At 45.7% G+C, this 55,362-nt stretch carries 59 protein-coding genes, 3 pseudogenes and 1 riboswitch; of the genes and pseudogenes, 38 read left to right on the forward strand and 24 right to left on the reverse strand.

The window, feature by feature from the left end; all coding sequences use genetic code 11:
* Window positions 1-101, reverse strand: a pseudogene (locus C1T29_RS24725) (damage-inducible protein DinB); the annotation flags it as partial.
* A 231-nt stretch (window positions 102-332) separates the two neighbouring features.
* On the opposite strand from C1T29_RS24725, the pseudogene farP reads away from it, so the two are divergent.
* Window positions 333-1,158 (forward strand): annotated as a pseudogene (farP, locus tag C1T29_RS06605) (farnesyl diphosphate phosphatase).
* Window positions 1,159-1,187: 29 nt separating this feature from the next.
* On the opposite strand, the gene C1T29_RS06610 reads toward farP, so the two are convergent.
* Complete coding sequence (locus tag C1T29_RS06610) at window positions 1,188-2,555, reverse strand: MATE family efflux transporter (protein WP_095432660.1); 1,368 nt, start codon at window positions 2,553-2,555, stop codon at window positions 1,188-1,190.
* Between the two features lie 123 nt (window positions 2,556-2,678).
* Here C1T29_RS06610 and C1T29_RS06615 point away from each other — a divergent pair, with 123 nt between their 5' ends.
* From C1T29_RS06615 to iolX, 3 genes are all read left to right on the forward strand, one after another.
* Window positions 2,679-3,542: an AraC family transcriptional regulator gene (locus tag C1T29_RS06615; RefSeq protein ID WP_014663476.1), complete on the forward strand. Its 864-nt coding sequence runs from the start codon at window positions 2,679-2,681 to the stop codon at window positions 3,540-3,542.
* Window positions 3,543-3,559: 17 nt separating this feature from the next.
* Window positions 3,560-4,573 (forward strand): transcriptional regulator DegA, encoded by a 1,014-nt coding sequence (gene degA / locus C1T29_RS06620; RefSeq protein WP_095432659.1) that lies wholly within the window; start codon window positions 3,560-3,562, stop codon window positions 4,571-4,573.
* 205 nt (window positions 4,574-4,778) lie between these two features.
* Window positions 4,779-5,807 carry a scyllo-inositol 2-dehydrogenase gene (gene iolX, locus C1T29_RS06625; RefSeq protein ID WP_095432658.1) on the forward strand — a complete coding sequence of 343 codons (1,029 nt, stop codon included), beginning with the start codon at window positions 4,779-4,781 and terminating at the stop codon, window positions 5,805-5,807.
* A 48-nt stretch (window positions 5,808-5,855) separates the two neighbouring features.
* On the opposite strand, the gene C1T29_RS06630 is transcribed toward iolX, so the two are convergent.
* On the reverse strand, window positions 5,856-6,365 hold the full coding sequence (locus tag C1T29_RS06630; RefSeq protein WP_038428145.1) for a DinB family protein: 510 nt from the start codon (window positions 6,363-6,365) through the stop codon (window positions 5,856-5,858).
* Window positions 6,366-6,415: 50 nt separating this feature from the next.
* Window positions 6,416-7,061 (reverse strand): annotated as a pseudogene (locus C1T29_RS06635) (LysE family transporter).
* Window positions 7,062-7,146: 85 nt separating this feature from the next.
* Between C1T29_RS06635 and C1T29_RS06640 the strand changes: the two are divergent.
* Complete coding sequence (locus tag C1T29_RS06640; RefSeq protein ID WP_095432656.1) at window positions 7,147-8,601, forward strand: aminotransferase-like domain-containing protein; 1,455 nt, start codon at window positions 7,147-7,149, stop codon at window positions 8,599-8,601.
* Between the two features lie 7 nt (window positions 8,602-8,608).
* Here the strand turns inward: C1T29_RS06640 and C1T29_RS06645 are convergent, their stop codons facing one another.
* The gene (locus tag C1T29_RS06645) at window positions 8,609-9,247 is read right to left on the reverse strand and encodes a pentapeptide repeat-containing protein (protein ID WP_095432655.1); all 639 of its coding nucleotides are present in this window, start codon (window positions 9,245-9,247) and stop codon (window positions 8,609-8,611) included.
* A 204-nt stretch (window positions 9,248-9,451) separates the two neighbouring features.
* Here C1T29_RS06645 and C1T29_RS06650 point away from each other — a divergent pair, with 204 nt between their 5' ends.
* On the forward strand, window positions 9,452-10,258 hold the full coding sequence (locus tag C1T29_RS06650) for an alpha/beta fold hydrolase (RefSeq protein ID WP_095432654.1): 807 nt from the start codon (window positions 9,452-9,454) through the stop codon (window positions 10,256-10,258).
* Window positions 10,259-10,284: 26 nt separating this feature from the next.
* Here C1T29_RS06650 and cysC read toward each other — a convergent pair whose 3' ends face one another.
* The 3 genes from cysC to C1T29_RS06665 form a co-directional block, all read right to left on the reverse strand.
* Window positions 10,285-10,884: an adenylyl-sulfate kinase gene (gene cysC / locus C1T29_RS06655; RefSeq protein WP_095432653.1), complete on the reverse strand. Its 600-nt coding sequence runs from the start codon at window positions 10,882-10,884 to the stop codon at window positions 10,285-10,287.
* Entirely contained in the window at window positions 10,881-12,050 is a 1,170-nt protein-coding gene (sat, locus tag C1T29_RS06660; RefSeq protein WP_095432652.1) for a sulfate adenylyltransferase, read from the reverse strand. Before sat ends, cysC begins: the two co-directional genes overlap by 4 nt.
* 113 nt (window positions 12,051-12,163) lie before the next feature.
* Window positions 12,164-12,874 (reverse strand): phosphoadenylyl-sulfate reductase, encoded by a 711-nt coding sequence (locus C1T29_RS06665; RefSeq protein ID WP_095432651.1) that lies wholly within the window; start codon window positions 12,872-12,874, stop codon window positions 12,164-12,166.
* Between the two features lie 178 nt (window positions 12,875-13,052).
* On the opposite strand from C1T29_RS06665, the gene C1T29_RS06670 reads away from it, so the two are divergent.
* The gene (locus C1T29_RS06670) at window positions 13,053-13,739 is read left to right on the forward strand and encodes a 2-phosphosulfolactate phosphatase (RefSeq protein ID WP_095432650.1); all 687 of its coding nucleotides are present in this window, start codon (window positions 13,053-13,055) and stop codon (window positions 13,737-13,739) included.
* Complete coding sequence (locus tag C1T29_RS06675) at window positions 13,736-14,494, forward strand: phosphosulfolactate synthase (protein WP_014663488.1); 759 nt, start codon at window positions 13,736-13,738, stop codon at window positions 14,492-14,494. The genes C1T29_RS06670 and C1T29_RS06675 overlap by 4 nt, the downstream gene beginning before the upstream one ends.
* A 44-nt stretch (window positions 14,495-14,538) precedes the next feature.
* Here C1T29_RS06675 and C1T29_RS06680 read toward each other — a convergent pair whose 3' ends face one another.
* The 7 genes from C1T29_RS06680 to C1T29_RS06710 form a co-directional block, all read right to left on the reverse strand.
* A complete protein-coding gene (locus tag C1T29_RS06680) occupies window positions 14,539-15,168 on the reverse strand; it encodes a YitT family protein (protein ID WP_009966972.1) in 630 nt (209 codons plus the stop codon).
* Window positions 15,169-15,263: 95 nt separating this feature from the next.
* Entirely contained in the window at window positions 15,264-16,379 is a 1,116-nt protein-coding gene (locus C1T29_RS06685; protein ID WP_095432649.1) for a mandelate racemase/muconate lactonizing enzyme family protein, read from the reverse strand.
* An 8-nt stretch (window positions 16,380-16,387) separates the two neighbouring features.
* Window positions 16,388-17,656: an MFS transporter gene (locus tag C1T29_RS06690; RefSeq protein ID WP_069839038.1), complete on the reverse strand. Its 1,269-nt coding sequence runs from the start codon at window positions 17,654-17,656 to the stop codon at window positions 16,388-16,390.
* A 111-nt stretch (window positions 17,657-17,767) separates the two neighbouring features.
* Complete coding sequence (locus C1T29_RS06695; protein WP_103748930.1) at window positions 17,768-18,616, reverse strand: GNAT family N-acetyltransferase; 849 nt, start codon at window positions 18,614-18,616, stop codon at window positions 17,768-17,770.
* A 4-nt stretch (window positions 18,617-18,620) separates the two neighbouring features.
* Complete coding sequence (locus tag C1T29_RS06700) at window positions 18,621-19,070, reverse strand: GNAT family N-acetyltransferase (protein WP_141237733.1); 450 nt, start codon at window positions 19,068-19,070, stop codon at window positions 18,621-18,623.
* Between the two features lie 89 nt (window positions 19,071-19,159).
* Complete coding sequence (locus C1T29_RS06705; protein WP_103748929.1) at window positions 19,160-20,998, reverse strand: bifunctional homocysteine S-methyltransferase/methylenetetrahydrofolate reductase; 1,839 nt, start codon at window positions 20,996-20,998, stop codon at window positions 19,160-19,162.
* Between the two features lie 89 nt (window positions 20,999-21,087).
* Window positions 21,088-21,205, reverse strand: a riboswitch (SAM riboswitch).
* 106 nt (window positions 21,206-21,311) lie between these two features.
* Window positions 21,312-21,803: a YajQ family cyclic di-GMP-binding protein gene (locus tag C1T29_RS06710; protein ID WP_095432645.1), complete on the reverse strand. Its 492-nt coding sequence runs from the start codon at window positions 21,801-21,803 to the stop codon at window positions 21,312-21,314.
* A 146-nt stretch (window positions 21,804-21,949) separates the two neighbouring features.
* On the opposite strand from C1T29_RS06710, the gene C1T29_RS06715 reads away from it, so the two are divergent.
* The gene (locus C1T29_RS06715) at window positions 21,950-22,798 is read left to right on the forward strand and encodes a CvfB family protein (RefSeq protein ID WP_040083477.1); all 849 of its coding nucleotides are present in this window, start codon (window positions 21,950-21,952) and stop codon (window positions 22,796-22,798) included.
* Between the two features lie 52 nt (window positions 22,799-22,850).
* On the opposite strand, the gene C1T29_RS06720 is transcribed toward C1T29_RS06715, so the two are convergent.
* The 3 genes from C1T29_RS06720 to C1T29_RS06730 are packed head-to-tail and all read right to left on the reverse strand — an operon-like array spanning window position 22,851 to window position 24,882.
* Window positions 22,851-23,435, reverse strand: coding sequence for a sporulation delaying protein family toxin (locus tag C1T29_RS06720; protein ID WP_003244950.1), 585 nt, complete (start codon window positions 23,433-23,435; stop codon window positions 22,851-22,853).
* Window positions 23,432-24,361: a sporulation-delaying protein SdpB family protein gene (locus tag C1T29_RS06725; protein ID WP_040083476.1), complete on the reverse strand. Its 930-nt coding sequence runs from the start codon at window positions 24,359-24,361 to the stop codon at window positions 23,432-23,434. Before C1T29_RS06725 ends, C1T29_RS06720 begins: the two co-directional genes overlap by 4 nt.
* Window positions 24,346-24,882, reverse strand: coding sequence for an SdpA family antimicrobial peptide system protein (locus tag C1T29_RS06730; protein ID WP_040083475.1), 537 nt, complete (start codon window positions 24,880-24,882; stop codon window positions 24,346-24,348). The genes C1T29_RS06725 and C1T29_RS06730 overlap by 16 nt, the downstream gene beginning before the upstream one ends.
* A 177-nt stretch (window positions 24,883-25,059) precedes the next feature.
* On the opposite strand from C1T29_RS06730, the gene C1T29_RS06735 reads away from it, so the two are divergent.
* The 4 genes from C1T29_RS06735 (at window position 25,060) to nprB (ending at window position 28,055) form a co-directional block, all read left to right on the forward strand.
* Window positions 25,060-25,407 carry a PadR family transcriptional regulator gene (locus C1T29_RS06735; protein WP_003245674.1) on the forward strand — a complete coding sequence of 116 codons (348 nt, stop codon included), beginning with the start codon at window positions 25,060-25,062 and terminating at the stop codon, window positions 25,405-25,407.
* Window positions 25,404-25,991, forward strand: coding sequence for an HAAS signaling domain-containing protein (locus C1T29_RS06740; RefSeq protein ID WP_095432642.1), 588 nt, complete (start codon window positions 25,404-25,406; stop codon window positions 25,989-25,991). The genes C1T29_RS06735 and C1T29_RS06740 overlap by 4 nt, the downstream gene beginning before the upstream one ends.
* 18 nt (window positions 25,992-26,009) lie before the next feature.
* Entirely contained in the window at window positions 26,010-26,303 is a 294-nt protein-coding gene (locus C1T29_RS06745; RefSeq protein WP_003233021.1) for a DUF3784 domain-containing protein, read from the forward strand.
* Between the two features lie 135 nt (window positions 26,304-26,438).
* A complete protein-coding gene (gene nprB / locus C1T29_RS06750; protein WP_103748928.1) occupies window positions 26,439-28,055 on the forward strand; it encodes a neutral protease NprB in 1,617 nt (538 codons plus the stop codon).
* Window positions 28,056-28,101: 46 nt separating this feature from the next.
* Here nprB and C1T29_RS06755 read toward each other — a convergent pair whose 3' ends face one another.
* On the reverse strand, window positions 28,102-28,953 hold the full coding sequence (locus tag C1T29_RS06755) for a DegV family protein (RefSeq protein WP_103748927.1): 852 nt from the start codon (window positions 28,951-28,953) through the stop codon (window positions 28,102-28,104).
* A 138-nt stretch (window positions 28,954-29,091) separates the two neighbouring features.
* On the opposite strand from C1T29_RS06755, the gene C1T29_RS06760 reads away from it, so the two are divergent.
* The gene (locus C1T29_RS06760) at window positions 29,092-29,934 is read left to right on the forward strand and encodes a YitT family protein (protein WP_003245017.1); all 843 of its coding nucleotides are present in this window, start codon (window positions 29,092-29,094) and stop codon (window positions 29,932-29,934) included.
* 18 nt (window positions 29,935-29,952) lie between these two features.
* Window positions 29,953-30,408: a BsuPI-related putative proteinase inhibitor gene (locus tag C1T29_RS06765; protein WP_306646088.1), complete on the forward strand. Its 456-nt coding sequence runs from the start codon at window positions 29,953-29,955 to the stop codon at window positions 30,406-30,408.
* 30 nt (window positions 30,409-30,438) lie between these two features.
* Here C1T29_RS06765 and C1T29_RS06770 read toward each other — a convergent pair whose 3' ends face one another.
* The 3 genes from C1T29_RS06770 to yitU form a co-directional block, all read right to left on the reverse strand.
* The gene (locus tag C1T29_RS06770; protein ID WP_003233010.1) at window positions 30,439-30,636 is read right to left on the reverse strand and encodes a DUF3813 domain-containing protein; all 198 of its coding nucleotides are present in this window, start codon (window positions 30,634-30,636) and stop codon (window positions 30,439-30,441) included.
* Entirely contained in the window at window positions 30,637-30,789 is a 153-nt protein-coding gene (locus tag C1T29_RS06775; protein WP_003239346.1) for a hypothetical protein, read from the reverse strand.
* Between the two features lie 103 nt (window positions 30,790-30,892).
* Window positions 30,893-31,705: a 5-amino-6-(5-phospho-D-ribitylamino)uracil phosphatase YitU gene (gene yitU, locus C1T29_RS06780; protein ID WP_069839028.1), complete on the reverse strand. Its 813-nt coding sequence runs from the start codon at window positions 31,703-31,705 to the stop codon at window positions 30,893-30,895.
* Window positions 31,706-31,824: 119 nt separating this feature from the next.
* On the opposite strand from yitU, the gene C1T29_RS06785 reads away from it, so the two are divergent.
* The 13 genes from C1T29_RS06785 (at window position 31,825) to C1T29_RS06845 (ending at window position 45,087) form a co-directional block, all read left to right on the forward strand.
* Window positions 31,825-32,592 (forward strand): prolyl oligopeptidase family serine peptidase, encoded by a 768-nt coding sequence (locus tag C1T29_RS06785; RefSeq protein WP_014663504.1) that lies wholly within the window; start codon window positions 31,825-31,827, stop codon window positions 32,590-32,592.
* Between the two features lie 63 nt (window positions 32,593-32,655).
* Entirely contained in the window at window positions 32,656-32,964 is a 309-nt protein-coding gene (locus C1T29_RS06790; RefSeq protein WP_014663505.1) for a metal-sulfur cluster assembly factor, read from the forward strand.
* A gap of 64 nt (window positions 32,965-33,028) precedes the next feature.
* Window positions 33,029-33,199, forward strand: coding sequence for a YqaE/Pmp3 family membrane protein (locus tag C1T29_RS06795; protein ID WP_003232996.1), 171 nt, complete (start codon window positions 33,029-33,031; stop codon window positions 33,197-33,199).
* Window positions 33,200-33,261: 62 nt separating this feature from the next.
* On the forward strand, window positions 33,262-34,692 hold the full coding sequence (locus tag C1T29_RS06800; RefSeq protein WP_103748926.1) for an FAD-binding oxidoreductase: 1,431 nt from the start codon (window positions 33,262-33,264) through the stop codon (window positions 34,690-34,692).
* Window positions 34,692-35,231 carry an MFS transporter gene (locus tag C1T29_RS06805; protein ID WP_211095815.1) on the forward strand — a complete coding sequence of 180 codons (540 nt, stop codon included), beginning with the start codon at window positions 34,692-34,694 and terminating at the stop codon, window positions 35,229-35,231. The genes C1T29_RS06800 and C1T29_RS06805 overlap by 1 nt, the downstream gene beginning before the upstream one ends.
* 204 nt (window positions 35,232-35,435) lie before the next feature.
* Window positions 35,436-36,473: an N-acetyl-gamma-glutamyl-phosphate reductase gene (gene argC / locus C1T29_RS06810; protein WP_103748925.1), complete on the forward strand. Its 1,038-nt coding sequence runs from the start codon at window positions 35,436-35,438 to the stop codon at window positions 36,471-36,473.
* A gap of 19 nt (window positions 36,474-36,492) precedes the next feature.
* On the forward strand, window positions 36,493-37,713 hold the full coding sequence (gene argJ / locus C1T29_RS06815; RefSeq protein ID WP_103748924.1) for a bifunctional ornithine acetyltransferase/N-acetylglutamate synthase: 1,221 nt from the start codon (window positions 36,493-36,495) through the stop codon (window positions 37,711-37,713).
* Window positions 37,714-37,727: 14 nt separating this feature from the next.
* On the forward strand, window positions 37,728-38,504 hold the full coding sequence (gene argB / locus C1T29_RS06820; RefSeq protein ID WP_095432636.1) for an acetylglutamate kinase: 777 nt from the start codon (window positions 37,728-37,730) through the stop codon (window positions 38,502-38,504).
* Entirely contained in the window at window positions 38,501-39,658 is a 1,158-nt protein-coding gene (locus C1T29_RS06825) for an acetylornithine transaminase (protein WP_095432635.1), read from the forward strand. The genes argB and C1T29_RS06825 overlap by 4 nt, the downstream gene beginning before the upstream one ends.
* Before the next feature lie 70 nt (window positions 39,659-39,728).
* On the forward strand, window positions 39,729-40,790 hold the full coding sequence (locus C1T29_RS06830) for a carbamoyl phosphate synthase small subunit (RefSeq protein ID WP_095432634.1): 1,062 nt from the start codon (window positions 39,729-39,731) through the stop codon (window positions 40,788-40,790).
* Window positions 40,783-43,875 carry a carbamoyl-phosphate synthase (glutamine-hydrolyzing) large subunit gene (locus C1T29_RS06835; RefSeq protein ID WP_095432633.1) on the forward strand — a complete coding sequence of 1,031 codons (3,093 nt, stop codon included), beginning with the start codon at window positions 40,783-40,785 and terminating at the stop codon, window positions 43,873-43,875. Before C1T29_RS06830 ends, C1T29_RS06835 begins: the two co-directional genes overlap by 8 nt.
* Window positions 43,863-44,822, forward strand: coding sequence for an ornithine carbamoyltransferase (argF, locus tag C1T29_RS06840; protein WP_040083464.1), 960 nt, complete (start codon window positions 43,863-43,865; stop codon window positions 44,820-44,822). Before C1T29_RS06835 ends, argF begins: the two co-directional genes overlap by 13 nt.
* Before the next feature lie 85 nt (window positions 44,823-44,907).
* Window positions 44,908-45,087: a YjzC family protein gene (locus C1T29_RS06845; protein WP_003245356.1), complete on the forward strand. Its 180-nt coding sequence runs from the start codon at window positions 44,908-44,910 to the stop codon at window positions 45,085-45,087.
* Window positions 45,088-45,132: 45 nt separating this feature from the next.
* Here the strand turns inward: C1T29_RS06845 and C1T29_RS06850 are convergent, their stop codons facing one another.
* Window positions 45,133-45,318 (reverse strand): YjzD family protein, encoded by a 186-nt coding sequence (locus C1T29_RS06850; RefSeq protein WP_003245236.1) that lies wholly within the window; start codon window positions 45,316-45,318, stop codon window positions 45,133-45,135.
* 250 nt (window positions 45,319-45,568) lie between these two features.
* Between C1T29_RS06850 and C1T29_RS06855 the strand changes: the two genes are divergently transcribed.
* The 4 genes from C1T29_RS06855 (at window position 45,569) to comZ (ending at window position 48,188) form a co-directional block, all read left to right on the forward strand.
* Window positions 45,569-46,303, forward strand: a complete 735-nt coding sequence (locus C1T29_RS06855) for a hypothetical protein (RefSeq protein WP_095432632.1) — start codon at window positions 45,569-45,571, stop codon at window positions 46,301-46,303.
* Window positions 46,304-46,384: 81 nt separating this feature from the next.
* Window positions 46,385-46,939: a hypothetical protein gene (locus tag C1T29_RS06860; RefSeq protein ID WP_095432631.1), complete on the forward strand. Its 555-nt coding sequence runs from the start codon at window positions 46,385-46,387 to the stop codon at window positions 46,937-46,939.
* Window positions 46,940-47,028: 89 nt separating this feature from the next.
* Window positions 47,029-47,982, forward strand: a complete 954-nt coding sequence (gene med / locus C1T29_RS06865) for a transcriptional regulator Med (protein ID WP_095432630.1) — start codon at window positions 47,029-47,031, stop codon at window positions 47,980-47,982.
* A 14-nt stretch (window positions 47,983-47,996) separates the two neighbouring features.
* On the forward strand, window positions 47,997-48,188 hold the full coding sequence (comZ, locus tag C1T29_RS06870) for a ComG operon transcriptional repressor ComZ (RefSeq protein ID WP_003224559.1): 192 nt from the start codon (window positions 47,997-47,999) through the stop codon (window positions 48,186-48,188).
* Between the two features lie 29 nt (window positions 48,189-48,217).
* On the opposite strand, the gene C1T29_RS06875 is transcribed toward comZ, so the two are convergent.
* Window positions 48,218-48,445 (reverse strand): spore coat protein YjzB, encoded by a 228-nt coding sequence (locus C1T29_RS06875; protein WP_080478200.1) that lies wholly within the window; start codon window positions 48,443-48,445, stop codon window positions 48,218-48,220.
* 164 nt (window positions 48,446-48,609) lie between these two features.
* On the opposite strand from C1T29_RS06875, the gene fabH reads away from it, so the two are divergent.
* The 6 genes from fabH to C1T29_RS06905 all read left to right on the forward strand — a co-directional run.
* Window positions 48,610-49,548: a beta-ketoacyl-ACP synthase III gene (fabH, locus tag C1T29_RS06880; RefSeq protein WP_014663519.1), complete on the forward strand. Its 939-nt coding sequence runs from the start codon at window positions 48,610-48,612 to the stop codon at window positions 49,546-49,548.
* Window positions 49,549-49,570: 22 nt separating this feature from the next.
* Complete coding sequence (fabF, locus tag C1T29_RS06885) at window positions 49,571-50,812, forward strand: beta-ketoacyl-ACP synthase II (protein ID WP_014663520.1); 1,242 nt, start codon at window positions 49,571-49,573, stop codon at window positions 50,810-50,812.
* A gap of 74 nt (window positions 50,813-50,886) precedes the next feature.
* A complete protein-coding gene (locus C1T29_RS06890; RefSeq protein WP_103748923.1) occupies window positions 50,887-51,672 on the forward strand; it encodes a DUF2268 domain-containing putative Zn-dependent protease in 786 nt (261 codons plus the stop codon).
* A 191-nt stretch (window positions 51,673-51,863) separates the two neighbouring features.
* Window positions 51,864-52,850, forward strand: a complete 987-nt coding sequence (gene appD / locus C1T29_RS06895) for an oligopeptide ABC transporter ATP-binding protein AppD (protein WP_014663522.1) — start codon at window positions 51,864-51,866, stop codon at window positions 52,848-52,850.
* Window positions 52,847-53,836, forward strand: a complete 990-nt coding sequence (gene appF, locus C1T29_RS06900) for an oligopeptide ABC transporter ATP-binding protein AppF (protein ID WP_103748922.1) — start codon at window positions 52,847-52,849, stop codon at window positions 53,834-53,836. Before appD ends, appF begins: the two co-directional genes overlap by 4 nt.
* Before the next feature lie 87 nt (window positions 53,837-53,923).
* The coding region (locus C1T29_RS06905; RefSeq protein WP_208945638.1) for a peptide-binding protein at window positions 53,924-55,362 on the forward strand (1,439 nt) is incomplete at its 3' end.

Here is a 55,362-nt window from a genome sequence, read left to right on the forward strand (position 1 = left end):
CCGCCAAGACGGTTTTTAAGTAATTCTTCAGTGGTTAGTTGATGACACCAAGTAAACCATTGATCTCTAACCTGCCAGTTATATTCAAAAAATTTTATCACTGAACTCACTCCAATACTATCATGTAACATAACAATTAGCCCTTTTTTCCGTGATTCCTCTATTATTGAAGTGATGATTGAGAAATGTTTACATTCTACCTGTTGTATGGCATTAAAAATAATAATGCATATCTCGTCGATGATGCTGTGCGTCTTGTTACTTTTACAAAGTAAGAATCGGCATTTTCTTCATATACAATTAGGAAAAAACATACTAGACTTGAAGAAGCAGTGATACATAGGAGTGAGAAAAATGAAAGAGATAAAAGAAGCTTACCAGCAATGCGGACAGATTGTTGGCGAATACGCGCCAGCCTGTTTCAAAGCATTATCATATCTCCCGCTAAAGCAAAGACAAGCCTCTTGGGCAGTATTGTCGTTTTGCCACACGGCGGCCAGTGCAGACGAAAAGGTATTGCCCGCATTTGAAGCTAAAGCTGATCATGTTTACCAAAGGACAAATAACGGTAATCAACATCTATGGAAGGCTTTTGATCATGCGTATCGGACCTTTACATTGGAAAGCGAACCATTTCGGGAGTTTATTGCCGTACAAAAAGAAGACGCCAAGCCGTATGATGACCTTGATGAACTGCTCATGTACGCATATCGGACGGGCGGTGCTGCCGGATTGATGCTGCTGCCGATACTGACACGCCGAAAACAAGGTCAGCTCAAACAAGCAGCCGTCTCTCTCGGCTTGGCCATACAGCTGGTTCGCTTCTTAAGTGATCTTGGCACAGATCAGCAAAAAAACCGCATTCCCCGTCAGGTAATGCAGCAATTCGGCTATACAGAGGCTGATCTCCAAAAAGGCACCGTAAATAAAGCGTTCACAATGACGTGGGAGTATATCGCTTTTGAAGCAGAAGCCTACCTTGAAGAGTGTCAGGATGCCTTGCCGTTATTTCCGCAGTATTCACAAAAAACGGTGAAAGCCGCTCTTCATTTGTACCGGGCTGTTTTAGAAAAAATCCGGGCGGAGCAGTATGATGTATTTCAACATCAATACGCCCTCACAGAGAATGAAGTGAAGCGGATTCTGTCTGACATATAAAAAAACACCCGGCCTTATTGAGCCGGGTGTTACGCCATACCTTTTTGAATCCAGATGCGGGAGCGCCATCTTCTGTACATTAAGATTCCCCGAACCCATTCATCCGCGATAAAAGAAATCCAAATGCCGGCAAGACCGAAACCGAGATGGATGCCGAATAGATAAGCAAGCGGGAGACCGATGCCCCACATTGAAATCATTGCCATGTAAACCGGGAATTTCGCATCCCCCGCGGCACGCAGGGAGTTAATGATAATGACATTAAACGAGCGGCCCGGTTCAAGGATAATCGTCATGGCAATCAAAAGGCTTGCAGTCGCAATAATGTCCGGGCTTTGTGTAAAGATGCCGATCAGGTCTTTTGAAAAGATCGTCATTAAAACTGAGGTAGCCGCAGCAATTCCGAGTGCCCAATATAAGCTCTTCATGCAGCGCTCATAAGCGGCATCAAATTGTTTGCCGCCGATATAACGGCCGATTAAAATTTGCGTACCTTGGCTGATCGCAGTGCCGAACAGCAAAATAAACATCGTAATATTTTGCGTATACACTTTTGTTGTCAACGCCTGCGCGCCCATGATCGCGATAAAATACGTGACAATCATTTGCGACAGGTTGTATGACAGCTGCTCTCCCGCAGAAGGGATGCCGATTTTCAGCAGCTTGCGCAAATGCTCTTTATGCATATGAAATACTTTTTTCAGCGTCATCTTTAGCTGAATGCGTTTGTTGACTATCACAATCATCGCGATTAATCCGATGACGCGGGCGATAGATGTAGACAGCGCCACACCGGCAACGCCGAGAACAGGAAAGCCGAACAAACCGAAAATCACCACAAAGTTTCCGGCAATGTTTAAAATGTTCATGCCGATAGTGACAAACATTGTATCTTTTGTATAGCCGTAGCTTTTTAAGACCGCGCTGAATGTCATGATTAAAGCCTGAATAAAGGACAGACCTCCGACAACTTGTAAAAAGACTTTCGCATCAGGCATCAGCTCGTTTGATAATCCCATCATATGAAGCAGAGGAACCGCCGCGAAAAAAATGATGGCACTGATCGCAAGGCTGATGAAGAAGTTGGCGCCGATTGACACATAAGCGACTTCCATGGCTTCTTTCTTTTGCCGCGAGCCTAAAAATTGTGAAATCACAACGGTCGTTCCTGTGGCGATAAAGCTGAACATCACGATAATTAAATTCAAAATCTGGTTGCTGACGCCGACTGCTGCCACGCTGTTATCCGAGTATTGGCTGAGCATCAGTGTATCGGCATTACCCATAAACATATATAATGAGACCTCAATAAAGATCGGCCAAGTAAGCGAAAATAATGAGAACGTTTTGTCAGCGGGTTTTTTCAAAGCAGTTGATTTGAAGACAGCTTGTTTCATCGTGTCTAACCCCTTTCGTAAATAAAATCAACGTTTTAAAGTGTACCTCCATTTCCTTATAATAAAAAGGGAGAGAAACGATACTTCTTGTAAAAATCCGACTTAAAAAGGAGGATGATTCAAATGCCTCGCATCCTGTTTACAGTCCCGCCTTTTCCGGTATTTATCGCGGCCGGAGAAGGGGTTTTTAAAAAGGGAGAAACCCATGTGAAACGTGTATTCTCCGTGTTTGATCTGATATATGTCAAAGACGGAACGTTATATATTACGGAAAATGAGAAATCATTCTCCATTAAAGGCGGCGAGTACATTCTGCTTTCTCCCGGTCTCGAACACTATGGAACGAAGGGCAGTGATGAAGCAACCTCCTACTATTGGCTTCACTTCGATGAACATCGTTATGAATTTACAGCTAAGGGAGGCAGCAATTGGTCTGAGCTTCAGCAGGAAAAAGGGAGCTTCGAAGAGCCGGCCCGCTACGGATTGGCTTTGCCGAGAAAAGGCAAGGTGCAGCGCCCGCAGTTTATGGCCCAGCAGTTTGAAAGACTGATTGATTACTCCGCGGAAAACTCCGATTTGCCGCTCAGAAAGCAAATCTTATTTGAGGAGCTGATGCTGCATCTGCAAAAAGAAGCGTTCCAAATACCGTCTGCGAAAGAGCGGGTAGCCTGGGAGGCGGCCCGGTACTTACAGGAGCATTATAAGGAAAAGACGACAATCAAGGACCTGTCACTCGCCCTTCACTATCATCAGGATTATGTGAGCCGCTGCATGCAGCAGGTGCTCGGCGTAACGCCGGCACAATACACGAACCGGGTGAGAATGACAGAAGCGAAGCGTCTTTTATCCTCTACAAATGATAAAATGGGAGTTATTGCAGAAACGGTTGGAATGGAAGATCCGACATACTTTTCGAAACTCTTTAAGCAGATAGAAGGGATTTCACCAATTGAATACCGGAAAATTGTCAGCCGGAAAGTTCAATAACCAAACGAGGGATGAACATGAAAACAACAATCTACGATGTGGCAAGGGCGGCGGGTGTCTCGATTACAACCGTGTCGCGTGTGATTAACAATACGGGGAGAATCAGCGACAAAACGCGGCAGAAGGTCATGAATGTCATGAATGAAATGGCATACACGCCCAATGTCCACGCCGCGGCGTTAACGGGAAAACGAACGAATATGATCGCTCTCGTAGCGCCTGATATTTCAAATCCGTTTTACGGCGAGCTTGCCAAAAGCATTGAGGAAAGAGCGGATGAGCTTGGTTTTCAAATGATGATTTGCAGCACCGATTACGATCCGAAAAAAGAAACGAAATATTTTTCTGTACTGAAGCAGAAAAAGGTGGACGGCATTATTTTTGCGACAGGGATTGAAAACCATGACAGTATGTCTGCTCTGGAGGAAATCGCCAATGAACAGATTCCGCTTGCCATGATTTCTCAGGATAAACCGCTGCTTCCGATGGATATTGTCGTCATGGATGATGTTCGCGGCGGGTACGAGGCTGCCAAGCATCTTCTGTCACTCGGCCACACGAACATCGCCTGTATTATCGGAGACGGGTCAACAACAGGTGAAAAAAATAGAATCAAAGGCTTCCGCCAGGCGATGGAGGAAGCGGGCGTGCCCATTGATGAGTCACTGATCATCCAGACGCGATTTTCCTTGGAAAGCGGCAAGGAAGAAGCGGGTAAATTGCTCGACAGAAACGCTCCGACGGCTATTTTTGCCTTCAATGACGTATTGGCCTGCGCCGCCATACAAGCTGCAAGAATAAGAGGCATAAAAGTGCCGGACGACCTTTCTATCATTGGTTTTGATAACACGATACTCGCAGAAATGGCGGCTCCGCCCCTGACGACCGTAGCCCAGCCGATAAAAGATATGGGGCGAAGCGTCATTGAACTGCTGGCAGAAGCAATAGAGGGAAAACGGAAGACGAAACATAAAATAGTGCTCCCGCCTGAACTTGTTATCAGACATTCTACATCACCGCCTAACACATAAGCCCGCTAATGAGCGGGTTTTTTCATTAGGAAAGTTGAAGCCAAAAAACATATTGCGTGTAAACCAAAGGCAGTGTAAAATGAAACCATCTTTTGAGAAAGCGCTTGCGCAAAAATGAAAGCGGAGTTGCCGCTGTTTTTTTAGATGTTGAGAGAAAGCGCTTTCTCCAAGCGATCCTGAAATGAGACAAAGGAGAGGATGGGGCGTGGAACATCAAGTAAGATGCGCAGTATTGGGATTAGGAAGGCTCGGTTATTATCATGCGAAAAATCTCATCACCAGTGTACCAGGGGCAAAGCTGGTCTGTGTCAGTGATCCGTTGAAAGGGAGAGCGGAGCAGGTTGCCAGAGAATTCGGTATCGAAAAATGGTCAGAGGACCCATATGAGGTGTTAGAAGATCCCGGTATTGATGCTGTCATTATCGTAACACCGACAAGCACACATGGTGATATGATCATCAAAGCAGCCGAGAACGGCAAACAGATCTTCGTTGAAAAACCGCTGACATTAAGCCTTGAGGAATCTAGAGCAGTTTCTGAAAAAGTGCAGGAGACAGGTGTCATTTGCCAAGTCGGCTTTATGAGACGATTCGATCCCGCATACGCAGATGCCAAGCGGCGGATTGACGCAGGTGAAATCGGCAAACCTATCTATTATAAAGGCTTTACGCGCGATCAAGGCGCGCCACCCGCAGAGTTTATCAAACACAGCGGTGGAATTTTTATCGACTGTTCCATCCATGACTATGATATTGCCCGTTATTTGCTAGGGGCGGAAATCACTTCTGTTTCAGGACACGGCAGGATTCTGAACAATCCGTTTATGGAGCAGTACGGCGATGTGGATCAGGCGCTGACGTATATTGAATTTGACTCCGGCGCAGCGGGGGATGTCGAGGCAAGCAGAACCTCTCCATACGGACATGACATCCGGGCGGAGGTGATCGGGACAGAGGGCAGTATTTTCATAGGAACATTGAGAAATCAACATGTGACCATCCTTTCGGCTAAAGGGAGCAGTTTTGATATCATTCCAGACTTTCAAACTCGTTTTCATGAAGCCTACTGCTTGGAGCTTCAGCATTTTGCCGAGTGTGTCCGGGATCGAAAAACACCGATTGTGACTGATATTGATGCGACGATCAATTTAGAAGTGGGTATCGCCGCAACCAATTCCTTTCGGAGCGGCATGCCGGTCCAGCTAGATGTGAAGCGTGCTTATACAGGTATGTAAAAGCTAGTATGTTGCATTGAGGCTTTCCGCAAAAAAAGCAAGGACATTTTAACCCTTGCTTTCTCTTTTCTCATATAAATAGTACATATAATCAGTAGGTATGCCTGAATGGCCCAGCTGTCTCAGCATGGCGGTTACGTTCCCTCTGTGGTAAGTGCCGTGATTGACGACATGCAGGATGGTGTCTGCATAGGTTGATTCCAGTGTACCTAGTTTCGGATGCTGCATTGTGAAGGTCTGTTCTAAGTCCGTCTGGCGGCTGAAGAAATCATGATACTGTGACTCCAGCTCGGCAGCGTGCTGTTTAATCGCTGCCATATTACCTTGCGCGGACTCTAATTTACCTGCGCTGTCTATAATCTCTTGGTAGGCCACTCCCGAAAGAACATTCAGCCAAATGTAGTCAGCCCTGCACATATGAAGCAGCACGTCGCTGACAGAAGGAAATACGCTCTTTACTTCTTGATAGGCAGTTTCCTCCGGCAGGTTTTCGATATGGGTAAATATTTTCTTATTTGCCCAAGAATGATAGTCATAAAACTGTTTTGCATCAGTCATCAGCATTGCCCCCTTTTCTAAGAAATTCGTTTTTTTCATCTGTTTCTCCTTCAATTGCAAAAGAGTGATACCCCAAAATATCCTGCCGCTGCCCACATGACCGCTGCAGAGCATTTGTTTACGATCACCATTAGCCTGCCGCTCGTATCCATTGTTTGAAACAGCCTGCCCGCTATTGCAAGACTGCTAAACCAAATCCAAGATACAGCGATGCAGGCGGCCATAAAGAGCCATTTCTCAAGCCCCGAATATTGAAGAGAACTCGTGCCGATGACACCGATCGTATCCAGAATGGCATGCGGGTTTAAAAGTGAAACAGCGGCCGCAAACACGGCTTGCTTTTTTGCTGTAAATGTATGTTTTTCATCTTGGCTTGTTTTTGGACGGCTGTTCCAAGTTACCCAGCCCATATAAAGCAAAAATAAAAATCCGCCGGCCATCATCACTGCCTTAAACATGGGCAGCTGCTGCACAATGACAGATACGCCCGCAACAGCTAATACAATGAGCAGGGTGTCGCAGACTGAAGCACTGATGACGGCGGGGAGTGCTCGCCAAACATATTTTTGCCACGCGCCTTGCTGAAAAATAAACACATTCTGCACTCCCAGCGGCAAAATTAAGCCAAACGCGAGCAGAATTCCGTGAATGATTGCATTCATGCTGAAAAAAGCTCCTTTCACATCTTTTTTTCAATCATAAAAAAGATGTTTACCAAAGTCTCCAGCCATTTGGTTGGGTTTGGACCCAGCCAAATGTATAATGTGAAAAAAGGGGGGGCATGACCTTGTCGCAATGGAAGCCAAGCCGAAAGTCAGATGTTCCGCTGCATCGGCAGATCGAACAATATATGAAAGACAAAATTCTTCACGGAGAGTGGGCTGTAGGGACGAAAATCCCTTCACAGAGAACGCTGGCCGACATGTTTCAAGTCAACCGCAGCACAGTCACAGCAGCTATAGATGAACTCACGTCTCAAGGCTTGTTAGAGGGAAGAAGAGGCGGCGGTACGAAGGTTGTAAACAGTACTTGGAGCGTGCTGGCGGCTGAGCCTCCGCTTGATTGGAGCGATTACGTCCGTTCGGGCATTCATCGCCCTAACTCTTCCATCATTCAGGCTATTAATCAGAACGAACCAAGAACGGATATCATCAGATTAGGCACAGGAGAACTTTCACCGGATCTGCTGCCTGCTGACACAATGGGCCGGATGTTTCAGCGAATCAATTCGTGTGCCCTATCTTTAGGGTACGAGCAGCCGAAAGGAAACCGTCAGCTGAGGGAAGCGGTGGCGGACCATTTAAAAGGAAAGAAGATCCGTGTGTCACCGTCTGCAATTTTAATTGTGTCCGGCGCACTTCAGGCACTTCAGCTCATCTCAATTGGACTTTTAAAACGAGACTCTGTCATTTTGACGGAGAAGCCGTCCTACCTTCAATCTTTGCATGTGTTTCAATCAGCGGGGATGCGGCTTCGCGGCTTGCCGATGGATAAAGAAGGGATCAAGGCGGGGCTTGTTTCTTCTTATCGAAAACAATATGGAGGACAGCTGCTTTACACGATTCCGTCGTTTCAAAATCCGACTGGCACAGTCATGTCAGAGCAGCGGAGGAAAGAGATCATCAGCCTGTCAAAAAAAGAGCAGCTGCCCATCATTGAGGATGATGCGTATGGTGATTTATGGTTCGAAGAAAAACCGCCGCAGCCGTTGAAAGCAATGGATCACGAGGGCCATATTCTGTACCTGGGCACGTTTTCAAAAACGGTTAGCCCCGGTCTGCGAATCGGCTGGATTGCCGGTCCGGAACCGGTTATTGAAAGGCTGTCGGACATTAAAATGCAGACAGACTACGGTTCAAGCGGACTGTCCCAGTGGGCGGCTGCCGAGTGGCTGTCGCAGGGGTATTATGAAGAGCATCTGACTTGGGTGCGAAGGGTGCTTAAACAAAGGAGAGACGCCGCCGTTCATTTTCTCGAGCGGTATGCGGGGGACATTGCCTCGTGGCGGATTCCTGCCGGCGGCTTTTATATTTGGGTGACATTTCATAAAAACCTGCCTGTCAGCCGTTTCTTTTATGAACTGCTGAAACGGCAAGTGCTTGTGAATCCCGGTTCCATTTATGACGGCGAAGACCGAAACAGCATCAGGCTGTCATATTCCTATGCATCTCTTGGGGATTTGGAAACTGGCATTAAGGCGGCAGCCGAAACAGCCCGCCGCCTGATGATGTCCTAAGCTTTTGTTATACGATGACAGCTCCCAGCGCCCTGGCGAAAGCAATCGCGTGCTCAGGTGCGATTTTGCAGCCTTTCAATTTGTCGAGGGAGACATGAAGCTGTTCAAAACGGCACGTGCTGATGTCCATGTTTTGAAGGGACGTGCCGGAAAAGCTGGCGCCTTCCAATTCGCACCTGTCAAAGTGTGTCTGCTGGAGCACCGTATTGCTGCACTCACTTTGCATAAGAGCACAGTGATCAAATCGAACTTGTTTCATATTTGAATACGAAAATGAGCTGAAATGTCCGTGGCATTCCTCGAATGAAACATTCCGCAGCGTTGCTTCCGCCACATTCATTCCAACCATTTTTGACTGCTTAATAGAAGTTCTGTGAATGACAGCTCCGCTGAAATCGGCGTTTGATAAATCACATTTTTCAAAGATTACATCGGTCAGTTCAATATGCCGAAAAGACACATCGATAAACACGACATTTCTAAAGATCGTTTTTTCCACACAAAGTCTTTCGATATCTTCGCCGAAGATTGTACAATCTTCAAACAAATGCATGCTGATTACATCATCCTGCGTCACGGCATCATGAAAATCTGCGGTTTGCAGGATTTCCGGTATATTCGGTTTTTGAATTGTAATTTTATTCATGTGATGACATCCTTTGCTGCCCGAAAAACAGAGGCTTCCGGGTTCAATTTAGTAGATCGTTAAGGAATTTGATACATATAGTAAATCGTAAAGAGCCTTTCTTGGTACAGCAGCCCGCTTGTTTTGTAAGCATAAATGGAAAGCTTCCTGTACGTCAAGGCGTTTACAGGCCGGGAAAGCCAAAGGGAACAGGAGGAATGCGAAATGGGGCATTACGTCAAAACCGAGGAGCATGTGACACTGTTTGTAGAGGATATCGGACATGGAAGGCCAATCATCTTTTTGCACGGGTGGCCGTTGAATCATAAGATGTTTGAATATCAAATGAATGAGCTTCCGAAAAGAGGCTTCCGTTTTATCGGCATTGATTTACGGGGATATGGACTATCTGACCGCCCTTGGGAAGGCTATGATTATGACACGATGGCCGATGATGTGAAAGCAGTCATTTATACGCTGCAGCTTGAGAATGCGATTCTTGCCGGTTTTTCAATGGGCGGAGCCATTGCAGTCCGTTATATGGCAAGGCATGAGGGAGCCGATGTTGATAAGCTGATTTTACTGTCAGCAGCGGCACCCGCGTTCACAAAACGCCCGGGTTATCCGTACGGAATGAGGAAGCGGGATATTGACGATATGATTGAACTGTTCAAAACGGATCGGCCCAAAACACTGGCGGATTTAGGGAAACAGTTTTTTGAGAAAAAAGTGTCCCCAGAGCTGAGACAGTGGTTTCTCAATCTGATGCTGGAGGCCTCCTCCTACGGGACGATCCACTCGGGCATTGCATTAAGAGACGAGGATCTCAGAAAGGAACTTGCTGCAATCAAGGTGCCAACGCTGATCCTGCACGGGAGAAAGGATAAAATTGCGCCGTTTGATTTTGCGAAAGAGTTGAAGCGCGGCATCAAACAGTCGGAATTGGTTCCGTTTGCAAACAGCGGGCACGGAGCATTTTATGAGGAAAAAGAGAAGATCAACAGTTTGATTGCGCAGTTCTCCAACTCATAAGAAAAAACCCGATATTCATCGGGTTTTTATATGATCCCTTTGTTTTGCAGTTCGTTAATGATGAGGTCAGCTCCATCGGAAATCGAGATCTGGTCCGACTCAATGATAAAATCGGGTGAAATGGGCGCTTCATACGGAGAATCGATCCCGGTGAAATGTTTGATCTCTCCGTTTCGCGCTTTTTTATAAAGTCCTTTTGGATCGCGCTGTTCACAAACATGCAGCGGGCACTTTACATAAATTTCGAAGAACTCACCTTTTGGAAAGAGCGCTCTAACCATGTCCCGGTCTTCTCTGAATGGAGAGATAAAAGCCGTTAAAATCATTTGTCCGCTGTCGACAAACAGCTTCGCCACTTCTCCGATCCGGCGGATGTTTTCAATCCTGTCACCAGTCTGAAATCCAAGATCTTTGTTTAAGCCGTGGCGGATATTATCACCGTCAAGCACATAGCTCTGAATGCCCCTGCGGTAAAGCTTTTCATCGACCGCATTGGCCAGCACCGATTTTCCGGAGCCTGATAAGCCGGTAAACCAGAGGACGCAGCTTTTGTGTCCGTTTAAGGACTGTCTGTCAGACTTTGAGATGGAAGCGGGATGCCAAATGATGTTCGGATTGTGTGTCATTTTAATTCCCCGCTGTTTTGCTGGATGGCAACAGGCTGTTGATGAAGTCCCTTGATCAGCACGGCTGCGACCTCAGGCCGGCTGAACTCTTTAGGCGGCTTTTTGCCTTGGCGGAGAAGCTCTCTCACTTTTGTGCCTGATAAGTGGATGTGGTCTCTTGAGCTGTGCGGACATGTTTTGGAGGTGCCCATGTTTCCGCATTTTCGGCAATAAAAGCTGTGCTCGAAAAACAGCGGCTTGATGCCAAGCTCCTCCTCTGTGAATGATTGAAAAATATCTTGTGCGTCGTATGTCCCGTAGTAGCTGCCGACCCCTGCGTGATCACGGCCTACAATAAAATGGGTGCAGCCGTAATTTTTTCGGACGAGCGCATGGAAAATCGCTTCCCGCGGACCTGCATAACGCATGGCGGCAGGGAAAACCGATAACATGACACGATCCTTTGGATAGTAGTGATCAAGCAAAACCTGGTAGCTCTCCATTCTGATATCGCTCGGGATATCGTCTGACTTTGTTTCACCGACAAGAGGGTGAAGCAGCAGACCGTCGACCGTTTCTAACGCTGTTTTTTGTATATATTCATGCGCTCTATGAACAGGGTTCCTGGTTTGAAAGCCGACAATTGTTTGCCAGCCGAGTTTTTGAAAGGCCGCTCTTGTTTCTGCGGGCGCTGCATAAAACTGCTCGAAAGGTTTGTCAGGCAGGCGGCTGACCGTGATAGGCCCCCCGATATAATAATCCGGGCGCGCCAGCAATTTTTTTACGCCTGGGTGGGCAGGATCGGTTGTTTTAAAAACAGACAGTGCTTCCAGTGTTTTATCAGGCCGGTATATATCGGTGACTGTGATCATGCCGTAGGTAACGCTGTCTTTCACAAGCTTGACGTGATCTCCGGCAGACAGCTGTTTTGCTGTTTCTTCTCCGACAGGCAGCGTAATCGGCAGGCTCCACGGCAAGCCGTTTGCCAGCCTCATTTCTTTCACAACACGATGATAATCCTTTTCTCCCAAAAAACCTGTTAACGGGCTGTAGCCGCCGATCGCAATAAGCTCCAGGTCGCTCAGTGCAAGCTGATCCAGCTCCGCTTCGCACGTGCACCCTTCAAAACGGCATGCGGGATCACAGCGGTTGATTAATGCCCCTCCATGGGGCTCGTTTCCATTCAAAGTGTTCAACCTCCATTTATACGTTTCCTTGTTTTCTTTTCTGCACTTCAATAAAAGCTTTACATCAGCGCCTTAACATCATTTCGATTCTCACAGCAAGAACCTGCCATCCGCTATTCCTGATGCAGGCCGCATTCTGTTTTCTCCCGTCCGGCCCATCTTCCAGCCCTCTCATCGTTCGGGTCCGAGGAAGGCAATGTACACATTTCACAGCCTATGCTCGGATAATGTTGATCGTGCAGTTTGTTGTAAGGCAAATTGTGCAGGCGGATGTACGTCCAAACGTCATCCCATGTCCAGTGGATGAGCGGGCAAATTTTGATGAGCTTAAACTTCTGGTCCAGGTTTACGTATTGAATATGCTTTCTCGTTGGCGACTGCTCCCGTCGCAGCCCTGAAATCCAAGCTGTCATGCCGGACAGGTGCTTTTTGAGCGGTTCGATTTTCCGCAATTGGCAGCAGAGGTTCGGGTTATGCTTCCACAGCTCTCCGCCGTACTTCGTCTCCTGTTCTGCCAGGCTCAGCTCGGGTTCGAGCAGCTGGATTGTAAATCCTGGATACCGCTCTTTGACAGCCTCGATCAGCTCATATGTTTCTTGAAAATGAAGCCCTGTATCCAAAAAGATGATGTGTGCGTTTTTGTTGATTTTTGATATTAAGTCGAGAAGCACCATCCCTTCTGCGCCAAAGCTGCAGGCGTACACAATCTTTTCCCCGTACGTTCGGTAAGCCCATTTCAACACATCGAGCTCATCGATCAATTGATCCGTTACCTGTTTGGACAGCATGTCGTTCCATGTGTCATACGTGATGGTTTCGTTCAACGTTTTCCCCCCGTTTGCATCTGCTTTATTGATCGAGTTATAGGCAGACTATTCATTTTTTGCATAAAGGTTCAGGGTTTTTAGGTGCCGCGCCCGCCTAAAATGAGGAGCGGAACCATTAAGAGCCCGGCTGAATATGCTTTTAAGCAAAATGGTTTTATGCCCAAGGAGAGGTATTATGCCGATTTCCATTTATCAGGGGCATCATCATTCGCTTGCCCCGGCGGATATTAACATCGTCATTGATGTCATCAGAGCCTTTACGGTCGCCCATTATGCGTTTATCGGCGGGGCGAAAGAGATTTTGTTGGTCCGGACGGCTGATGAAGCCTTTGCGCTGAAAGGCACCTATCCGGATTATGTATTGACGGGAGAGGAAAAGGGGGTCGGTATCAGCGGATTTGATTTAGATAATTCTCCAAAACGCATGGCTGAGCAGGATATGGCGGATAAGCGTCTGATCCAGAAAACAACTAATGGCGTCACAGCGGCGTTGGGGGCGCTGAATGCAAAGCATCTGTTCGTAACTGGATTTTCCAATGCCAAAACAACGGCACAGCATGTAAAAAAGCTCGCCGCAAACGATTGTGTCATAAACATTGTGGCTTCCCACCCATCCGGTGATGACGATATGGCGTGTGCGGAGTATATCAAAGGCATCATTGAAGGGACAAATGCGGTAACGGCTGAGGAGGCGATTCAAAGAATAAAAGGCTCTTCTGTTGCAGAGAAATTTTTTGACCGCCGCCAGCCATTATTTGATTCGGAGGACATCGCTTACTGTGCAAAAGAACTGACGGGCGATTTTGTGATGAAAGTGAAACAAGATGGAGAAGTTCCAACGATAGAGAGGGTCATAATATGAATGATTTTTCACTAGAATTGCCAGTGAGAACAAATAAGCCGAGAGAAACCGGGCAGTCCATTTTAATTGATAACGGCTATCCCTTGCAATTTTTCAAAGATGCGATAGCCGGAGCGTCCGACTATATTGATTTTGTGAAATTCGGCTGGGGCACATCATTACTTACGAAAGATCTTGAAGAAAAAATCAGTACGCTAAAAGAGCATGACATTTCATTTTTCTTTGGCGGCACACTGTTCGAAAAGTACGTAAGCCAGAAAAAAGTGAATGAATTTCATCGGTACTGCACCTATTTCGGCTGTGAATATATTGAGATTTCAAACGGTACGCTCCCGATGACAAATAAAGAGAAAGCGGCTTACATTGCCGATTTTTCTGATGAATTTCTTGTGCTTAGTGAGGTGGGCAGCAAGGATGCGGAATTAGCAAGCCGGCAAAGCTCTGAGGAATGGCTTGAATATATCGTTGAAGATTTGGAAGCGGGCGCGGAAAAAGTGATTACAGAAGCCAGAGAAAGCGGGACGGGAGGGATCTGTTCCAGCAGCGGCGATGTCAGGTTTCAAATTGTTGACGACATCATTTCTTCGGATATTGATATCAACAGGTTGATTTTTGAAGCGCCTAACAAAACGCTTCAGCAAGGGTTTATTCAAAAAATCGGGCCGAATGTGAATCTGGCCAATATACCATTTCATGATGCCATCGCGTTGGAGACGCTGCGTTTAGGGCTAAGATCCGATACCTTTTTTCTGTAAAACAGCGGCTGCGGGGCTCTCGTCGTGAAGAGAGCCTCTGCCTATTATTTTTTATGGCGGTACATAGGCGTGAGATAGGGAAGAGAGGTCAGGCGGATGTTGTAGATGAAATCGATGACTCTTGTCGATATCACCTGGCATATCAGGGCTTGAATGACGATGCCCCAGTCAATAATAGACGCGGTGACCATAAAAATGATGCAATTCATGATGAGCAGGATCGTTCCGGGATTTCCGCCGCGGTAGATAGAAATCATTAGAGCAAGGGCTCCGAATCCTCCGTTCGAAATTTTATATTTGTATAAAAGTCCGATGCCGAGTCCCAGTAACACTGCGCCGCTTGCCAGATCAAGCCACAGATTAGATGTGATATCCGGAAAAACCGCATCAAAGATCAATACCGAGACAGAGGTGACGGTGATAGAAGCGAGGGTGCCGGTGAATGTTCTCATCTCCAGCCATTTTAAAGCGGTAAAAAGCATTGATACATTCACAGCCCACACTGAAAATCCGTGGGGGATTTGAAACAGATAATGCAATAGCACCGCAATACCTGCTGCACCGCCTGTTGGAATATCATGCGGAAATAAAAACAAGGACATGCCGAGTCCCTGTAGTACGCCGCCTACGACAATCATAAACGTAAGTTTTGCTTTCATCAGCAGTTCAGCCATTAAGTCATTTGCTCCTTTATGAAAAGACTTGTCCGCTGTTTTCATTTTATGAGGCTGTCCATTATTTATGTCTCAAAATAAAGAAATGGCACAGCTTAATAGGCTGAGCCATCCCACTTGCAGCGATTGATGATTTCCATATTGATCTCTGTTCCAATGCCTTTTCCTTTCGGGATGTGGACCATTCCTTTTGAAGGCTGCAGGCTGACGAGATCTGCAAAAGGATTTTCCATGACGTCCCACTCGATCGGTTCAATTTGATCGTTCTTCATTTTAGACCATGGGGGCAGGCAGGCTTGTGCAAATAAAGCATAGAGCCGTGAAAGTGATCCATCATATGCATGGGCGGATGCTCTGACGCCAAAATAACGGGCGAGCTGGAGGCAGTCCCGAAACTCATCGATTCCGTTGACATGCATGACATCAGGCTGAATGATATCCAAACAGCGCTGTGAAAGGAGAGGCGCAAATTGCGCCGCGCCTTTCATGTTTTCTCCACCTGCAACAGGAATAGATAAACGGCTGCGAAGCAAAGCGTAATCCTGCGGCTGATCAAAGGGCAAAGGCTCCTCAAGCCAGCCAATGTTCGTCCATTCAGAGAAATAGCGCTCCCATTTAAACGCCGCCGCGGCATCATAGCTTTGATTTGCGTCCAGAATCATCGTAATGGAACTGCCGGCTGTATGCTGCAGCGCATTGATGTGCCGGACATCCTCCTTGAAGGAGGTCCCGCCGATTTTGACTTTGATTTGCTCAAAACCCTTTTTTAACTGGGCTTCAACGTTGGAGACCGAGCGGCTGATCCATTGCGGGGAGTCTGAGTACGATTGAAAAGAGGCGTACACAGGAATCTCTTCTCTGAATCGCCCGCCCCATAATTCGCAAACTGAACAATCCGCAGCTTTGGCCGCAATCTCTGTCAGCGCCATGCTTACAGCGGAGGCCGCCCGCTGGTGCCATTTCTGAATCGTGCGCACTAATGAAAGGCGGCTGCCGGCCTGTTTTCCTAAAAGAAACGGGATGATCCGTTTGGTAAAGCCGACATGGAGAGTCGGGAGCCAATCAACACATTCTCCCCAGCCGTCTATCCCGCTTTCGGTGATAATCCTGATCAGATAACAAGTCCGATATCGTTTAAGCCCGTTGGCGTCTCCGTATGGCTTTTCTAATCGGTGCAAGAGCGGAAAGGTTTCAATTCGTACAATTTTCAAGCTAGGTGCTACCTTTCCTCAGCGGGCTGCAGCCGATTGCCAGCCATTTTAGGGTCTTCTTTCTCTTTTGTTTCTTCATTGTTTTGCTTCACATGGATTAACATCATCACAAGAATGCCGACAACGAGAGTCAATCCCGCAATGCTTAAAAACATGCCGGGTCTGGACCATTGCATCAGGCGGCCGAAAATCGGAGGGCCGATTGCTACCCCTAAGAAGCGTACAGATCCGTACAGCGAGGTGACAAATCCCCGTCTTTCTTTGCCGACAGCACCGGTAATGAAACTGTTCACACAAGGAAGGACAAGACCTGAGCCGATACTGCTCAGCACGAGAACACTGATAAAGAGGACAAGATTTTCAATGAATGACAGTGCCGCGTAAGATACGGTCATGAACGCCAATCCGAGTACGATCAGTTTTTTCATTAACGATTGCTTTTGCCCGATTTTGCTTCCTGTTGTATAAGACGTCACACACATAACCAAAAGCGGAATCGCTAAAATCAAGCCTTTTTTCACGCCGTCGGTGTCGTATGTTTTTTCAAGAACATCTGAGAGGTAAAACAGGATGCCGAATAAAGTAAACAAACAGGTCGCACCGGCTAAATAAGCGGTAAACAGCCATCTGCCTTCATGTTTAAAAACACTTAACAGCCCTTTCGCATATTTTCCGATAGGTGGCGGTTCTTTTTCCTTTTTCTTCTCTTTAATAAAAATCCAAGTCAGCACGATTGAAATGATACAAAACACAGGGAAGGCAAAAAACGCGCCATACCAGACAAGCAGGGCGATAAGCGAGCCGATGATCGGTGAAAGCACTTTCCCCATGCCGTTTGAAGCTTCAACAAGGCCCAGCACCTTGCTCTCCTGGGCGCCTTTAAACAGATCTCCCGTCAGTGCCATGGCAATTGGGCCTGTTCCGGCTGCCCCGATTCCCTGAAGCGCTCGTCCTGCCATGACCCAAGGAAAGGCATTGTCAAAAAAACCTGCCGCAAACCCGGCTAACAAACCGCCGGCACCATACAAAATTAAGCAGGGAATAATGATGATTTTCCTTGAGAATCGGTCTGCGAGATAACCGACGATCGGAATCGCAAATGCTGCAATCAAGGAAAATACTGTGATCACGAGACTGACTTGAAATTGTGATAAATGAAGTTCAGATTTCATTTTTGGCAAAATCGGAATAAGCATCGAGTTTCCGAGGGTTAATATTAAAGGGATTGAACCGATTGCTACAATCGTCATTCCGTTATTTTGTTTTGATGATTCCATCTCAGAGCACACTCCTTTTCTTCTGCTTAGAATGTCCCTGATGGCTTCGTTTATTCAGTACTCAGACAGCAAAAAACCGAACAGAAGATACCTGTTCGGGAAAAAAGAGGGTTAACCGAGAGCCTGTGAAATCAAAGCATATAAGTGTCCATTTTGAATAGGCGCTTTTTTCTGATAGAACAAAAGCGGAGGTTTATCATCTTTATGAAATCCCATTTCTATCAGGCTGTCATGGAGAGACGTGTGTTCACCCGGTATATCGATTCGCATCGGACCTTGTTTGCCGGCCGCCAGCCTGCTGATTATTTGTGCAGCAATGTCTGATGATGGAGCGATAATGGGGCCGAATTTCAAATGGGCCGGTGTTTGTACAGATAGTCCGTACCCAATGAACTGCCCGTCATGATTTCTGGCGATGACACATTCGCATGAAGTGGAAATAAGCTGCTGCAAAAGGTTTGATCGATCTCCGCCAAAGGCGGCAAGATCCGCCGTCGCTAAGTCTTGAAAGTCTTGTTCTCTAAAGGGTGACAGTTCAGCGTCAACCTGCTTTGTATAAGGTTGAAAACTGTGACAGCTGTACTTTCGCACTGTTCCTGCCGTATGAAAGCCTGCTTTTTCATAAAGCGGCAAACCTTCTTTTGTGGCGCAAAGCCTGATGGCGGTGTTTTCATCCGCTTGGGCGATACAGGCGTTTACCATACGCCTGCCGAGACCAAGCCGTTTATATTCCTTGTCAACGATAACAAGACCGATAGAAGCAAGACGGCCAAACAAAAACAAGCCGATGCAGGAAATCATCTCACCGCTGACATTTTGATAACCGAAAAAGCGTCCCTGCTGAACAAGCAGTCTCAGTTCTTGTTCGCCATAATCCGGCCACCCGGCTTGCCCGCAAAGCCGCAATAAGCCGGAAACGTGTTCTTCATGAAGCTCAATCAGTTCATCCACTACGTCCATAAGATCACCTGCTTGTTCTAAGTGTTTTGTACATGACAATATGATTGCCAATGCCGGGAATGTCAAATGGTTCGCCAAGTTCCTCCCAGCCAAGCTTGGCATAGTAGCCCTTGACATGGTGCCTTGCGTTGCACCATACCGCCTGAACGCCGCTCTCCGCCAGTTTGTGCTCCGCGTGTTTGATCAGCGTGCTTCCAGCTTTCTGATCGCGATATCCCTCGAGCGTTGCCATGCCTCTCAGCCGATACGCAGGGGTTTCCGTTAATAAAGGCTGACTTTGCGGGGAAAAAGAAGCGATGCTGATCAGCGTTCCTTCATAAAACGCGCCGAGATGAAAGGAGCCTTCTGCATGATCCTCTTCATATTTGCATTGTTCAATGGATTGATGGGGGCGCAGAATGCGGTGCCGGATTTCATATGTATCTTCCACAGAAATGGTTTTGACTTCGAGCATAATGTTCCTCCTCATGATTGTTTTTCTATATCGTAACACGAATCTCGTTGAAAAAGACTGCCCGATTCGATCAGGCAATCTTTTGGGGATTAATGCAAAAAGATATTTTGGCGCTGCTCATCTTTTTGCTGAATATATGAAGTGAGCTCGGCGGTTAAGTCAGATCTGAGGAAAGGCGTAATCAAGTAGATGCCGTTAAACAGCTCGTACGCCGTATCCAGAAGGGAGCGTGCAATCGCAAGGCCTTCCGCCTTTTGCTTTTCTTTATCTTCACCGGCATGGGCCATTTTTTCGCGAATCGTATCAGACAGCTTAATGCCGGGAATTTCATTGTGGATGAATTCGGCATTCCGGCTGCTTGTCAGCGGCATGATGCCGATGTAGATCGGCGTCTTCAGATGTTTTGTTTCGTTATGGATATCAACAAGCTGCTGCTCGGAATAGACAGGCTGAGAAACAAAATAATCCGCGCCGCAATCTATTTTTTTCTCCAGCCGTTTTACCGCTTTATCCAGATGGCGGACGTTAGGGTTAAATGCGGCGGCGACTGAGAAATTTGTTTTCTTGCCGAGCGGTTTTCCAGACAGAGACAGACCTTCATTGAATTGTTTGATCAGTCTGATTAAATCAAAGGATGTTAAATCATATACAGACGTCGCACCAGGAAAATCCCCGATTTTAGAAGGGTCACCTGTAATGGCAAGCACGTCATTCAGCCCTAACGTATCAAGGCCCATTAAATGTGACTGCAAGCCGATAATGTTACGGTCGCGGCACGTAATATGGACGAGGGAACGCATATCGAGCTGCTGCTTGACAAGGGCGCCGCAGGCAACATTGCTGATCCGCGGGGTCGCCAGAGAATTGTCGGCGAGTGTCAGGGCATCAATTCCCGCTTCTTTTAATTCAGCGGCCGCCGATAGAAATTTGTCAAAGCTCAGTTTTTTCGGCGGATCCAGTTCTACGATAATAGAGCGTTTTTCCGCCGCGATCTCATTCAGACCGGGCTCGGTTCGCTCGTGCTGAACAGAAATGAGTTCTTTCGCCCGGGTTTTGACTTCTTTTTCCGTAATCGGAGCCATCCCGCCAACTGCTTCCGCCATCGCACGGATGTGATTCGGCGTGGTGCCGCAGCAGCCGCCGATAATTCGCGCACCCTGCTTACGGAATTCTGATGCGCTGTTTTGAAAATACGTGTCGTCTGTTTCATAGACGAGCCGTCCCTCTTCAAGCGAAGGAAGGCTGCTGTTTGGATAAACGGATAAGAACACGTCATCAAAAATCGGCACTTCGCTGAGCGCTTCAATCATGTGATAAGGGCCGAGGCGGCAGTTAATGCCGACAATATCAGCTCCGAGATCCGCAATCGAGCGCAATGCGTCAGAAAGCGGCGTTCCGTCCTGCAATACGCCTTGCTCGTGCATGGAGACATGGAGCATAATCGGAAGATCAGTCTCTTTCCGCGCGATTTTCAGCACTTCACGGGCTTCTTCCAAATCATAATACGTTTCTAACAGCAAGCCATCCGGCTCTTCATGCAGCAGCAGGTACAGCTGCTCGCGGAAGCTGCGCTTAATTTCGTCAAGGCTGTACGCGTTTTTATTAAATGTGCGTATGCCGCCCATCGTTCCAAGCACGTATGCATCGCCTGCTGAAGCCCGCGCGATCTTTACGGCCTCCTGATTCATTTTTTTGATGTCATCCTCAAGACCGTGTCTGGATAATTTAATATAGTTGGCCCCGTACGTATTCGTTTGAATAATGTTGGCTCCAGCTTCAACGTACGCTTTATGTATGCGCTGAATTTCCTCCGGCTTTGAAATATTGAGCTCCTCAAAACACCTGTCAATGCCATAGGAGTAGAGGAGCGTCCCCATGGCGCCGTCACCGATTAACACCTGTCTTTGCAAATCTTCTAAAAGTCCCATTGTCTGCCTCCTTTATTCACATCAGCAAGGAAAAAAGAGAAATAAAAAAAGTCCTCTTAAGAAGAAGACTTTGTCAGTGATTTTGTCTCTTCTTATCTTCCAAGCTGTTCGAGCTTGCTGGATTTAGCACCTTGGTCATGGCTAATCGCCATTACACCGGTTGCTGAAGCTTCGTCGGGCCAGTCCCTCTGCTTCTCTTGATAAGAACGGATATGAAATTTTCGTGTCAGGAAGTGCCGTAAGATACCTGGCGTTTTTCCCTTTCTCCAAATTTACCGAAAATAAAGACAATAATCAATAGGAATCAGAAAATTTATCTGAAATTTATAAATTGAACGTCAATTGGCAGATCTGCTCCACGCACAGCTGAGATAATCTGCTGCAGGTCATCTTTGTTTTTTCCGGTGATGCGCACTTGATCATCCTGCACCTGAGATTTCACTTTCAGTCCGGAGTTTTTGATGATCGTATTGATTTTTTTTGCGTTGTCTTTGTCAATGCCTTGAACAAGCTTTGCACGCTGGCGTACCGTTCCGCCTGACGCATTTTCCACCTTGCCGTAATCAATGTTTTTTGTCGGTACATTTCGTTTAATCAATTTGCTGACCAGCACATCTTTCAGCTGGCTTAATTTGAATTCGTCATCGGAAACGAGGACCAGTTCCTCTTTATCTAAAGAAATGTCGCTTTTGCTTCCTTTAAAGTCATATCGGGTACTGATTTCCTTCAGTGCAATTTGGATTGCGTTTTGCACTTCAGGCAATTCGACCTTTGATACAATATCAAATGAACTTTCTTTTGCCATATGAAAACCTCCATAACATTTAACTTATGTGTTGATTATAGTAGAATAAAGAGAAACTTCCAACAGAACAAAGAATCAATTTGGGATGATTGGAAAAAATGTTAACAAAATCCGCATAAAATAAGCGGAACAGGAAGGACGATAGCATGAGACCAGGGCAGCAATTAACCTTGAGTATAGATCACCAAACCGACTTCGGTTACTTTTTAACCGATGGGGAAGATACGATTCTCTTACATAACAGTGAAATGACTGAGGATATCGAGGACAGAGAGGAAGTAGAAGTCTTTATATACGTCGACCAGCAGGAAAGGCTTGCGGCTACGATGAAAATTCCGGTCATCAGCGCGGATGAATATGGCTGGGTTGAAGTGGTGGATAAAGTGGAAGATATGGGCGTTTTCGTTGATGTCGGTTTATCGAAGGACGCGCTAGTCGCAACTGAGCATTTGCCGCCGTACGAAGATGTCTGGCCGCAAAAAGGGGACAAGCTTTACTGTATGCTGAAGGTGACGAACCGGGGGCGCATGTTTGCGAAACCAGCGCCGGAAGACATCATCAGCGAACTGTTTACCGACGCTTCAGAAGATCTGATGAATAAAGAGCTGACAGGTACGGTGTACAGGCTGATCGCATCGGGATCATTCGTGATTACGGATGATGGGATCCGCTGTTTTATTCACCCGTCAGAAAGAAAAGAGGAGCCAAGACTCGGTTCAAGAGTAACAGGGCGGGTGATTCAAGTGAAAGAAGACGGTTCGGTCAACTTGTCGCTGCTTCCAAGAAAACAGGATGCAATGTCTGTTGATGCCGAGTACATTCTAACGTACATGAGAACGAGAAACGGCGCCATGCCGTACAGTGACAAAAGCGAGCCTGACGATATCAGAGAACGTTTTAACATGAGCAAAGCCGCCTTTAAACGCGCGCTGGGCCATTTAATGAAAAACGGAAAAGTGTATCAGGAAGATGGATGGACATACGAGAAAAAATAGCATGAAAACGGCTCGCCTGCAGCAAAACTGCGGGGCGAGCCGTTTTTTATGTCTAGTTTAATTCATCAACAAGCGTTCTGATTGCCATTTCGCGATCTACATTGTCTGAAATCGCGATCGGCGTAATATCGATGGCGAGAATGATCAGAATCAGGGCACCGGCTGCAGCAACATAAGAAACATAATAGAAATAGTTAGCGGTATCAACAGTGTTGACAAGCTCGGCCTGAACTCTGGATGTATCATCCTTGGAAGCGGCGATTTCCTTTGCAGCTTCTACTTTTTCTTCAACGATTTGACCTGCTTTTTTCAGCAGTTCATCCACTTTCAATGCATCTTTGCTGTAAACAGCTTTCTTCAGGTTGTCAAAAAAGTCAGCATCCTCTTTTTTAATATCAGCTACAACCTGATTGGCAAAAGCCTTTGCCTGTTTTGTGTTGAGTTTGTCTGTCATCGCTTTATTAAAGACCTCTGGCAGCTGTTTGCCAACTTCCCCTTGGGCAAACACAAACCCTTTAAAAATTTCCTCACCTGAATACTCAAGCTGCTTTGCCTGTGCCACACTTTCTTGCTGTTTCACCAAAAACACAGTCGTCACCAATACAACCGACAAAAATACTAGAAACGCCTTCTTCAAACTGAAACCTCTCCCTTCTTTTGTTTTTTATTCCACAACAGTCTGCGAATATATGTAAAGTGAATCGTGGAATCGATAGGTGTGAGATACAATATCAAAATGCCGGCCATGATAAGCGAGAAACTGATCAGACCCAGCATGACTGCAAAAATCTCATGCATAAAAACAGCGATAATCAAAATAAATCTCCAATGCTTCTTCGGCGCAAACAGCGCCGCGAAGATGACGATTTGAACCAGCAGCGTCCCCCATGTCGGAATCACCACGAACGGGCTTGTTACAATTGGCTTTGTTAACGCCTGAAAAAAGCCGTTGAAGCCGATGGTTTTTTCCTGGGCGAAATAATAGACGGCTGTTCCGTCCACCCATTCCTGCTGAGACAGCTTAGCGACGGTAGAGTGAAAATAAAGCACCGCCACTTGAATTCTGATCACAAAATAAGAAATAAAAGCTGTTATTTTTCCAAGTGTTCTTTTGCCCTCTAGAGGTCTTGTGCTCCAATGCCATTTTCTCGGATCGGTCAGCGTGATGGGAAGCAATAAAAAGGTCATGACAGCTGCTGCCTGCTCGCCTCCGTCGATGACGATCAGCGATGACTGCAGGCTGTAACTGACATACCAATGCAGAACCCCGGTGATTCTGGGGCGCCAGCCAATGACAACAAGCACCAGAATGGCAATGCAGACCCATCTGAGAAGATTTAACATCATATAGTTATTTTCGCCGAGGCAAAAGAGACTGAGATTCATTTTACAAGCAGGATAACTGCTGATTCCGCTGGCTGGCTTCATGATGAGGCTCGGGTGATTGATGAGCAGCGTCAGCAGGCTGGATAGCGCAATGATGCTTCGCGCGAGGCCGTATACATTCGTCCACGGGTTTCTATCGTCCCAACTGGTGATGGTCTTTTTTATGTTTTCGAGCATGAGATCACAACCTTGACTATGCTTTTTACCTGATAAGACGAAGGGGTGTATTTAGAATAGCTCCAAGGTACAATATCCTCTTTCGTCAAATAGTAGCTGCCGCAAAGCAGCGGGCGGGGAGCGGGTGTTTTTAATTGCACGGTTTTTGCTTTGCTTTTGCATGCGCCGAGGTTCTTTTCTTTGCATGCGGTCCACTGTTCCTTGCCGACTTGGCTGTAGATCACGCCCATTTCAACGCCTTGTGACCGCCCATACCGATACAGGCCGAATAGGTTATCAGCCCTCATATTAGGCCATCTGACCTTGGCGCTGGCATCTTCAGCCTCATATAAGCCGATCGAAGTATCGCGCGGATTTTTGCTGAAAAAGCCCCAGCCCTGAGGAAGGATGCTGGACATGAGAAATTTGGAGTCCTTTGTCAGCGGGATCGGGGTTGTCCCTAAGCTGCCAATAATAGAAAACAGAAATATCGAACCCCAAAGGACTGAAAAAATGATAAAAAATGATATCGATTTCTGCATTCGACTGCTCCTTTTAACCTGAAGAATCGTTTTTACACTTTTCATAATATAAAAACATTTATGTAATAAAAAGGTTAAAAAGTATGAGAAATTCCATTTTTGTCAAAAGAAAAAACAGGACATTTTACACTGCTATATATGATTGATATATAGTGGTTTTTTCGATATATTGAAACCATGAAAACGAATCAAGTGAATGACCGCTGGATAGTTCAATTTCGAAAAGGGATTTTTGAGCTGGCCATCCTTTCCCTTCTGCGATCTAAACCGATGTACGGTTATGAGCTGACGTCATCCTTAAAAACCACCTCGGCGCTGGCTATTTCAGAGGGAGCGATTTATCCGATTCTGAAACGAATGACCGAGAAGGGGTGGATCGAATTCTTTTGGGAAGATTCACTGGACGGCCCGAAAAGAAAGTATTACAAAATGACGCAAAAAGGAGAAGAAATGTTAAAAGAACGGCTGGAAAAATACCTGGAAACCCATCAAGCCTTACTGTCTTTATCGGGGGATTTGCTATGAATGCCCAGCATATCATTGACCGGTACATGGAGGAACTAAATGCAGAGCTGGCGAATATGCCTGATGTAGAGAGAGAAAACGCTATCGACGAATTAAAGGGGCATATCACCGCTTTCGTTCAAGACAGAATCAAAGCCGGCCTTAGTGAAGAGGAACTGCAGGAAGCTATTGAATCTGAATTTTCTCATCCGAAGGAGCTTGCCGAAGTGATGATGGGTGATGGGGAAGAGCTGAAAAGGAGGAGGTCATTATTGGGCAAAAGCTGGCTTTCGGTTCTTCTCATTGTCGCGATAATCGCCCTGCCGCTGCTGCCGCCCGATTTCAGACATCTGCCGCTGGCTGTTTATTTAGCGGTGCTCGCCGGATATGTATGGAAGCGGAAAAAATTGATGATGTTTGCCGGCGTCAGAAAAAACAAAATGCGCTCTCAAAAGGAGATTGTCACGATTTCGCGAGTCGGTGCGGCTTATCTGCTGTTTTTAGCAGTGCTGCTTCTTTTGAGCCCGTTCCTCAAGGCGTTTGTCGTCCTGCTGCTGATTGCAGTAAGCTGCGCCGCTTTTTTTCTTTTTCTAAACATCAAGTAATGTGTAGGAGGCTGTAAGATGGAAATCAGCATCAATTATCTATTAATCGTCATCGCGCTCTTATTCTTTGTGGTTGCCTATTTTGTCGGAATCAAAAAACAAACCTGGATGCTGGCCGGATTTAACGAGGCGCGCATACGGGATAAAGATCGGCTGGCCAGAATAGCAGGCTACTTTTTCCTGAATTCCGGTTTGTTTATTTTGCTGAATAGTTTTATCTCATTTCAAGGCCAGGAGCAGCTCATACCACCGCTTATACTGGCATATGGCGCAGGGGTTATTATTTATGTCAATAAAAAATTAGTAGAGTAGAATAAGGAGGGCAGAGCGAAGTATCTCTGCCCTTCTTTTTTGGGAAAATAAGAACGAAGCACCACATACAAGTTTTTGTATTTTTGATAGGATGAAGAAAAATGATAGATTCCAAAATAGGAAGGATGTGGTGTTTTGCGCAATCTGACTAAGACATCTCTATTACTGGCCGGCTTCTGCACGGCGGCCCAAATGGTTTTTGTAACACATGCCTCAGCTGATCAAAGCATCAAATACGACCATACGTATCAAACCCCTTCATACATCATCGAAAAGCCATCACAGAAGCCGGTACAAAACACAACTCAGAAAGAATCGTTATTTTCCTATCTTGATAAACATCAATCGCATTTTAAGCTCAAAGGGAATGCGAACAGCCATTTTCGTATTTCGAAAACCATAAAGGATCCAAAAACAAAACAAACGTTTTTTAAATTAACGGAGGTTTACAAAGGAATTCCGATTTACGGCTTTGAACAAGCGGTCGCGATGAAGGAAAACAAACAAGTGAAAAGTTTCTTTGGAAAAGTGCATCCGCAAATCAAGGACGTCTCTGTCACACCGTCTATTTCTGAGGAAAAAGCAATACGTACAGCACAGCGTGAGCTCGAGGCTGCCATTGGGAAAATCAAATATCTTGATGGGGAGCCAAAGGGCGAATTATATATCTATCCACACGACGGGAATTTCGATCTTGCCTACCTTGTGAGACTCTCGACATCTGAACCTGAGCCTGGCTATTGGCATTGTGTCATCGATGCCAATAGCGGAAAGGTCATCGAGTCCTTTAATGCCATTCATGAAGCGGCAGGTACAGGAATCGGCGTGTCAGGCGATGAAAAAAGCTTTGACGTCACAGTACAGGATGGGCGCTTTTATTTGGCCGACGAAACAAGGGGAAAAGGGATCAATACGTTTGACGCGGAGAACCTGAACGAAACCTTGTTTACACTTTTGTCTCAACTGATCGGATATACGGGCAAAGAAATAGTCAGTGGCACTTCCGTATTTAATGAACCTGCGGCTGTAGACGCGCATGCAAATGCGCAAGCCGTTTACGATTATTACAGCAAGACATTTGGCCGTGCTTCTTTTGATCAAAACGGAGCAAGGATTACGTCTACCGTGCATGTCGGCAAACAATGGAACAATGCAGCGTGGAACGGCGTCCAGATGGTGTACGGTGATGGAGACGGTTCAAAATTTAAGCCGCTGTCCGGATCGCTCGACATTGTCGCGCATGAAATCACACACGCAGTCACACAGTATTCCGCCGGCCTATTATATCATGGAGAACCCGGTGCATTAAATGAGTCCATTTCCGATATTATGGGCGCAATGGCTGACCGTGATGATTGGGAAATCGGCGAGGATGTCTATACTCCGGATATTGCAGGAGATTCATTGCGGTCGTTAGAGGACCCATCTAAGCAGGGAAATCCAGATCATTACTCGAACCGCTACACAGGAACAGAGGATTATGGCGGAGTCCATATCAATTCGTCCATCCACAATAAAGCAGCTTACCTTCTGGCAGAAGGAGGCGTGCACCACAATGTGCAGGTTGAAGGGATAGGGCGTGAAGCATGTGAACAAATTTACTATCGGGCTTTAACATATTATGTAACGGCATCTACAGATTTCAGCATGATGAAGCAAGCGGCGATTGATGCCGCCAATGATTTATACGGTGAAGGATCGAAGCAATCAGCTTCAGTCGAAAAAGCGTATGAGGCTGTCGGCATTTTATAAGCAAACAAAAACAGTCAGGGCACAGAGTCTGACTGTTTTTGTTTGCTCATTTTCTTAAAAAGAATATCGCCAATGTACCTGGACCGGCGTGCGAGCCGATTGCAGAACCGATAGAATGCATAATGATTTCTTTCGGCTTGAAGGCTTCCTCAATCAAGTGTTTCATGTCCGTGGCTTTTTCTTTGTTCGCGGCGTAGCTGATCCCGATGGTTTGATTGCTCCAATCATCCCCGCGCTCTTTCATAAGCTCGATGATCCGTTTGAAAAGTTTCTTCTGTCCGCGAATTTTTTCCAGCGGCACAAGCTTGCCGTCCTCCATTTGAAGCAACGGTTTTATATTCAGCAGGCCGCCGACAAAAGCGGATGTTTTGGATATCCGGCCGCCCCTTGCGAGATATGTTAAATCATCAACGGTAAAAATATGTTCAAGCTGGTTGCAAAAGTTCTTTACAGACGTTTCAATTTCTTGTATTGTATTCCCGTTGATACAGAGATCGGCAGCATGCCGGACAGCCAGGCCGTATCCTAATGAAGCGCATTTGGAATCAATGACCCGCAAATCGAAATCAGGGAATTCCTCCTTCACTTCATTGGCGATCATTACAGCTGTCTGATACGTGCCGGAGAGACCTGAGGAAAAGGCAATGTAAAGAGCGGGATCACCTGTTTCGGCATATTGCAAAAATACATTTTTAATCGTTTGCGGTGAGGCTTGGGACGTCTTGGGCGTTTCTCCATTTTTCATCGCTTCAAATATTTGATCCGCATGAATTGTGACTGCATCTTCGAATTCTTTATCGCCGAGTGAAACCCTGAGCGGAATAAAGCCAATGCTTTTTTCTTCAAAATAAGAACGAGGCAAATCAGCTGCGCTGTCAGCGATGAGATGAACTGTCATATTGCTTCCCTTCTTTCCGTTATCGCTCGTTATCATGAGAGTTTAAGCCAACTATATCATATTAATTTGCCAAAATCGTGTTCAAATATTTGTTTTAAGGGAAAACATAATAAAGAAGAAAGAGCGGAGGAACATGCCATGGTACTAGATCAAACAAAAAAATTACTCATCGTCATCATCGGCGCTTTACTCAATGCAGCCGGGCTGAACTTATTTTTGATTCCGGCAGATGTATATGCCAGCGGATTTACAGGTGTCGCCCAGCTTTTATCAAGCGTCGTTGATCAATATGCCCCCTTTTACATATCGACGGGAACGCTCTTGTTCCTCTTAAACATTCCGGTCGGTATTTTAGGATGGCTGAAGGTCGGCAAATCGTTTACGGTGTACAGCATTTTAAGTGTCGCACTCACTACTCTGTTTATGGGGATCCTGCCGGAAACAAGCTTATCACATGATATTTTGCTGAACGCGGTGTTCGGCGGCGTCATTTCAGCGGTTGGTATCGGCTTAACATTAAAATACGGGGCTTCGACAGGCGGGCTTGATATCGTCGCCATGGTCCTTGCAAAGTGGAAGGATAAACCCGTCGGCACGTATTTCTTCATTCTGAACGGGATTATCATCTTGACGGCAGGATTATTGCAAGGTTGGGAGAAAGCATTATATACCCTGGTTACACTATATGTGACAACGAGGGTGATCGACGCCATTCACACCCGCCACATGAAACTCACGGCGATGATCGTGACGAAAAAAGCGGACGAAATTAAGGAAGCCATTTACGGAAAAATGGTGCGCGGCATCACAACTGTTCCGGCAAAAGGAGCATTTACGAACGAACAGAAGGAAATGATGATTATCGTCATTACGAGGTACGAACTGTACGATTTAGAGAAAATCGTCAAAGAAGTTGATCCGAAAGCATTTACAAACATTGTACAGACGACAGGGATTTTTGGCTTCTTTAGAAAAGACTGACGAAAGCAGGTGGAAGTCGTGAAACGGCTGCTTGTGATGCTCCTCCCCGTGCTGCTTTTGATAGGCTGCGGGAAAGATGAGCAGACAGAACCCGATAAGGAGGTATCAGGCGGAATGGAGAATCAAGAGGTTGTTTTATCTGTTGACGCAATTCAGGAGCCTGAACAAATCAAGTTTAACATGTCGCTGAAGAACCAAAGCGAACGTGCTGTCGAGTTTCAATTCAGCACAGGGCAAAAATTTGAACTTGTCGTGTATGATTCTGGGCACAAAGAAAGATACCGTTATTCGAAAGACAAAATGTTTACGCAGGCTTTTCAAAACCTGACACTTGAACCCGGAGAAACATATGATTTCTCTGATGTGTGGAAGGAAATCCCTGAGCCCGGAACCTATGAGGTAAAGGTGACATTTAAGGGCAGAGCGGAAAATCTAAAGCAGGTTCAGGCTGTTCAGCAATTTGAAGTTAAATAAGAGGCTATGGCGAATCGCCATAGCCTTTTTTTATTGCAGTTTGTCCAGCTGATTTTGAAATTGATGCAGCTGGCGACGTTCCGCATCTGTCGAATTGGCATACGCAGAAGATACAGCATTTTTGGCTCTCAGAATCGCTTGCTCCTGATCGCCCTCCTCAAAGCCGTTTGTCACCATGACCGCCTGTTGAACAAATGATTTTGCCTGCTGAAACAGTTCGTTTCTCATTTAATATTCAACCTGTCTTTCTGCCGAGTCTCGTGCCGCGGCATGCTGGTGAGCTTCTTCTAAAGTAGACCGATATGGAAATCTTGCGGCGTGTAGCCCGATGGAGTCTTTACCCTGCTGAATAAACCTTCTGGATTTGCTTCGTTTACCCATTTTGAGACTGCCCCCCTCCATACTTTGACGAGATGAGTCGTCTTCAATAGTATGGTGGGGTAAAGTAAGGTTTATGAGTGGGAAAAATTAATACGGACCGTCTTTAAAGTGAGAAATATTCTTTCAAAAACCTTGCCACGCCGTCCTCTTCATTTGCAGCCGTTGTTCGGTTGGCAATCTGCTTGACCGCGTCAATTCCATTTCCCATTGCGACGCCGCAGCCGGCAAATTCAAGCATTTCCAAATCGTTATCCTCATCTCCGAAAGCGATGATCCGCTCTCTCGGCACGCCGTAAAAATCGCTGATTTTCTGCAGGCCGACCGCTTTATTCATGCCGCTTTTGATAATTTCAATGACATGCCACGGAGCGGCCCATCTTCTATGGTCGATCACCTCGGCATGAACATCCGATAAATAAGAGCGTATTGCCGGCACATCTTCTTCTTTTGCATGGATGAGTACGGACGTCACATCTTCACCGAGATTTTCCCGCAAGTCTCCGACCGTTACATTTGTTGTGTTCATGTTAAAGACATCAATCAGGTGCTCATCATGGTAATGGAAGTATACGTCATCAATGACTTCAGCAAGCACGTTATGTACGTTGTAGCTCTCGCTGATATCCACGAGCTGTTTGACAACATCAAGCGGGAGTGACGTATGATACCGTCCCCAGCTGTCGTCCAGCGGATGATGGACAAATGCTCCATTAAAATTGACAATCGGTGTTGTCAATTCCATCTGCTGGTAGTACATAGAACTTGAACGGTACGGACGACCTGTTGAGATGCAGACATAATGCCCGCTATCTTTTAGGCGCTGTATCGTCCGAAGAGTGTTTTCTGATATGGTTTTATCATCCTTTAATAACGTTCCATCTAAATCTAATGCGATTAAATAGGGTTTTGTCTCCATGAAAAGCTCCTTTAACCTTAGATTTTGCTTGTTTTCCCTTACTTACAGTGTAGCTTTTTACCATCTTTATTGTCTACATGTTACACTTATGATTATGGTTATCCTAAGGAGGGCACATTGTGATACAAATTGAGAATCAAACCGTTTCCGGTATTCCTTTTTTACATATTGTAAAGGAAGAGAACAGGCACCGCGCTGTTCCTCTCGTATTTTTTATCCATGGTTTTACAAGTGCGAAGGAACACAACCTTCATATTGCTTACCTGCTTGCGGAGAAGGGCTTCAGAGCCGTTCTGCCGGAGGCTCTGCACCATGGTGAACGGGGAGAAGAAATGGCTGTTGAAGAGCTGGCGGGCCATTTTTGGGACATCGTCCTCAACGAGATTGAAGAGATCGGCGTGCTTAAAAACCATTTTGAAAAAGAGGGCCTGGTAGACGGCGGCCGCATCGGTCTCGCAGGCACGTCAATGGGCGGCATCACAACGCTTGGCGCTTTGACTGCATATGATTGGATAAAAGCCGGCGTCAGCCTGATGGGAAGCCCGAATTACGTGGAGCTGTTTCAGCGGCAGATTGATCATATTCAATCTCAGGGAATTGATATCGACGTGCCGGAAGAGAAGGTACAGGAGCTGATGAAACGTCTCGAATTGCGGGATCTCAGCCTTCAGCCGGAGAAACTGCGCCAGCGGCCGCTTTTATTTTGGCACGGTGAAAAAGATAAAGTCGTGCCTTACGCGCCGACCCGGACATTTTATGAAACGATTAAATCCCATTACAGCGAGCAGCCGGAACGCCTGCAATTTATCGGAGATGAAAACGCCGACCATAAAGTCCCGCGGACAGCAGTGTTAAAAACGATTGAATGGTTTGAAACGTATTTATAAAGCACTGCGTTATGAACAAGGGCTTAATTTACGTTATACTGTAGAAAAAAGGAGTGAGGGAACGTGGAAGAAGCATTAAAAGAAAACATCATGGGCGCCCTGGAACAGGTTGTCGATCCTGAGCTTGGCGTTGATATCGTGAATCTTGGCTTGGTATATGACGTTGATATGGATGAAGACGGCTTAACGCACGTGACGATGACACTGACATCGATGGGCTGCCCTTTAGCGCCGATTATCGTGGATGAAGTGAAAAAAGCATTAGCGGACCTTCCTGAAGTGAAAGAGACAGAGGTTCACATTGTATGGAATCCGCCATGGACAAGAGATAAAATGTCCAGATACGCAAAAATTGCGCTTGGCATTCAATAAAACAAAAAAGGACAGCCTGACATGTGAGGCTGTCCTTTTTTACAGCTGAAAGGAGTGAAAGGAAATGATGTACCTGCTTGCTGTTTTGTGCCCGCCGCTTGCTGTTTTGTTTTCGGGAAAACCGTTTCAGGCCTTGCTGAATCTCATATTGACCTGTATCTTTTGGCTGCCGGGCGCGATTCACGCCTGCTTTATCGTCGCCGACCGCCGTGCCGAAAAACGGGCAAGAAGATAATATGGAAAAATGAGGGCGCAGACATGGTATAATGGTTGTAAAAAAACAGCAGGGAGAGCACTATGAAAAAGAAATTGCTTGCATTCGCGCTTTGTACTGGCGCGTATGCGGCCCTGTTTGCGTACTCTGTGCACTCAGAGCAAAAAACAGACACAAGCGAGATGACGGATGTCAGCCGCCTGATGCCTGTGAAAATAAAGCAGACAGTGAAAGGGCAGGAAGAGGAAACGCTCCTTGACACAGTCAAAGAGGCAAATCGAAAAAACATAAAAATTTCAATCGCCGGTGCTCAGCACTCCATGGGCGGCCATACATATTATGAGGACGGCATCGTTCTCGACATGACAGGCTACAACAAAATCCTGTCACTCGATAAAGAGAAGAAAACCATCAGAGTGCAAAGCGGTGCAACGTGGAATGACATCCAGAAATACGTGAATCCATACGGACTCGCGGTAAAAGTCATGCAGTCACAAAACATCTTTACAATTGGCGGCTCTCTCAGCGCTAATGCCCATGGACGTGATATCCGCTACGGCTCGCTGATTGATACAGTCAAATCATTTCGGCTTTTAAAAGCTGATGGGACAATTATCACCGTCACTCCAAAAGACGAGTTGTTCACGGCAGTCATCGGAGGGTACGGTCTTTTTGGTGTGATTCTTGATGTAACGCTTGAACTGACGGATGATGAACTGTATGTCATGCAGACTGAAAAAATGAATTACAGCGCATACGCAGACTATTTTACAAAGCGCGTAAAAGGAAATCCAGAAGTCCGAATGCATCTGGCGCGAATATCAACAGCGAAAAAAGGATTTCTGAAAGACATGTATGTCACGAATTACGTATTGGCTGATCAACAGGATCAGCTGACTTCATACAGCGATCTCAAAGAAGATGAATATACGGGAGCAACAAAGTTTGCACTCGGTTTGTCAAGGCGGTATGAATGGGGCAGGAATTGGCTGTGGGGCACGCAGCAATCCTATTTCCTAAGCCAAAATGGCACAGAGATCTCACGCAATAATGTCATGCGGTCCGAATCAAAATTTCTTGAGTATGAAAACAATGACAACACAGATGTTCTGCAAGAATACTTTGTGCCTGTGAAGGAGTATACGGCTTATATAGACGATCTGAGACAAACACTGTCGGGCGAAGATCTCAACCTGCTGAACATTACGATCCGCTACGTGCAGAAAAATGAAAAGGCCGACCTTTCCTATGCGAAGGATGATATGTTTTCGCTCGTGTTATTAATAAATGAGGGCTTTTCAAAAGAAGAGCAGGCAGATACTGCCCGAATCATCAGGCGCATGACAGACGTTGCTATCAAGCATGGCGGCAGCTATTATCTGCCTTATATGACCTACCAGACAAAGGCGCAAATGAGACAGGCATATCCGAAAAGCGAAGCGTTTTTTCAGAAAAAACGAACCTATGACCCGGATGAACGCTTTATGAATTACTTTTATCAGAGGTATAAATAATGGGGAAAAACAAATTAAAATGGCTGACCTTATCACAAAGCAGCGTGTTTTTCGCAAGCAGCTTAATCTTTCCGTTTTATATACTGTTTGTGAAAAATATCGGCTCAAGCTACACGCAGTTCGGTTTTTCCTACGGATTGTTCGGGCTGAGCGGCGCACTCATTTATCCGCTCCTCGGACGGCTGTCTGAAAGGTTTGACAGCCGTTATTTTCTGCTTGCGAACTCTTGGGGGATGGCTGTTCTGCTTTTATATGTCCCGCATATCGGAAGCGTCGTTCACGTGTATATCGTCCAAGTGCTGTTAGGGCTCTTTGGAGCGATGCAAAAGCATGGAGAAAAAGTGCTGATCGCTAATTTTACAGACAGTGGAGAACGTGGAAAGAAGATCGGGAATTACCATTTTTGGACAGCTGTCTTTTCAGCAGCAGCCATTATGCTCGGGGGTTTTCTCGCTGACTTTTTCACAGTGCAAATGATTTTTTATGCAAGCTCTATTCTATATTTTTTGAGTGGATTGATGATGATGAAAACAGGCTGACCGCGTCAGCCTGTTTTTTTATGCGGCTGAAAAGGGGCGTCATATCAACGTTTCTCGGTGTGGATGTGTTGATTTTTTTGAGCAGAATTTCCATTGAACAGAAAATTTATAAATGAATAAAAATATTAAATATACGATTGAATTAATTTTTATTCATGTTATAATTTTAAATAATTTCACAAAGACTAAGAGGGTGAACTTGTTTTGAAAATAGGAATTGTAGGTGCTACAGGGTATGGAGGCACCGAACTTGTCAGGATTCTTTCGCATCATCCTCATGCAGAGGAATGCATACTTTATTCATCCAGCGGAGAAGGAAATGTCTATAGCGAGGTTTATCCTCATCTTATCGGCTTAGCGGATCAGAGGCTAAAGCAGATTGATATGAATACGATCAAACACGAAATAGATATCATGTTTCTTGCTGCACCGCCTGGAGTATCAAGTGAATTGACTCCGAAGCTGGCAGATGCGGGAATCCCGGTTATTGACCTGTCAGGTGATCTGAGGATACAAGAGCCCGCTGAATATGAAAAATGGTATAAACGGGCAGCGGCACCGAAGGCGGTGATTCAAGAGGCGGTATACGGTCTGGCAGAACTGAATCAAAAGCAAATTCAACAGGCGAAACTCATTGCCAATCCGGGCTGTTTTCCAACAGCTGTTTTGCTTGGCCTCGCGCCTTTGGCTCAAAAGAAACTGCTCGATGAATCTTTCGTTATCGTTGACGCGAAGACCGGGGTTTCCGGAGCGGGAAGAAAAGCATTCATGGGCACTCATTTTTCTGAGCTGAACGACAATTTTAAAATTTATAAAGTCAATGAACATCAGCACACGCCGGAAATTGAACAGGCGCTGAATGAATGGCAGCCAGGTCTCGGGCCCATTACATTTTCGGCTCACTTGGTTCCGATGACAAGGGGCATCATGGCGACGATGTATACGCAATTAACCTGTGATCTATCCGCAGATGACCTGCATAACCTATATTCGGAATTTTACCAAGATTCATATTTTGTGAGAGTGAGGCCAAAAGGCCATTATCCGCAAACGAAGGAAGTGTATGGCAGCAATTTCTGTGATATCGCCGTGACCCACGACGAGAGAACGAACAGAGTCACGATCGTCTCGGTCATCGATAATTTAATGAAGGGTGCCGCCGGTCAGGCAGTGCAGAACTTTAATGTAATGAATGGCTGGAATGAAGAGACCGGTCTCGCCATCACGCCAATTTATCCATAGAACGGGAGAGAATCGAACCATGATTCAGTTAAGTGAAGATCAAATTGTAAAAGTAACAGGTGATGTGTCCTCACCAAAAGGATTTCAGGCAAAGGGTGTGCATTGCGGGCTGCGCTACTCGAAAAAAGACCTCGGCGTCATTATCAGCGAGACACCGGCCGTGAGTGCAGCGGTTTATACCCAAAGCCACTTCCAGGCTGCGCCGATCAAAGTGACACAAGACAGCTTAAAGCACGGACCGACACTGAAAGCCGTCATCGTCAACAGCGCCATTGCCAATGCCTGCACGGGAGAACAGGGACTAAAGGACGCATACACAATGCGGGAGACCTTTGCTTCACAGCTTGGCATTGAGCCGGAGCTTGTCGCTGTTTCTTCAACGGGCGTCATCGGCGAACATTTAGACATGGAAAAAATTCAGGCGGGGATCGGGCTGCTGAAAGAAACACCTGCGGGATCAGGAGATTTTGAAGAAGCGATTTTAACAACCGATACGGTGATTAAGCAGACATGTTATGAGCTGGCAATCGGCGGCAAAACAGTCACGATCGGCGGAGCGGCTAAAGGCTCAGGGATGATACACCCGAACATGGCCACGATGCTGGGATTTGTGACAACTGATGCGGCAATCGAAGAAAAAGCGCTGCAAAAGGCGCTTCGAGAAATCACTGATGTTTCATTTAACCAAATCACAGTTGACGGAGAAACATCTACGAACGACATGGTACTGGTTATGGCGAATGGCTGCGCCAAAAACGAGTGCCTGTCAGAAGATCATCCAGACTGGCCGGTCTTTAAAAAAGCGCTCTTGCTCACTTGTGAGGATCTGGCTAAAGAGATTGCCAGAGACGGAGAAGGCGCGACAAAACTAATTGAAGCCCAAGTACAGGGAGCGAAAAACAATCTTGATGCAAACGTCATTGCCAAAAAGATTGTCGGCTCAAATCTCGTGAAAACAGCAGTATACGGAACAGATGCCAATTGGGGGCGGATCATCGGAGCCATCGGACACTCCGCAGCTCAAGTGACGGCTGAAGAAGTAGAGGTTTATCTTGGGGGCCAATGCCTGTTTAAGAATAACGAGCCTCAGCCATTCTCTGAATCTCTCGCCAAGGAATACCTTGAAGGAGATGAAATCACCATTGTCATCAAGATGGATGAAGGAGACGGGAACGGAAGAGCGTGGGGCTGTGACCTGACCTATGACTATATCAAAATTAACGCGAGCTATCGCACGTAATAAAGGGGAGCATTATGAAGAAAACAATTGTCTTTAAATGCGGGGGAAGTGTCATCCGTGAGCTGTCGGAGGAATTTTTTCAAAATCTGAAAGAGCTGACGGCGTCAGGCTGGAAACTGGCGATCGTACATGGCGGCGGCCCGGAAATTACAAATATGCTGAAGCGGTTAAATATCAAAACAGAGTTTTCGGGCGGACAGCGGAAAACAACGAAGCCGGTGCTGGAAGTGGCGGAAATGGTTTTATCCGGTTCTGTCAATAAATTTTTCGTTGCAGAGCTTGCCAAACACGGACTGCGAGCCGCAGGCATTTCTGGTAAGGACGGCGGTCTTTTGGAGGCTGATTATCTCGATTCGGAAGCATACGGAGAAGTCGGAGAAATCAAAAAAGTCGATGCATCCATGGTGAACGCGCTGATGGAAAAGGACATCATCCCCGTTATTGCGCCGCTGTCTATGACAAGCGACTGCAAAACGCTGAATGTAAATGCCGATCTGGCTGCCTCAGCAGTTGCCGGAGCACTTGAAGCCGATAAACTGATGTTCGTCACAGATGTTGATGGAATCATGAAGGAAAAGCAGCGTCTGGACGTCCTGACCCCTGAAGAGATTCAGACGCTAATCGAGCAGGAAGTGATCACAGGAGGGATGATCCCGAAGGTCAATTCAGCCTTGTCAGCTTTATCAGATCAGGTGTCTGAAGTCATGATCGTAAACGGAAAAGGATCATTCTTCGCAGAACAAACCTTTCAAGGGACAAAAATCGTCAAAGCAAAGGAGGCTGTTTCATGAGCAGCTTGTTTCAAACCTACGGCCGCTGGGATATTGACATTAAAAAAGCAAAGGGAACGCACGTTGAGGATCAGAACGGCAAAACGTACCTCGATTTCATTCAGGGGATTGCGGTATCAAATCTAGGCCACTGCCATGAAGCGGTGACAGAGGCAGTCAAAAAACAGCTCGACAGCGTATGGCACGTATCCAACCTATTTCAGAACAGTCTCCAAGAGCAAGCGGCACAGAAGCTGGCGGAACACAGTGCGGGTGATCTCGTCTTTTTCTGCAACAGCGGCGCGGAGGCGAATGAAGGTGCGATCAAGCTCGCCCGAAAAGCAACTGGAAAAACAAAAATCATCACATTTCTTCAGTCCTTCCATGGCCGCACGTATGCAGGGATGGCGGCGACCGGACAGGATAAAATCAAAACAGGATTCGGCCCAATGCTGGAAGGGTTTCACTACCTGCCATACAACGATCCTTCTGTTTTTGAAGCTCTTGGGGAGGAAGACGATATTGCCGCGGTGATGCTTGAAACAGTGCAGGGAGAAGGCGGAGTCAATCCGGCGAGCGCTGAATTTTTAACAGCCGTTCAGTCATTTTGCAAGGAAAAAGAGGCTCTTCTGATTGTTGATGAGATTCAAACCGGCATCGGACGGACGGGAAAGGGCTTCGCATATGAGCACTTTGGACTCTCACCGGATATCATCACAGCCGCCAAAGGATTGGGAAATGGCTTTCCAGTCGGCGCTGTCATCGGAAAGAAACAGCTTGGAGAAGCGTTTACCCCTGGTTCTCACGGAACGACTTTCGGAGGAAATATGCTGGCGATGGCTGCTGTGAATGCCACATTGCAAATTGTATTCGAGCCTGACTTTCTGCAAGAGGCTGCTGACAAAGGAGCGTTTTTAAAAGAACAGCTTGAGGCGGAGCTAAAAAGCCCTTTTGTTAAACAAGTCCGCGGTAAAGGATTAATGCTTGGAATTGAGTGTGATGGCCCGGTTGCTGGCATTATTGCAGAATTGCAAACATTAGGCTTGCTTGTATTGCCGGCCGGCCCGAACGTGATTCGTCTGCTGCCGCCGCTCACCGTCACTAAGAATGAAATAGCAGAAGCTGTCAGCAAGCTGAAACAGGCAATCGCTCAGCATACCGCTGTAAACCAGTGATTTTTTTTCGATATAAAGGTATAAAAATTCATTTTTATAATTAATTATTCATCAAGAGGTGGGCTGTTAGATGGAAGGTTATTTAGTGTTAGAAGATGGGACATCGTTTAGCGGCGAGCTGGACGGTCATGAAAACTGCACGGGAGAAGCTGTTTTTTTCACAGGAATGACAGGCTACCAGGAAGTGCTGACAGATCCATCATATAAAGGGCAGATTATCGTATTTACCTATCCGCTGATAGGCAACTACGGCATTAATGAAAAGGATTTTGAAAGCAAGAAACCGCAAGTAAAAGCCGCGGTTGTCTATGAGGCGTGTGATCATTTTTCTCATCATGAAGCGGTATACAGCCTCAAGGAGTATCTACAGAAATGGAACATTCCACTGTTGACCCATGTTGATACAAGGGCTGTCGTGAAAAAAATCCGGGCAAATGGAACGATGGGTGCGACAGTCACAGCCTCTAAAGAAGGCGCTGAGATTGCCCTCCAACCAGAGAATGTGGCAGAACAGGCTTCCGCACAGGAAATCAGCACATTTGGCAACGGGAATAAACATATCGCTCTCATTGATTTTGGCTATAAAAAGTCAATCGCATCATCACTTGTCAAACGAGGCTGCAAGGTCACCGTGGTGCCATACAAGCAAATGGAAGCTGTATACGATATAAAGCCGGACGGCATTGTGCTGTCGAACGGCCCTGGAGATCCGAAAGCCATTCATCCATATCTAGGGAAAATCAAAAGCATCATCAGCCGCTTTCCGACTCTTGGCATTTGTCTCGGACATCAGCTGATCGCGCTCGCATTCGGAGGGAATACATTCAAGCTGCCATTCGGACACAGGGGAGCAAATCATCCGGTCATCGACCGTGAAACGAAACGGGTCTTTATGACAAGCCAAAACCACAGCTATGTGGTTGACGAACAGTCGATTAATGAAAAAGAGCTCACGATCAGATTTCATCATGTCAATGATACGTCAGTTGAAGGGCTTGCCCATAAAAAACTGCCAGTCATGAGTGTGCAATTCCACCCGGAAGCCCATCCTGGACCGGCGGAAAGCGAATGGATTTTTGATGATTATCTAAAGAATGTGATACCAGCAAGGAGAGAAATCGCCCATGCCTAAAGACACCAGTATTTCAAGCATATTAGTAATCGGATCAGGCCCGATCATCATCGGGCAGGCGGCAGAATTTGATTATTCAGGCACTCAAGGGTGCATCGCGCTGAAGGAGGAGGGCTACCGGGTGATTCTCGTCAACAGCAATCCGGCGACAATTATGACCGATGAAGCCTTCGCTGATGAGATTTATTTTGAGCCTCTGACAGCAGAAAGCCTGACAGCCATCATTAAGAAAGAACAGCCTGATGGGCTTCTTGCCAATTTAGGCGGTCAGACCGCATTGAATTTAGCGGTGGAGCTTGAAGAAACGGGTGTTTTAAAGGAGCACGGCGTCAAGCTTCTCGGCACATCCGTTGAAACGATACAAAAAGGAGAAGACCGGGAAAAATTCCGTTCGTTAATGAATGAATTGAAACAGCCCGTGCCAGAGAGTGAAATTGTTGATAATGAAACCGACGCCATCCGGTTTGCGGAATCCATCGGTTTTCCCGTTATTATCAGACCTGCTTACACATTAGGCGGAAAGGGCGGAGGAATCGCCCCTGATAAAGAAGCCTTTACAGCTATGATTAAACAGGCGCTATTAGCAAGCCCGATCAATCAATGCCTTGTCGAAAAAAGCATTGCGGGCTTTAAAGAAATTGAATATGAAGTCATGCGTGACGGCAATAACACATGCATTACCGTCTGCAACATGGAAAATATCGATCCGGTCGGCGTGCATACAGGTGACTCTATCGTTGTGGCGCCTTCACAAACATTGACAGATGAAGACTATCAAATGCTGCGGACGGCTAGTCTGACCATCATTTCAGCACTTGATGTCGTAGGCGGCTGCAATATTCAATTCGCGCTTGATCCTTTCAGCAAGCAATATTACGTCATCGAAGTGAATCCGCGTGTCAGCCGGTCATCGGCTCTCGCATCTAAAGCGACCGGTTATCCGATTGCAAAGATGGCTGCTAAACTGGCAGTCGGATACACACTTGACGAGCTGAAAAATCCGCTCACAGGTTCAACTTACGCAAGCTTTGAACCGGCACTGGACTATGTGATCGTCAAATTTCCGCGCTGGCCGTTTGATAAATTCAAAAACGCAGACCGCAAGCTTGGCACAAAAATGAAAGCCACCGGTGAAGTGATGGCGATTGAACGGAATTTAGAAGCGGCAATACAGAAGGCAGCCGTGTCCCTTGAATTAAAAAATATCGGCACGCACCTTCCAGAGCTCAGCGGCTTGTCAATTGATGCGCTATGGGAGTTGGCAGTCATTCCGGATGACCGCAGATTTTTCGTTGTCATGGAGCTGTTGAGCCGCAGCGTGACGATTGATGACATTCATGCGAAAACAAAAATTGATCCGTTTTTCCTGCATACCTTTAACAACATCATCAAATTGGAAAACCGCCTGATGGAAGAGGGCGGCGATCTCTCTTTTGACTTATTGAAAAAAGCGAAGGAAAAGGGATTCTCAGACGCAACGATTGCCTCGCTGATCGGCAAAACAGAAAAAGAGGTGCGCGCGCTTCGCAAGGAGATGGGCATTACACCTTCCTTCAAAATTGTCGATACATGCGCGGCTGAGTTTGATGCGAAAACAAACTATTTTTACTCCACATATTTCGGAGAGACCGATGGAGATATCAGCCGCAAAAAGAAAAAACGCGCGCTGATTATCGGATCAGGCCCGATTCGGATCGGCCAAGGCGTTGAATTTGATTACAGTGCGGTTCACGGCGTGCTGACACTGCAAGAGCTTGGGTTCGAAACCATCATGATTAACAATAACCCGGAAACGGTCAGCACAGATTATGAAATTGCGGATCGCCTGTATTTTGAACCGATGACAACGGAGCATATTGTAAACGTGGCGGAGCAGGAAAATATTGATTTTGCAATCGTGCAATTCGGCGGCCAAACTGCAATCAATGCTGCTGAAGCACTTGAAAAAGCCGGCATTACCCTTCTCGGCACTTCGTTTGAAACACTCGATGTGTTAGAGGATCGTGATCAGTTCTATCAGCTTCTTGATGAACTAGGATTGAAGCACGCAAAAGGAGAAATTGCCTATACAAAAGAAGAAGCCGCTTCAAAAGCCAGTGAGATTGGCTATCCGGTGTTAATTCGTCCATCTTACGTTATCGGCGGAATGGGCATGATCATTGTTGACTCGCAAGACCAGCTTTCTCAGCTGCTGAATGATGAGGACAGCATGCCATATCCGATTTTAATTGATCAGTATGTGTCTGGAAAAGAAGTCGAAATTGATTTGATTTCCGACGGCGAGGATGTCTTTATCCCGACATATACCGAGCATATTGAACGGGCGGGTGTCCATTCGGGAGACAGCTTTGCCATCCTTCCGGGACCATCAATCACAAGCAGGCTGCAGCAGAGCATGAAAGAGGCCGCACAAAAAATTGCCCGAAAACTTTCATTTAAAGGCATCATGAACATCCAATTTGTGATCGACAATGGAGACATACTCGTGCTTGAAGTGAATCCGAGAGCGAGCCGCACGGTTCCGGTTGTCAGCAAAGTAATGGGCGTGCCGATGATTCCGCTTGCCACACGTCTGCTGGCGGGTGCGTCCTTAAAAGATCTAAACCCGGCAAGCCAAAATCATCATGGAGTTGCCGTGAAGTTCCCTGTTTTTTCTTCTCATGCGATCCAGGATGTGGATGTGAAGCTTGGGCCGGAAATGAAATCAACGGGAGAAGGCATGTGTGTCGCATATGATGCCGACAGCGCCTTGAAAAAAATCTATACACGTGTCTGGAATCAAAAAGGAAGCATATACTTGCAAAACGGTCCGGAAGATGTGAAGGAATTAGCGGAAAACGCCGGTTTCACCGTTCATGAAGGGACATTTGCCTCTTGGATGGAACAGAAAGGAAAATCGCTCCACATCAATCTGAGCGGTTCTGAAGAAGCGCGCAAAGAACGTCTGGAAGTCATGACGCACGGCATCACCGTCTTTACAGAAGAAGAAACCGTGCGGGCGTTTTTACAAAGCGGTTCAGGCCATCCGCAGCCTGTATCTCTCAAAGATCTCTATAAAAAGGAAGTGGCATCATGCACACAGTGACGCAAACCAGTTTATACGGAAAAGATTTATTAACGTTAAAAGATCTTAGTGAACAGGATATAAACGCCTTGCTTGCAGAAGCCGGTGAGCTGAAGCAAAACAAAATCCAGCCTATTTTCCATGGCAAAACCTTGGCGATGATTTTTGAAAAATCATCAACGCGGACCCGTGTTTCATTTGAAGCGGGCATGGCGCAGCTGGGCGGGAACGCCCTCTTCCTAAGCCAGAAAGATCTGCAGCTGGGGCGCGGTGAGACTGTCGCTGATACGGCAAAAGTGCTGTCAGGCTATGTGGATGCCATCATGATCCGGACCTTTGAACATGAAAAGGTGGAGGAGCTTGCCAAAGAAGCTGATATTCCGGTAATCAATGGACTGACGGATAAATACCACCCATGCCAGGCGCTCGCGGATCTCTTGACGATTAAGGAGATAAAAGGAAAGCTTAAAGGCGTAAAAGTCGCATACATCGGTGACGGAAATAACGTGGCGCACTCCTTGATGATCGGCTGCGCGAAAATGGGCTGTGATATCTCAATCGCTTCCCCAAAGGGATATGAAGTGTTAGATGAAGCAGCTGAAGCGGCAAAAACATATGCGCTTCAATCCGGCTCTTCCATCACGCTGACAGAAGATCCGATTGAAGCGGTAAAAGACGCGGACGTGATTTATTCTGATGTGTTTACAAGCATGGGACAGGAAGCGGAAGAGCAAGAACGTCTTGCTGTCTTTGCGCCTTATCAGGTGAATGCGGCGCTGGTCAGCCATGCCAAGCCTGACTATACATTTTTACATTGTCTCCCTGCGCATCGCGAGGAAGAAGTGACTGCGGAGATTATTGACGGGCCGAATTCTGCAGTGTTCCAGCAGGCGGAAAATCGTCTTCATGTGCAAAAAGCACTGTTGAAGGCCATTTTATACAATGGGGAATCATCAAAAAACTGCTGAGTCAAACTCAGCAGTTTTTTTGATGGCAACATATTCACAGCCGCTTAGGCGCATACTACAGCAAAAAGGAAAAGGAGGAAAAACTGTGGGACAGCAGCATCAATTCCGGCCCGGACAGAAAGCGCCTAATAACGGTGTCTACGTAGAGATCGGCGAGACAGGGAGCATGGTGAAAAACCCCCAAAAGGTCCATCTGTCAGCAGGGGAAATGTTCCCCGAAACATCAAATCACAACCGGCTGTGGACATACAAAAGAAAGCCGTGACCACTAAAAAACCCAAAACAATCAATGTTTTGGGTTTTTGGCTTCTTAATGCTGGCTTGCATTTTTGTTCATAGGCATGATTTCTGCTAAAACCATGATTAAGACATACAGTACAACAGCAATGACAGATGATGTTTTGAAATTATACGTAACGCTGTTCATGCTTGCAACCAAGTAGCATGCCATATGTGATAAAAGGAACGTCCAAATAAAGGCAATAATATATCGCACGTTTCCACCTCGTCCTTCTCATTCTATTCTAAAAGTTATCATACCATACAAAAAGCGAAGGGGGAATCCAATTTTAGCAGAAAGTGAGGTGACAAAAGAGTCTGATTCGTCACACTTTAATGGTAAAATATAAAAAACGTCAATCAGTGTAATAGCCAAAAATGTAAAAGGCTAGGACTTTACCTTATTCGTTTCTTTTCTATTTACATAAGATAGCGTGAGATGAAGTGTGAAAGGAGGCGGGCAAGCGATGGGAATAACGGAAAGATACTTTCAACTGGGAACGGAGCATAATGTCATTCATCTGCCCTATCGCCCGAACGGCTTCGGCATCTTTATCTTGGGGGACAGAACCCACTTTGTCGGGGAAGATTCAAGCTTTTGGCTGCAGCATTACGGCAGAAATCAGCTTCTGAATATGTTGAGGAATGAAGGATATACTCTTTTTAACAGCAATCTGTTCGGAAGGCATTGGGGGGCGGAAAAAGCAGTCACCTATGCTAAACAGCTGATCCATTCCGTGATGAAGCAGGAAATCCTCAATCCGAAGATTCATATTTTAGCAGAAGGCATGGGTGCTCTCGTGGCCGATGAACTGCTTCGTTTTTCCCCGGATCATATCCGCTCAGCCGCAATGTTGAATCCTTGTCTCGATCTTCAGGCACATTATGAATCAGAAAAAGAAAATAAATTTTTCTATAAGCAATTTTTGAAAGAAGTATCGAAAAGCTACGGAATTTCTGAAAAAGAAGCGGAAGCGCTTCGTTACAAAACCATTCAAAGCTATCTGAGCGGCGTTCCGGTTCATATATGGCAGCGTATGACCGGAGCTCCATATCCCTACAGCGTACATGCGGAAGCTTTCAAGGAAAAACAGCAAAAGCAAGACTCACCGGTCGACATGACATTTCATTTATTTGAGCATCCGAGCAGAATTTATGCATCAATCTGTAAATTCTTTCATAGTCATGAAAAAGAATTATAGGGAATATAATGACAACAGCCTTCTCTTTTGCGGAGGCTGTTTTGTTTTGGAAAATGAAAAACCGGAAGGGCGGCAGATGCAATGGAATCAACGCTGATTGTAGGTGCGGACGAATTTTTCGGCCTTTCATTGTGCGAGCGAATGATGGATGAAGGCATACATGTTGACGTTATTTTGGCGGAAACAGAAGATAAAATGAGACAAATGTACTTAGAAGAAAGACTCATGTGGCTTGGGAGAAATGAACTCTTTCGTCAGCTTGAACGCATTGGAGATCAAAAGTATGATACAATTTGTATCCAGTTTGGAGTTTCTTTGCCCTTGGACCAATATGATTCTTCTTATATTTTAGTATATGAACAAGACCGGAAAGAATGGGAGAAGCGTGAAAAAACAGGCTCGGAAAAAGCCGTATTCCTTCCGAAAATGTATGGGCCATGGAAAGAAGAAACAGAGGGAGACGGCTATTACACAGACGATGTGGCTGACGAGTTGCTGAAATTCCTATTAGAAGGCCGTCATAGCAAAGATCAGTTTTTTGAATTACAAGTATCAGAAAAAACCTCAAAAGAAGAAGCAAAAACAAAAATTATCGAGTGGAAAAGACAATTTTCATCAATTTTCGACAAATATTAAGAAAAACCTTCCATGTTTCGAGTTTTCTAGATACAATAAACGTATAAAACAATACATGTTATAGCTTGTCAAAAGGAGTTGAACATGACTTGATCACAAGGCTTGTCATGATCTTTTCTGTCCTCCTTTTATTGAGTGGATGTGGACAAACTCCGTTCAAAGGAAAAATTGAGAAGGTCGGCATGCTCTTTCCTGATACGATTAATGACCTCGTATGGGGCACAAAAGGGTATAAAGGATTACTGAATATACAATCCAAATACAATGTGGACGTCTACTATAAAGAAGGCGTTAAAACAGAAGAAGATATCATAAATGCGATTGAGGATTTTCATAAGAGGGGCGTCAATCTGCTCTACGGCCATGGGAGTGAATATGCAGAGGTGTTTAACTTGGTCGGCGAAGATTATCCAGATATGGAATTCGTCATTTCCAATGCGAAAGCGAAAGCTGACAATGTGACGAGTGTCCATTTTAGCGGGGAAGCAATGGGCTTTTTTGGAGGAATGACTGCTGCCCATATGTCGAAAACCAATCAGGTCGGTGTCATTGCTTCCTTTACGTGGCAGCCTGAGGTTGACGGTTTTATCAAAGGAGCCAAGTATGAAAATCCAGATATAGAAGTAAACACGAAATATACGGATCATTGGGATGATGATACGACAGCAGTAAAGCTTTATCAGAAAATGAAGAACGAAGGCGCGGATGTTGTGTATCCCGCTGGAGACGGGTATAATGTTCCTGTTATTCAGCAAATCAAAAAAGACGGGCTTTATGCCATCGGCTACGTCACAGATCAATCGGACTTGGGTGAGAATACCGTATTAACCAGCACGGTGCAAAATGTGGACAAGGCCTATGAAATCATTGCTGAGCAATTCAACAAAGGCACCCTTGAAGGCGGCGATCATTACTACGACCTTGATACGGGAGTAGTCGAGATGGGAACATTCAGCCCGCTCGTCGATGAAGACTTTCAGCAAAGAATCGCCAAGCTGATCAAAACGTACAACAAAACAGGCGATCTGCCAAAAAACGAGTAATGGAGTGACGTCATATGCAGCACGAAAAATCACTTGAATTCTTGCAAATTGCCATGAAATACCTCCCTGAAGCGAAAGAACAGCTTGAGAAATCAGGCATTGAGCTTTCAATGGAGGCCATTCAGCCGTTTATGAATCTATTTACAACGGTAATGGCGGAAGCTTACGAGCTTGGCAAGTCTGATGCTAAATCTGAAACCGAATAAAAAGAAGCCACTTTTGCGAAAGTGGCTTTTCACATGATTTTCTTTTTAATCGCGGTGATCATGGGCGCAAGCTCCTTTAGAGCGGGCTTGATTTGATCAAGAGAGTTCATAATTGAACCGATTTGGTCCATAATATGCATGTAATGAATCGTCTCTTCGTCGTTGGTCTGAGAAACCTCCTCTTGCTGTTCCTCCTTCTCTTCTGTTGGTTTTGCGGAATCGCCGAACATCATTTTTGAAAATACATCCAACTGCATACGCCTCCTTTCTATATACAATACTCTATGAGTAAGTTGAACTGATAGTTTAGACGAATATATTGCCATGCGAAAAAAAATAGGATAGAATTAGTACCTGATACTAATAATTGATCACAACCTGATTGATCTTCTAAATTTAAGATATAAAGGAGTCTTCCCTTATGAAAGCTGGAATACTTGGTGTTGGACGTTACATTCCTGAGAAGGTTTTAACAAATCATGATCTTGAAAAAATGGTTGAAACTTCTGACGAGTGGATTCGTACAAGAACTGGAATAGAAGAAAGAAGAATTGCCGCAGATGATGTGTATTCATCACATATGGCTGTTGCAGCAGCGAAACATGCGCTGGAACAAGCTGAAGTGGCTGCTGAGGATTTGGATATGATCCTGGTTGCAACTGTTACACCTGATCAGTCATTTCCTACGGTCTCTTGTATGATTCAAGAACAGCTCGGCGCTAAAAAAGCGTGTGCTATGGATATCAGCGCTGCTTGTGCGGGCTTTATGTACGGCGTTGTAACCGGAAAACAATTTATTGAATCCGGAACCTACAAACATGTTCTAGTTGTCGGTGTAGAGAAGCTCTCAAGCATTACAGACTGGGAAGACCGCAATACTGCCGTTCTGTTTGGAGATGGGGCAGGCGCCGCGGTAGTCGGACCAGTCAGTGATGACAGAGGAATCCTTTCATTTGAGCTAGGAGCCGACGGCACAGGCGGTCAGCACTTGTATCTGAATGAAAAACGACATACAATCATGAATGGACGAGAAGTTTTCAAATTTGCAGTCCGCCAAATGGGAGAATCATGCGTAAATGTCATTGAAAAAGCTGGACTTTCAAAAGAGGATGTCGACTTTTTGATTCCGCATCAGGCGAACATCCGCATCATGGAAGCTGCACGCGAGCGTTTAGAGCTTCCTGTCGAAAAGATGTCTAAAACCGTTCATAAATATGGAAATACTTCTGCCGCATCCATTCCGATCTCTCTTGTAGAAGAATTGGAAGCCGGTAAAATCAAAGACGGCGATGTGGTCGTTATGGTAGGGTTCGGCGGAGGACTAACATGGGGCGCCATTGCAATCCGCTGGGGCCGATAAAAAAAGGTGAGGTGCACACAAGATGACTAAAAAAAGAGTAGTTGTTACAGGCCTTGGAGCATTATCTCCGCTTGGCAACGACGTCGATACAAGTTGGAATAACGCAATCAACGGTGTGTCCGGAATCGGTCCGATCACTCGTGTTGATGCTGAAGAATATCCGGCAAAAGTAGCCGCTGAATTAAAAGACTTCAATGTTGAAGATTATATGGATAAAAAAGAAGCCAGAAAAATGGACCGCTTTACACAATATGCGGTTGTAGCTGCGAAAATGGCAGTTGAAGATGCAGATCTTAACATTACGGATGAGATTGCGCCGAGAGTCGGTGTTTGGGTAGGCTCCGGTATCGGAGGACTTGAAACACTAGAATCTCAATTTGAAATCTTCCTAACAAAAGGCCCGAGACGGGTAAGCCCGTTTTTCGTGCCAATGATGATTCCAGACATGGCAACAGGCCAGATTTCTATTGCGCTAGGAGCGAAAGGAGTCAATTCTTGTACGGTTACAGCATGTGCTACAGGAACGAACTCTATCGGTGACGCGTTTAAAGTCATTCAGCGCGGTGATGCAGATGTGATGGTCACAGGCGGAACAGAAGCGCCGCTGACAAGAATGTCATTCGCGGGCTTCAGTGCCAACAAAGCACTGTCTACTAATCCAGATCCGAAAACAGCGAGCCGCCCGTTCGATAAAAACCGCGATGGCTTTGTCATGGGTGAAGGTGCAGGGATTATCGTTCTTGAAGAGCTTGAGCATGCCCTGGCCCGCGGTGCTAAAATCTACGGAGAAATTGTCGGCTACGGCTCAACAGGAGACGCTTATCATATCACAGCGCCGGCCCAAGATGGTGAAGGCGGAGCGAGAGCGATGCAAGAAGCTATTAAAGATGCGGGCATTGCGCCACAAGAAATTGATTATATCAATGCTCACGGAACAAGCACGTATTACAACGACAAATATGAAACAATGGCGATTAAAACCGTTTTCGGCGAGCATGCGCATAAACTTGCGGTAAGCTCTACAAAATCAATGACAGGCCACCTTTTAGGTGCAGCTGGCGGTATTGAAGCCATTTTCTCTATCCTTGCCATTAAAGAAGGCGTGATCCCGCCGACAATCAATATTCAAACACCTGACGAAGAATGCGATTTGGATTATGTGCCTGATGAAGCTCGCAGACAGGAGCTCAATTATGTTCTCAGCAACTCATTAGGATTCGGCGGGCACAATGCAACATTAATCTTTAAAAAATATCAATCATAATCAAGCCAAACCGGCTGCCCTTAAAGGGTAGCCGGTTTTTTTTGTGTGCATAGATTAAAAGAGGAGGCGATCACATGAGTGTAGAACAAACATATAGCTGGCTCAGAAAGGCTGCTTCAATAGATGATTTGGCACCTTACATTATCCCGCTTTTTTCAGGTGCGGGGAAAAAGAACTGGAAGGGCATTTTGGGGCATCTTCAGCATCATGGGATGTTTAAAAACATGACAGAGGGTATTCAGACTGCTTCCAAGCTGAAGGAAAAAGGTTTTTACGACCATATCCAAAAGGAAGAACAGTATCTCAAAAACAAATGGCAAGGTCCTGATGTACCAATTGTTCCGCTGCCGGTTGATGAACGAAATAGGAGAATTCGTTTAGAATTTGGATCAAAATCAGGACTCGCGTTTCAAGACAAAATGTTCCTCTTTCTTTCGTCAGATTTAGATTTTGGATCAGTATCTGCCCTGATGACGCATGAGTATCATCATGTTTGCCGGTTAGGTCATCTCACAAAAGAGGAAAAGGATGTCACATTACTTGATACAATCATCATGGAAGGGCTGGCCGAATATGCTGTTTATGAGAGGTTCGGCCGAAGTCAAACGGCTGAATGGACGACTTGGTATACCCCAGAGCAGCTTCAGGCTTTATATGAAAAAAAGATTGCGCCCCATCAGGATATCAAACGGGATAATCGATTATTTCCCCAGCTGTTATTCGGCAAAGGATATCAGCCGAAAATGCTTGGATACGCAGTTGGATTCAATATTGTAAAAAAGTATTTAACTGCCAACAAGGCAAGCACCGCAGACGGACTTTCCATTCCTGCTGAAACCTTTTTGGATGCAATGCTTTAAAAGGATAAAATAATGGAATTTCGTTAATAATATTACATTTATCCTAAAAAATTCTTGATTTTGCAAAATGATTGTAATAATATACAACTATAAAATTTTTCGATAATTCAATATTATTTATTATTTCTGAATAAAGGGATTGCTTTCTCTTGAAAACGATTGACCACAAGAGGGGGGAAAGGGGAGCTAGCATGAGCACACTATTAGAAGTGAATAATTTAAAGACTTATTTTTTCCGGAAAAAGGAGCCGATCCCTGCGGTTGACGGAGTCGATTTTCACATCAGCAAAGGTGAGACCGTCGCGCTTGTAGGTGAATCGGGCTCCGGAAAAAGCATTACTTCCTTATCAATTATGGGCCTCGTCCAAAGCTCAGGCGGAAAAATCATGGACGGCTCTATTAAACTCGAAGACAAAGACCTCACCTCATTCACTGAAAACGATTATTGCAAAATCCGCGGAAACGAAGTATCCATGATCTTTCAAGAACCAATGACCTCCCTTAATCCGGTGTTAACAATCGGAGAACAAATTACCGAAGTGCTGATTTACCATAAAAACATGAAGAAAAAAGAAGCCTGTCAGCGAGCTGTTGAACTCTTGCAGATGGTCGGTTTCTCCCGGGCGGAGCAAATAATGAAGGAGTACCCGCATCGGCTGTCAGGCGGTATGAGACAGAGGGTGATGATTGCCATCGCACTAAGCTGTAATCCTAAATTGCTCATTGCCGATGAACCGACGACAGCGCTGGATGTGACAATACAAGCCCAGGTGCTGGAACTCATGAAAGATCTCTGCCAGAAGTTCAACACATCGATTCTTCTGATCACACACGACTTAGGTGTCGTGTCCGAAGCGGCGGATAGAGTGATTGTCATGTACTGCGGACAAGTCGTAGAAAACGCCACTGTTGATGACTTATTTTTAGAACCGCTTCATCCTTATACAGAAGGCCTGCTTACGTCAATTCCTGTTATAGATGGAGAGATTGATAAATTAAATGCGATTAAAGGCAGCGTGCCTACACCTGATAATCTGCCGCCGGGGTGCCGTTTTGCCCCAAGGTGTCCGAAAGCTATGGATAAGTGCTGGACAAATCAGCCTTCGCTTTTGACACACAAAAGCGGAAGAACGGTGAGATGCTTTTTATATGAGGAAGAGGGTGCAGAACAATCATGACAGCAGCTAATCAAGAAACAATCTTAGAGCTTCGTGACGTAAAAAAATACTTTCCGATCCGCTCAGGCCTTTTTCAAAGAAAAGTCGGTGATGTAAAAGCGGTGGATGGTGTGTCATTTTCGTTAAAAAAAGGAGAGACACTCGGAATCGTTGGAGAGTCGGGCTGCGGAAAATCGACTGCCGGCAGAACGATGATCAGACTGTACAAACCGACAGAAGGCCAAATTCTTTTTAAAGGGCAGGATATTTCTAATCTGTCAGAGGAGAAGCTGCGGAAGAGTGTCCGCAAAAATATTCAAATGGTGTTCCAAGATCCATTTGCCTCGTTAAACCCGAGAAAGACGCTGCGGTCTATCATAAAGGAGCCGTTTAATACGCACAACATGTATACGATGCGTGAACGAAACGAGAAAGTCGAAGAGCTGCTTGCGAGAGTTGGCCTTCACCCGTCGTTTGCCGGACGTTATCCCCATGAGTTTTCCGGCGGACAGCGCCAGCGGATCGGCATTGCCAGAGCACTCACTTTAAATCCAGAGCTGATCATTGCTGATGAGCCGGTTTCCGCACTTGATGTATCCATTCAGGCCCAAGTGATTAACTTGATGGAGGAATTACAGGATGAATTTGATCTTACGTATCTATTTATCTCCCATGATCTAAGTGTCGTCCGCCATATCAGCGACAGAGTCGGAGTGATGTATCTTGGCAAAATGATGGAGCTGACCGGCAAGCATGAGCTTTATGACAACCCGCTTCACCCATATACCCAAGCGCTTTTATCCTCCGTTCCGGTTACAAGAAAAAAAGGATCTGTCAAACGTGAACGCATTGTCCTGAAGGGAGAGCTGCCAAGTCCGGCCAATCCGCCAAAAGGCTGCGTATTCCACACAAGATGCCCTGTTGCAAAACCGATATGCAAGGAACAAATACCAGAATTTAAAGAAGCTGCTCCCAGCCACTTTGTGGCTTGTCACCTTTATAGCTAATGTTGCCCGCACAGCTTTGAGAGGGGGTATGCATACTACATAAACAACAGCTGAGAAGAACGAACATTTTAAAAGGGGGAATATCTAATGAAAAGACGGAAAACCGCACTGATGATGCTAAGTGTATTGATGGTCCTGGCCATCTTTTTATCAGCCTGCTCGGGCTCAAAATCGAGCAGCAGCAGTGAGAAAAAATCAGCAGGCAAACCGCAGCAAGGCGGGGATTTGGTTGTAGGGTCAACTGGGGAGCCAACATTGTTTAATCCACTCTATTCTACAGACGTTTCCAGTTCAGATATTGAAGGGATGATCTATAGTACATTATTAGAAACGGATGAAAAACTAAATGTGAAACCTGCTTTAGCTGAGAAAGTAACAGAATCCAAAGATGGCCTGACTTATGATGTCAAAATTAGAAAAGGTGTAAAATTCCATGATGGAAAAGAACTTACAGCCGATGACGTTGTTTTCACTTATAGCATACCTTTAAATAAGGACTATAATGGTGAACGCGGTTCTGGTTTTGAATCACTAAAATCTGTTACAAAAAAAGGTGATTATGAAGTTGAATTTAAATTAAAGAAAAAAGATGCATATTTTTATAATGTTGTTTTAGACAGCTACGGCATTCTGCCCAAACACATTTTAGGGAAAGTGCCAGTTGCAGATTTAGGCGAAAATGAATTTAACAGGAAGAATCCAATTGGTTCGGGTCCATTCAAGTTTGTTGAATGGAAAAAGGGCGATTATGTAAAACTTGAAGCAAATGATGACTACTATGGCGGAAGACCGTATTTAGATACAGTGACAGTTAAGACGATTCCTGATTCTAATGCCGCTGTTGCTCAATTAAAAGCTGGGGATATTGACTTCTTTGTTGTACCAGGAACAGACTTTGAGACAGTTAAAACATTTGATAATGTTCAGGTTAAATCAGATCTTGGTTTGAACTACAGTTATATTGGATGGAATGAAAAAAATGAATTATTTAAAGACAAAAAAGTCCGCCAAGCTCTTACGTATGCGCTTGATCGAAAAGCAATGGTAGATCAGGTGTTAAATGGTGATGGAAAAGTTGCAAACGTTCCTGAAAGTCCGCTTTCTTGGAACTATCCAAAAGGTGATGTACCTACATTTGATTACAATCCTAAAAAGGCTAAAAAGCTCTTGGAAGAAGCAGGATGGAAAGATACAGATGGAGACGGTTACCTTGATAAAGACGGAAAGAAATTTTCATTTACCATTAAAACGAACCAGGGCAATAAGATTCGGGAGGATTTAGCAGTTGTTGTTCAGCAGCAACTTAAAGAAGTAGGAATTGAAGCAAAACCGCAAATTGTAGAATTTAGTGCTCTTATTGAACAAACAAGCGCACCGAATTGGGATTATGATGCACTACTGCTCGGTTGGAGTTTGGCTACATTCCCAGATCAATTTTCAATTTTCCACTCCAGTCAATCTAAGAACGGATTAAACAACATTTGGTATAAGAATCCTAAAGTCGATAAACTTTTAGAAGAAGCTAA

It is taken from the genome of Bacillus sp. MBGLi79 (assembly GCF_002953915.1).

What these genes read in the sequence shown, in the direction of transcription:
- C1T29_RS06610 (WP_095432660.1), bottom strand. Translation starts at nt 2,555, where the DNA reads ATGAAACAAGCTGTCTTCAAATCAACTGCTTTGAAAAAACCCGCTGAC.
- C1T29_RS06615 (WP_014663476.1), top strand. Translation starts at nt 2,679, where the DNA reads ATGCCTCGCATCCTGTTTACAGTCCCGCCTTTTCCGGTATTTATCGCG.
- degA (WP_095432659.1), top strand. Translation starts at nt 3,560, where the DNA reads ATGAAAACAACAATCTACGATGTGGCAAGGGCGGCGGGTGTCTCGATT.
- C1T29_RS06630 (WP_038428145.1), bottom strand. Translation starts at nt 6,365, where the DNA reads ATGACTGATGCAAAACAGTTTTATGACTATCATTCTTGGGCAAATAAG.
- C1T29_RS06640 (WP_095432656.1), top strand. Translation starts at nt 7,147, where the DNA reads ATGACCTTGTCGCAATGGAAGCCAAGCCGAAAGTCAGATGTTCCGCTG.
- C1T29_RS06645 (WP_095432655.1), bottom strand. Translation starts at nt 9,247, where the DNA reads ATGAATAAAATTACAATTCAAAAACCGAATATACCGGAAATCCTGCAA.
- C1T29_RS06650 (WP_095432654.1), top strand. Translation starts at nt 9,452, where the DNA reads ATGGGGCATTACGTCAAAACCGAGGAGCATGTGACACTGTTTGTAGAG.
- cysC (WP_095432653.1), bottom strand. Translation starts at nt 10,884, where the DNA reads ATGACACACAATCCGAACATCATTTGGCATCCCGCTTCCATCTCAAAG.
- C1T29_RS06670 (WP_095432650.1), top strand. Translation starts at nt 13,053, where the DNA reads ATGCCGATTTCCATTTATCAGGGGCATCATCATTCGCTTGCCCCGGCG.
- C1T29_RS06675 (WP_014663488.1), top strand. Translation starts at nt 13,736, where the DNA reads ATGAATGATTTTTCACTAGAATTGCCAGTGAGAACAAATAAGCCGAGA.
- C1T29_RS06680 (WP_009966972.1), bottom strand. Translation starts at nt 15,168, where the DNA reads ATGGCTGAACTGCTGATGAAAGCAAAACTTACGTTTATGATTGTCGTA.
- C1T29_RS06690 (WP_069839038.1), bottom strand. Translation starts at nt 17,656, where the DNA reads ATGGAATCATCAAAACAAAATAACGGAATGACGATTGTAGCAATCGGT.
- C1T29_RS06695 (WP_103748930.1), bottom strand. Translation starts at nt 18,616, where the DNA reads ATGGACGTAGTGGATGAACTGATTGAGCTTCATGAAGAACACGTTTCC.
- C1T29_RS06700 (WP_141237733.1), bottom strand. Translation starts at nt 19,070, where the DNA reads ATGCTCGAAGTCAAAACCATTTCTGTGGAAGATACATATGAAATCCGG.
- C1T29_RS06705 (WP_103748929.1), bottom strand. Translation starts at nt 20,998, where the DNA reads ATGGGACTTTTAGAAGATTTGCAAAGACAGGTGTTAATCGGTGACGGC.
- C1T29_RS06710 (WP_095432645.1), bottom strand. Translation starts at nt 21,803, where the DNA reads ATGGCAAAAGAAAGTTCATTTGATATTGTATCAAAGGTCGAATTGCCT.
- C1T29_RS06715 (WP_040083477.1), top strand. Translation starts at nt 21,950, where the DNA reads ATGAGACCAGGGCAGCAATTAACCTTGAGTATAGATCACCAAACCGAC.
- C1T29_RS06725 (WP_040083476.1), bottom strand. Translation starts at nt 24,361, where the DNA reads ATGCTCGAAAACATAAAAAAGACCATCACCAGTTGGGACGATAGAAAC.
- C1T29_RS06730 (WP_040083475.1), bottom strand. Translation starts at nt 24,882, where the DNA reads ATGCAGAAATCGATATCATTTTTTATCATTTTTTCAGTCCTTTGGGGT.
- C1T29_RS06735 (WP_003245674.1), top strand. Translation starts at nt 25,060, where the DNA reads ATGAAAACGAATCAAGTGAATGACCGCTGGATAGTTCAATTTCGAAAA.
- C1T29_RS06740 (WP_095432642.1), top strand. Translation starts at nt 25,404, where the DNA reads ATGAATGCCCAGCATATCATTGACCGGTACATGGAGGAACTAAATGCA.
- C1T29_RS06745 (WP_003233021.1), top strand. Translation starts at nt 26,010, where the DNA reads ATGGAAATCAGCATCAATTATCTATTAATCGTCATCGCGCTCTTATTC.
- C1T29_RS06755 (WP_103748927.1), bottom strand. Translation starts at nt 28,953, where the DNA reads ATGACAGTTCATCTCATCGCTGACAGCGCAGCTGATTTGCCTCGTTCT.
- C1T29_RS06760 (WP_003245017.1), top strand. Translation starts at nt 29,092, where the DNA reads ATGGTACTAGATCAAACAAAAAAATTACTCATCGTCATCATCGGCGCT.
- C1T29_RS06770 (WP_003233010.1), bottom strand. Translation starts at nt 30,636, where the DNA reads ATGAGAAACGAACTGTTTCAGCAGGCAAAATCATTTGTTCAACAGGCG.
- C1T29_RS06775 (WP_003239346.1), bottom strand. Translation starts at nt 30,789, where the DNA reads ATGGGTAAACGAAGCAAATCCAGAAGGTTTATTCAGCAGGGTAAAGAC.
- yitU (WP_069839028.1), bottom strand. Translation starts at nt 31,705, where the DNA reads ATGGAGACAAAACCCTATTTAATCGCATTAGATTTAGATGGAACGTTA.
- C1T29_RS06795 (WP_003232996.1), top strand. Translation starts at nt 33,029, where the DNA reads ATGATGTACCTGCTTGCTGTTTTGTGCCCGCCGCTTGCTGTTTTGTTT.
- C1T29_RS06800 (WP_103748926.1), top strand. Translation starts at nt 33,262, where the DNA reads ATGAAAAAGAAATTGCTTGCATTCGCGCTTTGTACTGGCGCGTATGCG.
- C1T29_RS06805 (WP_211095815.1), top strand. Translation starts at nt 34,692, where the DNA reads ATGGGGAAAAACAAATTAAAATGGCTGACCTTATCACAAAGCAGCGTG.
- argJ (WP_103748924.1), top strand. Translation starts at nt 36,493, where the DNA reads ATGATTCAGTTAAGTGAAGATCAAATTGTAAAAGTAACAGGTGATGTG.
- argB (WP_095432636.1), top strand. Translation starts at nt 37,728, where the DNA reads ATGAAGAAAACAATTGTCTTTAAATGCGGGGGAAGTGTCATCCGTGAG.
- C1T29_RS06825 (WP_095432635.1), top strand. Translation starts at nt 38,501, where the DNA reads ATGAGCAGCTTGTTTCAAACCTACGGCCGCTGGGATATTGACATTAAA.
- C1T29_RS06830 (WP_095432634.1), top strand. Translation starts at nt 39,729, where the DNA reads ATGGAAGGTTATTTAGTGTTAGAAGATGGGACATCGTTTAGCGGCGAG.
- C1T29_RS06835 (WP_095432633.1), top strand. Translation starts at nt 40,783, where the DNA reads ATGCCTAAAGACACCAGTATTTCAAGCATATTAGTAATCGGATCAGGC.
- argF (WP_040083464.1), top strand. Translation starts at nt 43,863, where the DNA reads ATGCACACAGTGACGCAAACCAGTTTATACGGAAAAGATTTATTAACG.
- C1T29_RS06855 (WP_095432632.1), top strand. Translation starts at nt 45,569, where the DNA reads ATGGGAATAACGGAAAGATACTTTCAACTGGGAACGGAGCATAATGTC.
- C1T29_RS06860 (WP_095432631.1), top strand. Translation starts at nt 46,385, where the DNA reads ATGGAATCAACGCTGATTGTAGGTGCGGACGAATTTTTCGGCCTTTCA.
- comZ (WP_003224559.1), top strand. Translation starts at nt 47,997, where the DNA reads ATGCAGCACGAAAAATCACTTGAATTCTTGCAAATTGCCATGAAATAC.
- C1T29_RS06875 (WP_080478200.1), bottom strand. Translation starts at nt 48,445, where the DNA reads ATGCAGTTGGATGTATTTTCAAAAATGATGTTCGGCGATTCCGCAAAA.
- fabH (WP_014663519.1), top strand. Translation starts at nt 48,610, where the DNA reads ATGAAAGCTGGAATACTTGGTGTTGGACGTTACATTCCTGAGAAGGTT.
- fabF (WP_014663520.1), top strand. Translation starts at nt 49,571, where the DNA reads ATGACTAAAAAAAGAGTAGTTGTTACAGGCCTTGGAGCATTATCTCCG.
- C1T29_RS06890 (WP_103748923.1), top strand. Translation starts at nt 50,887, where the DNA reads ATGAGTGTAGAACAAACATATAGCTGGCTCAGAAAGGCTGCTTCAATA.
- appD (WP_014663522.1), top strand. Translation starts at nt 51,864, where the DNA reads ATGAGCACACTATTAGAAGTGAATAATTTAAAGACTTATTTTTTCCGG.
- appF (WP_103748922.1), top strand. Translation starts at nt 52,847, where the DNA reads ATGACAGCAGCTAATCAAGAAACAATCTTAGAGCTTCGTGACGTAAAA.